Below are 49070 nucleotides of genomic sequence, written 5' to 3'. Positions count from 1 at the left end.
CTGTTTAGCTAATTTGTGAGCTTGGCTAATGGAGGTAAGCCTACGGCTTAAACTAGAAATTTTGAGAGGTTTTTGTAATTTCCCTTTTTGATTGATCCATGCGTTATTTGCTCGACTAATCAAATAGACGACAATCGTTTGAGGTAAAGCTGGTAATGGCCTTAATTTTTTTTCCTGACACCAAAAAACAAAATCATTCCAATCAGATCGATACGATTTGTTGGTATTAAACGACCTTGCAAAAGCCGCATATTCTTTTGCTGTTTTGACCAAATCAAGATATTCGCCAACTTCGAAATTTTCAATTTTTTGTATTGCTAACTGATTTTCCATATTGACCATATCTACCGACCTAAATTTTGCTAACACTTTGTTTTTTTCATTGTCTATTTTTCTATTTTTTCTAACTACCGATATAATAATGCGTTATCGGAACTTAGGACTATTTTTTAGAGATTGCTAAATGTGTACACTACTCTGATTAATTAAATCGTTATCCTATCACCAAATGTAATTTATATCATTTGGAATATGATGACCTATTTATCAATGCAATTATTTACTATATTTTATAGTCATAAACGTGTTATCTAATAAATAGTTAAAATTATTTAAAAAATATATAGGTTAATGATATGGAAAAAGCAAAAGTAATGAGCTTCGTGAAATTCCGCCAAAACTTGTCAGAATGTGTTAATTTAGCAAAATATAAAGGCGAGAGATTTTTGATTACTCGTAATGGAAAACCGTAGGTGCTTTTGTCCCTGTAGAAGATTTAGAAAAAATTAATGCATTTAATGATGTAACTACTGATACAGCCACTGATGAGATAAGTTCAGAATTTGAATCCTAAATCAACAAAAGGATTTAAGTTATCTCTTAAAAAAACAAATTTATCCGTGAGAGGGTTTAAGGATGCTAGCTAACTTATCTGGTTTGCTGGATAAACATTTAGTTGGAGATCCAAATAACCAACCGCCTTATTATTAAAAACTTAAATCTTATATCTTTTGTGTATTTGAAATTTTAAATTCGTAATTGGCTTAAAGACGCATATTGGTAGAATTGGCGAGCAGGTAATCGAATTTAGTTTCGTATTCTTTTGGGATTGAAATAACATAGAATTCTGGCAAAATTTCTATAAACTTAGGGATTAGCTCCACTTTTATCTATTTTTTTTGATATTTTTTACTTTTATGGAGCTCTCTTCTTTTGTCCTCCTCCTTATTCTTGATAAAATAGCGCCTTATTTAAGAGTATTTTTGGCGTTTACAAGTATAAAATTGTTTGTATAGTGCCTACAAAAACAGCGAGTATCTCTCTTAGAGAAGCGCCTCGATAAAAATTGATCTCATTTATAACCAAATAAGAGATAAGGGAGCAGAAGCAATTGCTTATTATCTTGTTTCCAATACGACTATTAAGTCACTCTACCTTAACAGAACCCACATCAGCGATAAGGGAATGGAAGCTTTTGCTCAGGCTCTTGCTTCCAATACTACTCTTAAAATAATTGATCTCAGTAATAACCAAATAAGCGATGAGGGAGCGAAAAGCAATTGCTCAGGCTCTGGCTTCCAATACTGTTCTTGAAACACTCTATCTCATCAATAACCAAATAGGCGAGAGGGGAAAGAAAGCTCTTTATGGTTTAGGTCTTAGGTATGGTTGTAAAATAAGGCGCTAAAGCATGCAGAAGAAGATACTCATCAAATTGATCCATCAGCAGAACATAGTGCTTATTAGGTTTAATACATCTTGGAAGGCATGATTCAAAAATGCATTATCTGCATTACACTACTCTTTCGAAACATTGAGGGTATATTTCAGTAAAACTGACTAATACTTTAATGCAAAAGGGAATTCAACTTTTCACAAAAGTAAAGAAGAAGATGAAAAATAAATTGATCACGTTAGTGGATAAACTCATGCTAAAAAAGAGGGCTATGATTGAAAGTGTGAACAATCTGTTAAAAAGTAGCTGTCAGATAGAACATCATCGGCTCCGAAATCGATGGAACTTTCTTAGCAATCTGATGGCAGGTCTTGCTAATTATTGCTTGAATCCATTCCAACCTCGACGTTCTTTTCAAATACAGAAATCGAAGCTGCTAAGCTCCTAGAATATTTTTGAGGATTTCTTACGTTAAACTGGCATTATATTAGATTATTTATAAAGAGAATAGCTCTGTATCCATTCCCAAAGCCTTTAGTAGCTTCTTCTATATTTTTAAAATTCATTGCATTTTGCCTATTAAAAATCCTTTTTTCTAAAAAATACAAACTTTATATAAAAAAATTTTAAGCTTTTTAAGGGGATTTTATTGCCTCAATCCCCTCATTCAATTAGTATAGAAATAATAAACATATAAATTATTTAAATAGTTGATTTAATCATTTAAATATTAGGATGATAAACTCCAATGTTGATAAGGAGATAATCATGAGAAATTCTTTATTTGAAGTCTTTACGACTGTATTAAGAGACCTCTTTGATGTTGAAAATCAACTTATCGCCTTATTACCTAAAATGATCAAAGAGTCTCTACATCCTGAATTAAAATCAGCCTTAACAACACATCTTAATGAAACTCAAAATCAAAAGAAAAGGCTTCAGTTTATTTTAGAATCTTTGAATGCAAATACCTCAGAAAGCATTTGTAAATCTATGCGGGAGCTAATAAATGAGGTCGAAGAAATTATCACTCGTTTTCCTACTCCCTCTTCATTAAAAGATGTTTATTTAATTATTCTTTGCCAAAAAATAAAGCACTATGAAATCGCAAGTTATGGCTCCGCACGAGCCCTTGCTAGACATCTAAGTAACTTTTCTACCGAGCAAATCTACTTTGAAGAAATTGCGGATACTTTACAATACTCTTTAGATGAAGAAACTCGCTTTGATGAAACGTTGATTGATCTCGCTGAAGGCGGTTTTTTCAGCCGCGGAATTAATGATGAAGCAGAATTAGAATCTACTCAATAATTGTATTTTTTAAACATGTCCATCTATTTTTAATCAGAGGTATAAAATGACTCGAATCAGCCCTATTACAAAAGAAGAAGCTAATCAAAACATTACCCAAATTTACATTGGTTTAGAAAAAAAAATGGGTCGCGTTCTGAATATTTTCCAAAATATGGGAAATTCTGAAGCAGCCTTAAAAGGGTATTTAGGATTAAGTGAAGCAGCATCGCAGACAAGCTTAAGTCCTAAACTACGAGAACAACTTGCTCTAGTGGTAGGTCAAACAAATGATTGTCAATATTGCTTATCAGCACATACTGTGAGTGCTAAATTAGCCGGTCTACAAGAGAAAGATATTTTAGAATCACGACTAGGGCATTCTCAAGATAAAAAAACAGAAGCCATTTTAACTTTTGCCAAAACTATTGTGGAAAGACGAGCTCAAGTTTCAGATCAAGATATAGAGAAACTAAAATCCGCTGGCATTTCAGATCAAGAAATTGTGGAAATTATTCTAGTTGTTGTTTTGAATATTTTTACTAATTATTTTAATCATATTACAGATCCTCAAATTGATTTTCCTTCTGCTCCAAAAATTAATTAAACAAATAAGGAGTATTTATGACTATTAATCTCAATTTAGATCAAAGTGTCAGACAGCAAATTGCTCAGTTTTTAAGTTTGATATTGTCTGATACCTATGTGTTATATGTAAAAACTCAAAATTTTCATTGGAACCTTATCGATTCTCGTTTTTATGCTTTGCATAATTTTTTAGAAAAGCAATATAAAGAACTTGCTGAAGCGATAGATGAGCTTGCCGAACGCATTCGTATGCTAGGTGAACAGGCACCTGGGAGTTTGAAACAATTTTTAGAAATGACCTCATTAAAAGAATCTGATGGAGATTTGGGTGGAGATGATATGCTCCAAAAGCTTTTAAAAGACCACGAGTCTATTTGCGGTCACTTAAGAGAAAGAATTGATCAATCTTCTGAACTTGGCGATGAAGGAACAGCTGATTTATTAATTCAACGCTTAAGGGCTCATGAAAAAGCTGCTTGGATGCTGCGTAGTCATTTTTAAATTTTATGCGTAATGCCAAATAGCTGAAATGTTAAAAGTGATGGCTGTAGAAAAGTTTAGAGAATCAAACGAATTAGCAATTAAGGGATTTTCCCAACCAATGCTAGATGCTCTAAAGAAGTATAAATTTAAATTGTTTACACAGCAGTCAATCCCTTTAATTGGAAGATTTGTGAGGGGGTTATTAACAGATCAACTTCCTCATGAATTTTCTTTTATAATGGGCAATTTACGTTGAATATATTTGCTGTAAGGCCAATCATATTGTTTTTAAAACCCTAAAAATTCTCTTTTAGCCTATTTGCAGCTACTCTTTTAGTTAGTCTAACAGCTTATAGCCAAGCCTTAGCAGAGTTAAAATCAAAGTAAGCTATCTCCTTGTTAATCCAAATGGAAAAAAGTTATACTTATTTCGAGTTTGATTTGCATAAGTAAAAATTCCCATTAATTAACTTGAAGAAATGAATTTAAAACAAGCAGCAGCCGTTCAAAGAAAAAATTAAGAAATGCATGTTCAACAAAAATTGCTTTGAAAGTAAGGAGATTAATTCGATTTTATTGCTTTGCTTTAAAGGCTATTTGGGTCGAAACTTAGGCTGCATGGTCCAGTAAGCGGGACCAATAATTTCTTTTAGCTGAGCTTCTAAAAAAGAAGCAAGTTCAGGATAATTTTCGCTTAACCAAATTTTAAATTTGTAAGTTTTCGTAAATAATTCCTGATGATAAACAGCAGGATCTTTAATGACTTCATTTTTTACAAACTGTCCAACATCAATATGTATGGGCATTTCATTGACAACACCAGTATTTTGCATGAGAGCATGATCATTATCTGCAAGCCCTCGATGATATTCTGATAAAATCAATTTTAAAAGGTTGACAATTAAAAATTTTGCTTGTTGATCTTGTTTTTGTGATTTAAATTCTAATAATTTATCACAAAGCATAGTAGCTCGACACTGTACGCAAAATTCCATTTGATCAAGCTCTATTTGATGCCTTCTACCAATTTTATCGTAAATAACAAGTTGCTTTTGCAGATTTTCAGTTTTATTGAGATGGACAAAGATAAGTCCAGTTTCTTTTTTTAAATTTTCAAAAGCAACTTTCCAACTTTTGACAAATCCATCCAATTTGTCCCACTTCTTCTTTTCTTTTTCCTTTCGATATTGAATGATTGCAGGAAGCGGAGGTGCATAAAGAAGCCAAGGCTGTAAGCGAAATCTTTGATATTTAAAAAATTTAATGACATATCGTCCATCTTCGCTTAAAAAAACATACGACTGGCATCCTTTACCCAGATAATGATAGGGTTGATCAAAGATCGGTAAAAATTGGATTTGTTCTTCTGCAGGAAAGGATTTTACTTCCCATTGAGGATTAAAAGGAAAATTTGAGGTGATATTTGCTAGAGTGAATCCTCCTGTTAAATAAAAATAACCTCTCCCTAAACCGTAAACAGCCATTACCATTAAAAAAATTAAACTCAAACGAATAAAAAAAACTCTCAAACGCATTTCTCTATCTCTCATGCTTGTGTTGAATAAGTAAAGTAACTATTGTGCCTACCATTTTGAAAATAGCTATTGGCCATTTTTTAAGTTGTTTTTTTCAATAAGCAATAAAATCTTTGATTTTTAAGGGGATAAAACAAAATTTAGCATGTATAATAAGGTTTTATGCTGAAATATGCAAGCAATGAGAAAAATCATTATTTGCTTAAGAAAAAAAATTAATTTTGAATCCTTCAGGCCAGTAACTTCCTCACAGAGACTTCATCAGCATTAATTTTAAGAGATAACCTGCTTTTCTTCATGACATCTAAAAATGATTTCAACAATATTTAAACGATAGCGAATCAACTCGGGTACCCTACCAAATTAAATGCTTAATGCTAGTTTATCTTTAAAAGAAATTTTATAAAAAAAATTTATTTTTTCTCTGAACAATATGTCCAAATTGATGGAATTGACTAGCAATCATATTTAACCAATTTGCCCATATACAAGCATCAGGATAACAAATTTCATTCGTATTTACATAAACTCCAATAAAAATTTTAGGCGACTTATAATTAGTCACTAAATAGCAATAAATTTTTAAACTTTATATTTTTGATATTGAATCAAAGGAAAATCGATTAATGAAAAAATCGAGGTAATTTATCAAGCTGACTTTATCTTTAATAAATATCAAATTACAAAATTTTTATTAAAAATTTAATAGAATCCGAAATTTAAAATTAATTATTAGAAGAGTTTTTTTTATTCGAAACATTAAACAATAAATAATTCGATAAACACCTTTGTAGCTCTAAAAAAAACTTCGACAAACTTATAAGTAAAATCTTACAATGGAGCCCACTTAAAATTTTCTATAATAAGGAGTTTGTCAAATGCAAATCAATTTAAAGGGAAAAAAAGCTTTTATTGCTGGAGTAGGAGATGATCAAGGCTTTGGATGGGCCATTGCTAAAGCCCTTGCCGAAGCAGGAGCAGAAATCATTATCGGAACTTGGACTCCTATTTTGAAGATTTTTACTTCTAGCTTGCAGGCGGGAAAATTTGATGCTTCACGCCGTTTACCTAATGGATCCTTACTTACTTTTGCTAAAATTTATCCCCTAGATGCTTCTTTTGATAAACCCGAAGATGTTCCAGAAGAAATTAGAGAAAACAAAAGATATAAAGGTGTTGGAGGCTATACCATTTCTGAGGTCTGCGAAGCAATTGGAAAGGATTTTGGAAAGATAGATATTTTCGTCCATTCCCTTGCCAACGCACCCGAAGTACAAAAACCTTTATTAGAAACAAGTCGAAAAGGTTATCTAGCAGCTCTCAGCTCTTCCTCTTATTCATTTGTGAGTTTATTGTCTCATCTTGGACCTTATCTCAATTCTCAAGGGTCAGCCTTAACTCTGACTTACCTCGCCTCAGAAAAAATTATTCCAGGCTATGGAGGCGGTATGAGCTCTGCGAAAGCAGCTTTAGAGAGTGATACCAGGACTTTAGCCTGGGAAGCCGGCAGAAAATGGAATATTCGCGTAAATACCATTTCGGCTGGCCCCCTACGAAGTCGTGCAGCTAGAGCAATTGGTTTTATTGATCGTATGATTAATTATTCTCAAGTGAATGCCCCCCTTCAAGAAGAGCTTAAAGCTTGTGAAGTGGCAAATGTTGCGGCTTTTTTAGGATCAGATTTAGCCTGTGCAATTACTGGATCTACAATTTATGTAGATTACGGCCTTCATGCGATGGGAGTAGGAATGGATAGCCCAACTTTAAAAGAAGCAGAACAAGAAGTTTAATTTTTTTAATGAAAAATATGCTTTCAACGAATGAAATTTTTCGAAAGAAAAATTTCATTCGGACTATATGTAATAGAAAGAAATTTAAATAAAATATTTTTAAATCAAAGCATTATTGAAACTAAAAATATTCAAAAATTAAAGGTGAATAATTAATCCGATTAATTGCTATTTTTTGATGATTAAAGTTTTAGTTACGTGATTTATTGTTTAAGTACCAATCTAAAGCATATTCTGCATCACCTTTTTGTACAGCCTTCATTAGTGATTTTTCAAGGATATCAGGTGTTGCAAGTTTGATGACTGAATATTGAGGATCTTCCCAAAGCCGGACCATTTGCCCTCTATACCATACAGAAGGATAAATAGGCATAGCAATTTCTGATTCTAATTTTAAACCGGCTAGTTCACTTATTTTCGAAACAAAATTTGAACATTGCTGTTGCGTCAATGAATAATGGTGATAAGGATAAGCATCGATTTTGATGGCTTGAATAATTGCATTGAATTGTTGTTTAGTTAATGAAATTTTTGCAGCGTAGGTAGGTTTATGCCCTCCTGTTCCTTGTTGAAAATAACCATCGTTTAAAGTTGCCCATAAATATTTAGCAGGATTGGGTTCATAACAAGGATGTTTCCTTTGTTCTAAAGTAGGATTTACATATCCCCAATCATTATAATTCATGATGCCATCAAAATAACGAACATCTGTCATTCCTCTTTCTCCAGAATGTCCTCCTTCAATAACGACTATTCTTCCATTGATATTTCCTTGTAAATAGATCCAAGCATGTCCCAAATCTCCATTTTTAGTGGCATCACGAGGATGCTTGGCCACTGTATGAAAAAATGAACGGGTATCCGTATAATCTAAATGACGTGCATTGACTAAAATAATCAAAAAATAATTCTCTTCCTTCATTGGCACGCGCGTTTTTTTATATTGACGTAAATGGGAGTACAACTCTCTGTAAGCACTAGAAGAGGGGCAACAGCTTGTTAGAGTTAAAAAAATACAGATGATTATCAAAAATAAAAAATAACTTCGAACTTTAAAATCCATAGCTTAACTTTGAGAAAAATGCAAAACTGCCCTCAATGTGGAAGGGCCTGTCCGTCTAATTGTTCGAATAAATAAGATACGGTCGTAAGCTTGGCAATGCTTTTCTTCACTAATTAATTTAAATTGTGAAGGTCGATTTCCTTTTGCTAAATGTCCTAAAAATTGCCCTTTCCCCTCCAAAAGCTCAAATACCATCGTAAAAGCTGGGCGAGATTGACAACTCCATTGGATAGTTTGGCCAAGCTCAAAAGTATTAGATTGCTGATTATTAACTCGAACTTGCCACTCGGCATGATCATTCCAATAAAAACAAATATCCCTAGTTTTGTCCCGATCTTCTTTATCCCCCCCTGCATCATTAAAATGAAATAAAAACTCCAAAGAATGAGAAGATAACATTTTAAATTCTAACTGAGAAAATCTTCCTCCTTGACAAACAAAAGTATGGAGGAAGTTTTGGCCAGTAAAAAAGCAAAATGGAGTAAATGTTTTTTCTCCCATCAAACCAGCAGATACTTTCTTTTCGAGAGCTACCCAAGTGTGTTCATAAGATTTATTTAATAACCATTTTTGACCTTTATAAACTCCATCTAGTTGATAAAAAGAGTCATTTTGGATTAATTTTAAATCTTCTGAAAACGGACTGTGAATTAAAACGGCCTCTAGATGAATTATTTCATGCGATTTAAAGCGAGGCAATGCAAGAGAAAACCAGCATTTCATGATAAGATCATAAAAATAATTTAAAGGTTCATCTTTGTTTTGCCATTCTCTCACATGAGGACCTGTATAACAACACAACTGCGAATTCCATGTTTGTTTGAGATAAGCCCAAAATAATTCCCAGTCTTTAATTTCTTGACCTACCACCATCTGATGAGAAATCAACAGATCAGATAAATAAGCTGTTGCATACCAACTGATAGATGGGCGAGCAAGTTGTTTCCATAAATCAATTCCCTCTTCTTGCCAATCTTGCCGATTCAATAATTTTCCAACAGCCATTAATCCTGCAGCTAATCTTACGGCAATCGAATAAGGGAAAGGATTTTTTTGATGTGCAGTTCTACCATAGTCAATTAAACGAGATAAGGAGTTTTCTAAATCAAATTTCAATTCTTGTCCTAAAACATGTCCGAAATTTTTTAAGATCCAATAAAAGGGAGCTATTAACGAAATTCCAGTTTCACCCTGATGGCAAAGAGGATACTGATGTAAATAAACAGGAAAATTACCTTGAGTTTCCTCCGACACCTGTGATTGAAATGCTAAAATATTTTGTAATAGCTGTTTCGCTTCATGAATATTTTCAATCAATCGCGATCTCAATAAAGCTAAAACAAATAAAACATTTTCATAAATTGGAATTGTTTGATGTGTAGCCGGAATGGGCATCCCATGATAATAATGAAGATAGCCCGTTTGCGAACTTTGATAGAAACGGCCTACCATAATAGCATTTTCAATGAAAAGCTTCATTCGATTAGAAAAATCGTTGTCTTGGTCATACATGTATTTAACTTCCTCCGGCTATTTCAATATTTTGACCTGTGATATAAACGCTATCGGGATGAAGAAGGAAAGTGATGACTCGACTAATTTCTCTACACTCACAAGGCCTATTCATTGGTAATTTATGCTTTTGATGTTGCAAGTCTACGGAAAGATCCGTTTGACCCGGGGAAACCATATTAACTCTCACTCCTTTAGAAGCCAATTCAGCCGACAAAGATTTTGTTAACATCCACAAACATGATTTAGTCATACGATAGGCTGTTGAATAAATTCCAGCAGGGTTTTCGTACAAACCGCTTACCCCTAAATTAATAATTTGACCTTTAGATTCTATCAAAGATGGGATCAATTTTTGGATAAGGATAAATGGAGCGTGTAAATTTATTTGAAAAAGGGCCATCCAATCTGATAAAGGTGTTTGCAATCCAGATCGAACAAAATAATTTCCTACATTATTAATTAAATTTGTTGTTTCTTTAAACTCGAGTAAGTATCGTTTAGTAAAGTCAAGGATAGCTTCGTTACTCGAAAAATCCCCTTGAATTGCAGCAGCTTCCACCCCTATTTCTTGACATTTCTTAACAACATCTTTAGCTTCTTGTTCACTTTTATTATAATGAACAACGACAGAATATCCTTGTTCAGCAAGCGCATAACACAGGTGAGCCCCAAGCCTTTTCGCCCCTCCAGTCACTAATGTCCAAGCCATCAACAACTCCTCTCTTGCTCAATTTCAACTAAAGCGAAATTTGCACTAGAAATTGCGCCGGGTTTTTTAATACGCAAGTGGACCCATTGAACATCAAACTGACTAAACAAGTAATCTAAAATAGCGCAAGAAAGAGTTTCTAATAATTGATAAGAGTCTCTTTTTGCTATCATAGTACAAACATGTGCAAGTTTCGTATAATCTAAAGTATCTTTTATACAATCACTTGTGGAACATTTATTAAAATCTATTTTTGCTTTTACATCGAAATAAAGGGTTTGTTCTTGTGCTTTCTCCTGAGGATAAATCCCGATTTTACAAAAAACTTTATGATTTTTAAATCCAATGAATCCCCAGCGATTGAAGGGCTTTTGTTGTGTCAAATATCTTTCAATGAGAAGTCGACATGCTTTGTGAAGGGGCAATTTAAGTGCTTGTTCAGGTTTTATCCATAAATATTCATAAGCCTCATCATTTAAAAGAACTTTATCTTTAGAAGAGCTAGGATCAAGTTCTGCCACAAAATCATTCATGACAAAATGTCCTTTATCCCAAAATTCTTCTGAAAAAATGCTCTCTTGCACCATTTCGAATTTAATTTTACAGATTTTTAAACCTGTTTCTTCAAATACTTCCCTTTTGAAAGCCTCAAGACGAGTTTCTCCCCACTCTACTTTCCCCCCCGGTAATGAATACAGGTCTTTCCATTTTTTGGACCGCACTAAAAAAATATCTCCATCTGGAGCAAAAATCAATCCTCCAACAGTAACAAAAGGCCTATTAACCATTATTCGTTTTACCTATTTTTGCGAGATAATCGATCGCTTTCGTTAATCCTTCAATAATTCCTTGTTGATGCGCCGGAGGTGCGATTACATGCGCGATTGCTAGCAACGCGTCAGGGGCATCTGACATAGCAACTTTAACCGTTGCTTCTTGAAGTAATGATAAATCATTGAAGTCATTTCCCGCTGCAATTGAGGAATAAAGCGAATGGGATAATTGAGAATAAGTTTTCAGTGCGCTCCCTTTATTTGCTTCAGGATGGGTGACTTGTACAACAAAATATTCTTTGTTAAAAGGATCGCGAATAGTAGGGGCATGTAAACCTAATTTTTTTTCTATATCTTGACTGATTAAAACGGCCTCTTTTTCTTTTGCGAAAAATTTGAGCGAAGCAAATTCTTTAACAGGTAAGTCATTAAAATTTTTGATGATAGACCAATTTTCTTTTAAATGTTCTTTCCGTTCCCAGAGATAATTCAAAACTGATGGAGCAAATTTGTCTGATCGATAGTAGCATAAATCTTTATTTTCTAGTCCCGTGTAAATAATGAAATCTGTGTGATGTTTTGTACAAACAACTTCCATTTCATGAAGCAAATTTTGTGACAAGTATTTGCGTGCAAGAATTTTTTTTGAAGGCATATCCACAATAAGGGCCCCATTTTGTACCGCCAAAGCATAAGGAAAGGATAGCACGTTTAATGATCGTGCTCCCCACTGAAAAGGTCTACCCGTAATAAAGACGAATTGCCAGCCAGTTTGATAAAGATCTTCAAAAAATTGAACAACTTCTGAAGGAATGCTTTCGGTTTCTGCCGTGACAGTTCCATCTATATCTAATGCAAATATTCCTTTTATTTTGCGAAAAAACATAGGAAAAAAACTGTTGAGAATGTAGTGTTATTTTTTAACATGATACCCATTATAGCTATGAAATATTATCTTCTCATCCCTTTCTTTTATTTGCTTATTTTTTCACCTCTTTATCCTGTCCAGGGGCAAGAAACAGCATACGGGGAACAACTCGGTGAAATAGATTCTTCCCCAGAGTCACAAAACCATTTACCACAAAAAAGTATTTCTCTTGAAGAAAACTTGCACGATCCTTTAATAGATCCAGAGTTGACGGAAACAGATCATTTTCAAGCAAAATTTATGAATATGTTATTCATCCTAGGACTATTAATTAGCTTTATGCTCTTGGCTTCTTGGATGCTCAAACGCATGACTAAATCAAAAGTCACTCAAATGAACCAAGCCAGCTCCATTAAGATCCTAGAAACTAGGCACTTAACACCACGATCTACTATTTATTTGATTGAAGTGAAAGGACAGCATCTTTTAATTGGCGAATCTGTAGCCGGGGTTTCCCATCTCGCAACCATCGGATTTTTGGAAGAAGGGGACGACACTAATTACAAGCGCCCTGCGATTCCCCCTTATTTTTCCAATCCGACTAAGCTATCCTGAGATGAAATTTCAGATTTAGAAATTGAAAATTTTTTGAATCTAGCCTATTTTTTATACGCCAACTTAAGTGGCTATTGCGAGAATTTAATGAAACAGTTAAATTACAATCCAATTTTATGTTTAATTGGATGTAAAGATGAAAAAAATTGCGACCGTTTTGAGTTTATGCTCTCTTTTGTTAATTCTTTCTAGCTGCTATCGCATGCCAGGAGAAAATGAATTTTCTGTTGTTCCGACGACCAACAATCCTTCTGTGACCTGCGAAAAACCCAATAGTTTTTTACCTGGGCTAGGAAATTAATATGACAACTCCCATTGAAATGAGCCTCAAGGCTTTATTAACTGCGATGCAGAGAAATCATTACGAAGCTGATATTCAACTCGAAACCGACCAGGTTTATACAATCCTTAAGATTGCAAATAAAGAGTATCCTTTATTTTTGAGAATTTTTGATGAGGGAAACCTACTTCAATTACTTTTGTTTATTCCCTGCCAAATAGCAAAACCAGTTATTTCTGATATGGCTAGACTTCTGCATCTTCTCAATAAAGAGCTTGACGTTCCAGGTTTTGGAATGGACGAAATTGCAGGTGTTATATTTTATAGACTCATGCTCCCAACACCAAACAAAAACATCGACGAGGAACTCTTATTGGCTTTTCTTAAAACAATTGAGCAAGTTTGTAAAATGTTTGCGACACCCATCGAAGCTGTCGGTTTTGGCCAAACAACACTTGATGAAATATTGGAAAAAACACGTGAAATGGAGAATGAAAGCTAATCCATGTCTTTAAGAGCGATTTACTATGATACAGAGACGACAGGCATAAAACCTGAAAAAGATCGGGTAATTGAAATTGCTGCCTATGACCCTGTTCAAAATCGACGGTTTGAGAAATTCGTTCATCCTGGTTTTCCGATTCCTCCAGAATCCACCGCTATTCATCATATTACTGATGAAATGGTTGCAAACGCAGGTTCTTTTGCAGATGTCGGGGCAGAATTTGTCGAATTTTGTGCCGGTGAAGTTGTTTTAATCGCGCATAATAATGACAATTTTGACCTTCATTTTCTACGGCACGAATTTGAGAGGAATCAACTTATTCTTCCAACTCATTGGAAGTTTCTTGATTCTTTAAAATGGGCACGACGGTACCGATCAGATCTCCCTCGGCATACATTACAGTTTTTAAGAGAAATTTATGGAATAACTGCTAACAATGCGCACAGAGCATTAGATGACGTGATTGTTTTAGAAAGAGTTTTTCGCTCAATGGTTGATGATTTAGAAATTCAAGATGTATTTGATTTATTAAATCGCCCAAGAGCTATCCAACATATGCCTTTTGGCAAACACCAAGGGCAGCCCTTAAATAAAATTCCAAAAAATTATATCTCATGGCTAGCAACGACAGGGGCTTTTGATAAACCTGAAAATCAAGAACTGAAAGCAAGTTTTGTAAAGCTTGGTTTACTAGAAATGGCAGAGTCCATGTGAGAATCGGGATTTTAGGATGTGGATATGTTGGTCAAGCTGCCGCAGTTTTCTGGAAAAATCAATCTCATTTTTTAACTGTTACCACACGGCAGATAGAAAAAATCAACTTTCTTCAAACGTTTGCTCATCAAGTCCACCAATTAACAGATGATAACATTCTTCCTTTTCTAGCTAATCAAGACATTTTATTAGTTTCTGTTGCCGCTGCCTCTTCAAGAGATTATCAGAATACTTACTTAGAAACAGCACGGCGCATTATTGAGTTATTACCCCAAACTCCTTCTTTAAAGCAAATAATTTATACTGGAAGTACTTCTGTTTATGGAGATTTTCAAGGAAACTGGGTTGATGAAAACACGTTACTTAACCCTCTTAATGAACAAAGTTATTGCTTGAGCCAAACAGAACAATTTTTTTTGAAGGCTCCTAGCTCTGTTAATGTCACAATATTTAGACTTGGCGAAATCTACGGACCTGGTCGGTGGATTACTGATCGCGTGATTAGAATGCACCAACATTCATTTCCAGGGACGGGAAATCAATTGACTAATGTAATTCATCTCACAGATATTGTCCGAGCATTAGATTTTGCTTTGCAAAATAAATTGCACGGAATTTTTAATCTCTGTAACGATTTTCATATTCCCCGAAAGCTTTTTTATGAGCAATTGCTACAATCAGCCCATCTTCCTTCCATTCAATGGGATGCTAATAAACCAAGTTTACATGGAGGAAACAAAAAAGTTTCTTCCTTAAAATTAAAGAAACTTGGCTTTTCTTTTCTCGAGAATGGCCCAGCTAGATAGCTTACACGGATAATTCAACGAATTCTTTAATGTGTCTGTACTGGCTTTTCACTCCTTTGTGTATACATCACGTCCCACATTTTTCTGAAAGAGGGGCAACAATGCAGCAATTCATCTTTTGTTCCCTCTGCAATCTTTTCTCCATTTTCTAAATAGATGATCTTATCTGCGTCTTCAATTGTCGATAATCGATGCGCAATAATAATTTGTGTTATTTTGCCACGTTGTTGGTTTAAAGCAGATTTGATATGTGCTTCACTTAATGCATCTAAAGCAGAAGTTGCTTCGTCCATAATCAAAATAGGGGCTTTTTTGACAAGAGCTCTGGCAATAGCTAATCGTTGCTGTTGCCCTCCCGATAAATTCTTTCCCGCCTCCGAAAGTTCTGTTTGATAGCCTTCTGACAATTGTTGAATAAATTCATCGGCATGTGCAAGCTTCGCAGCTTCTTGAATATCTAGTGGACTAAAAGGTCTACCAAAAGAAATATTTTCAGCAACAGTATCTAAAAATAAAAAAGGTTTTTGAGGGACAAAGGCCATTTGTTCTCGAAGTGACTTCTGCGTATAGGCAGTTAAGGAGTGACCATCAATTCGTATTTCTCCTTTCTCAATATCATATAGACGAGGTAAAAGCTGCGCAATAGTCGATTTTCCAGAACCTGTCGGGCCTACTAATGCAACAGTCTGCCCTTTTTGAATAGTAAAGCTTACTCCTCTTAGAACCCATTTTGAATCATACCGAAACCAAACTTGGTCAAACTCTATGGTTTCTTCCACATGATTAAGCTCTAACGCTCCATCCTGATTCTTAATCTGCGGTTGTACATGTAAAACCTCTTGCATTCTTTCTGCGGCAGCAATTCCTTTTTGAATGTGAGTATTTTCTTCTGCAAATTTTTTGATAGGTTCATAAAAAACGTAAAGTAAACCACAATAAACAAGAACGTCGGAAACATTTAATTGTAAAATATACAATCCATAAAGAAGCGCCGTCGCTAAAAAAAACATTCCAATTGTGTGAACAATAGGTCTAGAAGAAAGGTCATAACGAGCACTTTTCTGCTCGAGAGCGGCCATTTTTCCATTTTGTTCACGGTATTTTTTCAATGAGAATTCTTCCATAGCAAAGACTTTGACAGTTTGGATTCCTGCTAAAAAATCAATCAAAACAGAACTGAATATTTCTTGATTCTTTTGAATTTGTTTAGAAATTTTCTTTACTTTTTTAGCTAAAAAAATAATCGGAAATACAATGAGAGGAAAACCAAAAAAAATAATGAGCGATAATTGCCAAGAAGTGTAAAAACACAAAGTCAGTGTTGTAAATACTGTAAAAGGAGTTTGTAAATAATTCACTAAACATGCATTCAAAGCTTCGGCAACTAAAGAGGCATCGCCTACGACGCGAGAAGATAAACTTCCAATATGATGTTTTTGATAAAATGTCATGGGAAGAGATTGAATATGTTCAAAATAAGCTTGACGTAAATCTCGGCTGACTCGAATTGCAACAAGTCTTGCGGTAAAGCGTTGACTAAAAAGCGAGAGGGCTTTAAACAAGGCAACTATAACGATAAAAAAAGCTAAGGCTTTCAAACTAGAAGACACAGGAATAAAATAATCTAAACTTTTTATGACTTTTTCAACGAGATTTTGATTCGTTCCTGTATGTTGATTAAGAAAATGGATTGTATCTTGCAGAGTTATAGTATCTCGTTCAGGTCCTTCGATTTCTACCCATCTATCTTGCATTTGATTCCAGCTTACCTCTGTCTGACGTTGTAATTTTCCATCTTTCATAGGGGCAAATAGTTCAAAAAAATCTGGTCCTTTTCTTGTAATGACCCCAAGCGCGATAACTTCTAACTGAGAGGCAATCGTTAAAAAGATCATCGATAAAATTGTTAGGATAATCAGAAAACGGTGTTGCTTTCCCATTAATGCTGTTTTCATTAACAAACGCATAAAACTTTTAACCCTCTAAAAATTCTCCCATTTGACGAAATTTCAAATAACGTTGTTCAAGTAAAATTTGAGAAGGAATTCGTCTAAGGATATGTAACTGTTCAACTAAAAATTGTTTGACATTTTGGTAAGTTATGTGAGGATCATGATGAGCTCCACCAAGGGGTTCTTTAATAATACTATCAATGATTTTAAGATTCAAAAGATCTTCAGCATTCAATTTGAGGGCAGAGGCGGCTTCGACGTTTTTAGAGGCATCCTTCCAAAGAATTGACGCACATCCTTCTGGAGAAATAACGGAATAATAGGCATGTTCTAACATTCCAATGACGTCTCCTATTCCCATTCCAAGGGCCCCTCCCGAACATCCTTCCCCGATGATTGTTATAATGATTGGAGTATTAATACGCATCATTTCACGAAGATTTCGAGCAATCGCCCATCCTTGGCCACGTTCTTCTGCTTCAAGGCCTGGATATGCCCCTGGTGTATCTAAAAGGGAAATAATAGGTAATTGAAATTTCTCAGCCATTTGCATTAAACGTAAAGCTTTACGAAAACCCTCAGGATTTAACATTCCAAAGTTTCGATAAACTCGACTCTCTGTATCAAAACCTTTTTCTTGTCCAATAACAACGCATTTGATCCCTCCAATTTTGGCCAAACCTCCGACAATCGCATGATCTTCTCTGTAACTGCGATCACCAGCCAGTTCTACAAAACTTTCTGAAAGATGGCGAATAAAATCGACAGCATGCGGTCGAGAGGGATGGCGACAAATCATAATTCTTTGCCAAGGGGTCAATTCGGAATAGACATGTTGCTTGAGACTATCTAATTTCTGCTCTAATTTTTGAATTTCAACATCAAAAATTGGATTGTCTTGACTCTGTTTTTTGAGGTGCTCAATCGTTTTGATATACTCATGAATTTGCTTTTCATGGGGTAAAATATCCAACGGAGTACTCCTTCCTTTAAAGGTTCTATCTATTTAATTTTTAATAAATTAGGATTTAATCCAGTATTCCTGGTAAGGTCGCCTCAGAAAAATCTCTAACAATTTCAATTGTTGTTGGCTTAGTCACAATAATTGAAAATAACTCTTCCATATCAGGAGTCGTTAAACGGATGCATCCGTCACTCTGATATTTCCCTACACTATCAATTTGATCCACTGCTAATCCAGATTGATATTCCCAGGGTGTACCATGAATACCGAATCCTTTAGCAGGAGCAGTTGTATGACCAATTTCTTGCTCGAAAGGAATCCACCTAGTGCCAAAAACAGTAATCATTTCCGTTTTCTTTCCTTGATAAATGCCCATGGATTTCGGTTTATAGGTCACAATGCGATCTCCTAAAGAATATTTTCCTAGAGGTGTTAATAAGCCCGAACTACTAGAAGAATCCAATCTTCCTAATCCCACCGGATACGTTTTGATTAAAACAGGTTTTTTTTCATCATCAGCTAAATAATAAAACCACATTTTACAACGAGAGGTATCAACGATGAGGTAAAATTGAATATTTTTATCTTTGCGAAGAACGTTAAAACGCTCTCCTTCTGCCAAATCTTGTTTTAAATAATCAGGTTTACCATTAAGACTTCGAGCAATAAAATGTCTTGAGGTTTCAAAATGAGCAGCATAATCAGATAACCAAGCAGGGCGACCTTTTTGCCAATTGACGCGACTTTTATACGTAATTGTTTCTACAATGGGTAACTTTGAATCTTTAACGAACAATTCTTCAATTCGATTAGCTTCAGGAAGCTCGAACGTTGATAATGAAAAATCGGGAGAACGTGATTGCTGAGCAACTGCCAAAGCAGGGGTAATTACTTGTATATTTTGGTCTAAATCAATTTCAAGAGGAATTTGATTTAACGGTCTTGTAGATACCGGAGTAGAGGAACTCTTAAAAATTGCAGCTATTCCAATCGCTCCAAAAAGAATAATACAGAGAAAGGCAAGCAATTTGGGTAATGTCATGTATTTAACCTTTTTTCGTCAAATGTAGGCTTAAGAACCTATATTTCTCATTCATGTTATGAAGTTAAAATCTTTTTGCCAAAAAAGATAAAACCTCTAAGCAAATAAAAAACTTGAGTATTTATTATCTCTATTATTATTCTTTAACACAATAATAAAACAAAGTGGGTAAATTTAGATTGTACTGCTGGCACTGTGGAACAAAATTACCTGAGTTTTTCCGAGGTAAACTATCTTTTAGAGAAACATGCGATAAGTGTGGTTCTGCTTTACATTGTTGCCAAAATTGTAAGTATTATCAACCAGGTCGCTCTAACAATTGTGCCATACCTAGAACAGAATTCGTTTCAGATCGACAACTCAATAATTTTTGTGATGAATTTGCTATTCAAAATCTCCTACCTACTTCATCGCCTAATCAGCAATCTAAAAACAAGTTTGAGGATCTCTTTAATCCATGAGATTTTCTTTTGAAAATTCAATTTGCCAATGATAGTTTTTTTGATCTGAGTGAAGAATGTAAGCAATCAAAAAATTAGCTCCCCAAAAATCATGTTTCCCCGCTAAAGGAATGACTTGTACCGTTCCTCCAAAAGAAGGAATATTCAGATTCAAAGAGGCTGCTTTACTTTCTAAAGAAATCTGTTGTGCATTTCCCTCATAACGATCAAGTGTCCCTGGTAAAAGTGTTTTTACTCCTTTGATTCGACATTTTTCAGCTTTTGCAAAAAAGCTAAATGCTGTTCCTTCCCAACCATCTAAACCTAAAAAAGTGGTTTTTAAATTTAATCGATCTTGCACCAATTCTTGTGTAACCTCAAGCCAGATTCCTCTAAATAATCCGATTTGAAAGGGAGAAGAAGAAGGTTGATCGACAAGTCTGGTACAACCTTTTAAACTGAATCCTTGTTTTTTTAATTCAATAATAGATTTACGAAGACCATGATCAGACAAATGATTTCCTTCGATTCCAAAACCTAAACACTCGCTTAAGGGTAAATATTGAGGGCCAAAATTAACGATTTCTACATCTTTTAATTTGATGCAGCCGAGACCAGTACGCCCTCCATGCAAAGTACAAACTGTGCATCCATTTGAGGAACGATACCCAACAAGAGATGTCGAAGGATCATAAATATGTTCTGGAAGGGTAAAAAAAGTAGTTTTCTCCGGCAATCTTTTGAAAAAACTTTCGATCAAAATCCATAATGGATGAATTTTTTTCGAGTAATTTCTGTTTTTTAATTGCTTAGATAAAGCTTCTAGAGCACTTATAAATTCATTTTCTTCCGTAATAGCAGCTAGGCAATGAAAAAAAAGGTAATAAAGCAATAAATTTTCTTCCGGATCCCCATTCTGCTCTCTAACAAAAAGTGCTGTAAGAGGTTTATAATTTGCATCTAAAGTATTTAGTTGCCATTTGCCTAAACGAATAAGAGACTTTTTAAGATCATCTCTTTTTGTCAGATAAACTAAGATACTAAGATAAATACCAAATTCTAGATGATGAGGAATATAAGGAAATGCTTGCCAAGAAGAATACTCTTGCAAGTCAATCAAAGCTGCCCCACTTTCAAGCAGACTAATACCGACCTCAGGCACAGACATTTTGGTTAGGGCATGATTGAGAGCAACCAAAATTCTAAAATACTGGGAATCTTGATTCCATGGTTTCTGCTCAAATAAACGGACTTTTGCCGCCAATTCTTTCCCTGAATTGGAAATACAATAGTTAAGAAGAGTGAGTGTGAGTAAATATTTCCAATTTTCTACTGTTTTTTCTGCCGACATTAAGGTCTCATGCCAAGCGCATGTATCAATAAGGTTTTTCAAACAAATAGATTGGTTACTCAGGTATTTATGAATAGCTAATTCCAATTCAGAAGGATTTTCTAAATCTTCAACCCTTGCTTCATAATGAGATTGAAGAGGAAGCTTGTCAATCATGAGTGCCGTACCCCTTAAATCCTGTGAACAAGTCGGGAATGATTCAAATTTCATGTGATCTGGTTAATTAAGCGGATCATGATTCATGTAAACCATGATACATTAGCTATGCATAATTTTAACTTGTTTAAATAAAATTGTGTTATTGAAACTCAAAGTTTCAATTACTCAATTTTTAAACAAATCCTGTTAATGGAGTTTAATCAAGAATATCTACTAGGAACTAATTTCTGCCAGATAACTTTCTTCCATTTCAACTACCTGTCGCATTTTTTTCCCAGGAGTAAACTTAACAGCTTGGCGAGCAGGAATGACAATAGGCACTGCAGCGTTTTTTGGATTACGGCCGATTTTTTGCTTTCTTTCAACAACTTCAAATACCCCAAATTCTCGAAACTCTAGTCGCTCTCCTTGTGATAAGCAATCTGTGATTTTATCGAGAAAAGCTTGAATCACATGACGAACATCATTAGGATGAATCCCTTTGTCCTGGGATATTGAATTAATCAATTTCTTTTTTGTCATTGTGCTCTTCTTTGTACTGGTTGCCATAAGGCCACACTCCTTCATTTTTTTTCACTGTTTGCTTAATTTAAGTTTCTTGATATTTTCTTATCCTTTTGATTTTCAATCAAGTTCTTTTTGCCGTTATTCTCAGCAAAGTATAGGAAAATATCTATATTAGAAACTCATTGAAATATAAAATTTACACTTAATACTTTATCATCATTATTGAACGAGTTATTTTTTTTTATCATTCAATATTGACGACTTCTTTAAATTATTCTTAAACAAAAAACTCGCTTTTTTATTCTTCCATCAGCCGAATGATCATTTTATTTTTTTTACCCGCAGCTAATAATATTAATCGACTAGAGATCAAACATTCAACGCTAATAATATGATTCTCATCTTCAATTTTTTTATTATTGATGTATACACCACCATTTCGCAATAAACGTCTTGCTTCACTTTTGCTCGTTTGTAACTTTGTTTCTGCAAGTAAATCAATTAGTTTTTTATTTAAAACATTTTCTAATTTCATCTCACAACTCGGCATATCAGCTGCAAGTTTTTCCAATATATCAGCATTTAAGCTAGTTTGAGAACCTGGTGCAACACCTTCTGTGACTTTAATTGCTATTTTAAGTCCTTCTTCTCCATGCACTAAACGTGTAATTTCCTCGGCCAATCTTTTTTGAGCTGTTCGCGGAACATAATCTGCTTCTTTCATCATTTGCTCATAATGGCGAATTTCTCCCATATCTAAGAAAGTCAACATACGCATTAAATTAATGACGTCGGCATCCTCTACTCGAATCAAATGTTGATAAAATTCATAAGAAGATAATTTATCTGGAGATAACCAAACAGCTCCTTTTTCCGATTTACCAAATTTCTGTCCATCACTTTTAGTCAGAAGAGGAAATGTAATTCCATAAGCTGGTTTGGCATGCACTTTACGAATTAAATCTGTTCCTGCAGTAATATTTCCCCATTGATCGCTTCCTCCTAACTCGACAGTCACGCCATAATTTTCGAATAAATGTAAAAAGTCATAACCTTGCAAAATCTGGTAGCAAAATTCTGTAAAACTCATTCCTTCTTCAGAATTTAATCGTGTCTTTACACTGTCTTTAGCAAGCATAGGACTCAATCGAAATAATTTACCTACATCACGCAAAAAAGAAATAAAAGTAAAATTTTTAAACCAATCAAGATTATTCAAAATGATTGCCGGGACAGTTGGATGATTAAAATCTAAGATAGCTTCTAGATTTTTACTTATACTTTTTAGATTGTGTTGAATCTTTTTTTCATCTAATAGTTGTCTCTCAGCGTTTTTTCCTGATGGATCGCCAATCATTCCAGTTGCTCCTCCCACAATAGCTACTGGTGTATGACCAAACCTTTGAAACCAAGCAAGACCCATAATAGCAACCAAATTTCCTAAATGTAAGCTATCGGCAGTCGGATCAAATCCACAGTAAACTTTAATAGGTTGATTTGTCAGCTGACGAATTTCTTCGCTTGTCACAGCATCTATAAATCCGCGCTCTCGTAAAACATCAATTACATTTGTCATATTTAAATCCTTGCCTAAGTGTCGAAAGTGCCATATCTAAAGTTCAATAATTAAGGGTTAACGCTTATTTTTCCATGTCTATGACTAAGTTTTGTATCCCTCAGTTTATTATCTCAATGCGCTTTAGTCAAATTGGTTTCGACATTTTTCTAGATATGTCCTTTTCTGTCAATGCTTTGATATCGAAATTCTCACTCCTTTTTTTCATCAAAGTTATTTTCCATTAAAAATATCGCTTTGAAAAACTCTCCTGATGATTATAAAAAATGCCATATGGTAGACTTGATAAATGAATAGAGATTTTTGACTTTTAATTTGAATTAAAAACTTTATTTATTTGATTTTTTTTTTAAATCCTCTATTCTCCGAACTAAGTCCTATTTTGAGCATTTTAATCAAATCTACAATGAAAACTTAAATACTTGGACTAATAGGAGTTTAAATATCTTTAAAAAAATAAAACGTTTCAACTGACGTTAAAGACTTACATTTGTTATTAAATTTGTATATAAACACCGTAAGGAGGATTTTAAAATGAAAAAACATTTATTTGCTTTGACCGCTCTTTCTTTAGCTTTAACAGCCTGTGAAAATACACATCAAACTAATGCTGACAATACTGCTCGTAATGCTCGTGATCGTAATGGTCATACTTTAACACCTATAGACCAATCTGAAACCGAAGCAGATCGCGCTATCACTCAAAAAATCCGCCAAGCTTTAGTTGAAGAAGAAGCCTTATCTACAAACGGGAAAAATGTTAAAATTATCACAATTAATGGCGTTGTTACTTTACGTGGGCCCGTTAATAGTGAAGATGAAAAAAATCAAATTAGTAAAAAAGCTAAGTCTATTAATGGCGTAAAGAATGTTGATAATCAACTTGAAGTTATACGCGAAATACCTGTTAAAGCTGAAAATCGCTAATAAATTTTTATCCAAAGATTGATTTTTTAAGTTAAATCTTTGTATAAAGAATTTGTGTTTTAATGATTTTCAACATCTAGCCTGGTTATCAAACAAGCTAGATGTTGAATAGTTTTGTTAAAGGGTTCTATTTTAATTCATCTTTCCTATTAGTGTGATGAGAGAAAAATTTTAAATTATTTGAATACTTTTCAAGTCATTAATCTCTTCCTCTTCTCATAGGTTATAAGATGAGAATTCCAACAAAAGGAGAATTTATGACTAATCAAGCAGTTTACGGAATTTTGTCTACACGTGCTCAGGCAGAGAAAGCGATTAAAGAAATTGTCGATGCCGGAGTTAGTAAAGCAGACATTTCATTTCTTTCTCCTCAAAATGAAAATTTCCATGAATTCGATAATCTTTCTGGCGTCCGTAATTGGAGAACAGAAGAACGTCTACCAAATTCTTTAGAACAAACAGCTTCTGAGAAAACAAAAGAGTCGACACCAGGCAGCCTAGGTCACGAAAAAAATACTAAAGCACCAGAAGGAGCAACAACTGGAGCTACTGCGGGTGGTATTGCGGGTGGTATCCTTGGACTTTTAGCTGGAATTGGAGCCTTAGCAATTCCGGGAGCTGGGCCATTCATCGCAGCAGGACCTATCATGGCCGCTTTAAGTGGGCTTGGTGCTGGAGGAACAATTGGTGGAATTATTGGCGCTTTAGTTGGTGGTGGTATTCCTGAATATGAAGCTAAACGTTATGAAAACCGTTTAAAATCCGGTGGAATTTTGCTAGCGGTTCGTGCAAATTCAGATGATTTAGTTAAACGCGTTAAAGAAATCATGAAGCAAAACAGTGCTGAAGATATCACCGCTTCTTCAGAAGCTTCTTCTCCATAACAGTAGATAGAACAGTTGTTGCTGAATGTTTTCAGCAACAACTGGAAATCAGAAAACTCATATTTAAAAGGGGTTAAACGCGTCTAAAAATAGACAAGGCGTTTTTAATTGTTCTTCTAAATATTTGGCTAATGTCTGCGGACCTACACGTTCGGTCGCAGAATGCCCTAATGCATAAAAATTAATTTTTTCTTCAAATGCCTGATGCCAAGTAGGCTCATCAAAGCTTCCCGTGATGAAAGCATCTACCTGATCTCGACTTGCGTCCAAAATAGATTTATGAGCTCCCCCCGACACTAAAGCTAAAGTTTGAATAAGCTCTGGCCCTCCCAAAGCACAATTAGCAGAATGTTGATAATACCTTTCCAGGTTTGTTTTAACAATCTCTCGTTTTGTTGGTTTAATTTTTCCTTTGACGCCAATTGGAACTCCATTCATAAAGGCGAAGGGTTCTAATTTTTCCCATCCCAAGTCACGAGCTGCCTTCCAATTATTGCCTAATGTGAGATGCTTATCCAAGGGCAAATGGTATGCGAAAAGAGAAACCCCTGATCTCAGTAAAGTAAAAAGCTTTTCCCTTTTAGTTCCTTCAATCACATAACTATCTCTTTGCCAAAAAATTCCATGGTGAACAATAAGTGCGTCCACATTTCTTTCTATGGCCATTTGAATCGTATTTAAACTTGCTGAGACAGCTGTTGCTAAAATTTTTATTTCGCTTTTTCCCTCCACTTGTAAACCATTCGAACAATAATCTATCAAACCTTCTTCCGGAAAAATTTGAGTCAATAACTCTTTCAAATTTCTTAATTTTATCATCACAAGTTTTCCTGTTGTGGAGATGCGGCGCTACTATAAGTTTTGAGTCTGCTTCTGCGCGATTAGTCCCCATTTAGCTTAGACAAAAAGATTAAAAACTGCATTAAAGTTAATATAATAACCACTAAATTTTTATACATCCAAATCAAAAAAAATGCTGACCCTAAAACCTTTTCCTAATATAAAGCTTTAACATATGATGAATCGCATAGACCATCATTCCAAATTTACTTTTACACAACTTTTTCGCCAATTTTATAAATTTCTCAAATTAGACGATGGATAGACCACGTAAAAAAAGATTTTTGAATGAATAGTAAGAAAATAAAAAAGCTCATTTATTTTTCTCTAGGCTGGTTAAGCTTAATAAACAGCGATATTATTTCTTTAGAACAAAAAAAATCTTTTTATCGCTTTCCTAAAAAAAATCCAAAGCCTCCCGAAGATACTCCTTTATCACATGACGACTTCGTTAGATTATTTTTATCTCCATTTTTTATATCTCCTCATCATCCTACAGCAGTTTTGTTGAAATCATTTGAAAAACAATTGATGGAGGGAATATGTCAACCTGATTTATTGACTACTTACGGATTTGAAATCTTAAAAGATCATTATTTACGTACTGTTGTTAAACATCCAGCAATCCCTGGTTACATCTTTAAAATTGCTTGCCAAGGACATATTCCTCATGAAACGCATTACAATGAATGGACAATGCGTTTCACTGGATCACAAACGATTGAGGCTAGTATCAAAGCATTTAGTTTTGAGGATATATTTAACGTACCAAAAAAATGGCTTTATCCTTTACCAAAGTCAAACTCTTTGAATGAAACCTGGTACATTTTAATTGCTGAAGATATGTATCCACTATCTGACAAAGAAAATGTTAAACAATGGAAACAAATGGATGCTCCTACACTCGATAAAATTTTTAAAATGGTTTGTCTTTTAAAATTATGGGATACCCATTTTCAAAATTTAGTATTTACTGAAACAGGAAAATTAGCTTTTGTAGATACCAAACATTGGGGAACATACAAACCTTTGTTTGCAAGTAATGAGTGGTTATGGAATAGAATTTATCCTGCTTTAAATACAGAGATGCAAGCCTATTGGTTGTCCCTTTGGGGCATAAATTTCTCTGATTAATAAGCTTATTTTTTGACAAGGGATTTTATATGACACAAACAAACGATTCGCCATCCATTAAAGCAAAAAAGGCAGCTGCCCTTAAAGCTGTAGAATTTGTTCAAGATCAAATGATTATTGGTTTAGGAACAGGTTCCACAATAGCCTACTTCATTGAAGCTTTGGGTAAGCGCTGTCAAGCAGGCCTAAAAATAACTGCAATTGCCTCTTCAGAACGATCCATGCGGCAAGCTCGGTTGGTTGGCATTCCTATTGTCGATTCAGACACTATTTTAGAATTAGATTTAACAATCGATGGAGCGGACGAAATAGATCCTTTCAAACAGATGATTAAAGGAGGAGGAGGTGCTCTTTTACGAGAAAAACTCATTGCCTCAGCAAGTAAAGAAATGATCGTTGTGATCGATGAGACTAAACTTGTGAATAAGTTAGGAAAATTTCCCGTAGCTACCGAGATTTCAACATTTACATTTCATCATATAGTAAAAAAACTTAAGGATCACGGTTATTGCGGATCATTACGAGTTAATCAAGATCAGAGCTTGTATCGTACAGATAATGGAAATTATATTTTTGACATTTGTTTTCCTGAACCCATTGACAATCCTATTCTTGAACATAATCGGCTTAAAAGTTTTGCCGGGGTTTTAGAAACTGGGCTTTTTTTTAATTTAGCAGGGCGTGTTATCATTGGATACCAAAATGGAATGACTAAAATTGTTGCATGACTTATAAAAAAAATGCTTATTTATTAAAATAATAGATTTTTTCTTCAAAAAAATTAGGATAGTATAAAGAAATCTCATTAAATATGATTAATTAGACTAATCAGACAAAAAGGCTTATATGCAATCTGAACTCATTCAACTTAACTTTGATAAAATCATGCAAACGCGATCTTATACAGTTGTTATTTTAGGAACCGCCGAAAAACGATTTGCCGTTTATACGGACCCTCAAATTGGTAAAACTCTACAGATGTTTTTGACTGAAGCAGAAAGACCAAGGCCTCTAACACATGATTTAATAGATAAAATTTTTAACGGTTTAGATATTTCAGTTAAACAAGTAGTTATCAATGACGTTCAAGATACAATTTACTTCGCAAGACTTTTTTTAGAACAAAATATTGGAGAAATGAAACATATTCTAGAAATCGATGCTCGTCCTAGTGATTGCTTAACTTTAGCTTTGATGAATAATGCACCCGTCTATTGTACAAAAGAAGTGTTAGAAAAAACAATTGCAGTTGAAGAATAACTTTAACAAAGATTTTTGCAAAGCTAAGCAAAAACCTTTGTTTTTAAAAACGATTAATATTTAATATAAAAATTATTGTTAGCAAGTTCAATAATAGATTCTACAGCTTCTTGAGCATCCACTCCTTCTGCTTCAATCCCAATTTTAGCCCCTTTTGAAGCAGCTAACATTAAAACGCCAAGTAATGATTTTGCATTAACAGCAAGCTTTTGATATTTCAAGAAAACTTGAGATCTAAAACTATTTGCGCACTTTACAAGTTCTGTTGAAGGTCTTGTATGAAGTCCTCGATCGTTACTAACAATAAATTTTCCCTTAACAACAGACTTTTCAGTTGTTTTCAGCATATTTACCTCCTCAACACTTTACTTTTTTGCTTTTTCTTAATCAGTTAATGGGAAAAATTAAAATTTATATTTTTTAATTCGCTGAATTAAAGAAGAAACAGACCAGTAAAGCTTATTATTATTCAACTTAAGAAACTAATTATCAAAAATTTGAATTTTTTAAAAACAGATTCTCAAACCATTTAATTATGTATAATCCAAATTATCTAATGAAATTCACTTGAAAACTAACGAATTTCTTAAAAAAAACCAAGTTTTTATTAATGATCTTTAAAACTTATTCATCAATCATCTTTTTTTTGAAATTTTAGCTTTTATTTTCATCAAAATATTCCCTTTAAACTAAAAAACTAATACTATCACCAGTTTTAAAAAACTTTATCGAAAATAAAGCATTATTGATATTTCTTGAAACAAAGGAAGCTAAATATGACTAAATCTCGCGAAGAAGTTTCATTAAGTGATCGTTGGAATGTAGAAGAACTTTATCTTTCTCATGAAGCTTGGGAACAAGCTTTTCAAACATTTTCTAATGCTGGAAGCCAGCAAACATCACTTTGCCCTGCTATCCAAGCTTTACAAGGTTCACTTCACCGAGGCCCTGAATATGTTAAAAATACTCTAGATTTAATGATGAGCATAGATCGAGAGCTTTCTAAGCTTTATACATATGCTCATTTACGCCATGACGAGGATATTGCGAATCCAATATTTAAAAAATCTTATGAGCAAATTCTGACTATTGCTCACAAGTTTTCTCAAGAAATTTCTTGGTTTCAACCTGAATTGCTTGCTCTATCTAATGAACAATTAGAAGAATATTTAAACTCTCCTGCTTTAGTTGCTTATAAATTTCATTTAGAAAAAATTATCCGCACCAAAAAGCATACCTTATCGTTCGAAAATGAAAAATTACTAGCTTTTGCCGGTCAGGCTTTGCAAACATCTTATAAAGCGTTTAATGCAATTAGTGATGCGGATTTTAAATTTGCTCCTATCAAAGATGATAAAGGAAGCGAACATGCCCTGTCTCATGCTACTTATAGTCTATATATTCGAGACCAAGATCGTTTTTTGAGAGAAAAAGCCTTTAACCAGTATCATCATCAGTATTTAGCTTATGAAAATACTCTTTGTGAACTCCTTTCGGGTCAAGTGCAAAACCATCTTTTTCAAGCACGTTCTAGACATTATACTTCCTGCTTAGAATCAGCCTTATTCCCTAAAAATATACCCACATCTGTTTACCATGCTTTAATTGAGGCTGTAACAGAAAAAATCTCGGTTTTACATCGGTATATGGGCTTGCGCAAAAGAATCTTGAAATTAGACCAACTCCATCTTTACGATATTTACGTCCCTCTAACTAGTGCCGTGGATATTCGTTTATCTTATAAAGAGGCAGAAGATATTGTCATTGAATCTGTCGCTCCTCTCGGTTCCGAATATCAATCTTTATTGGCGAAAGGATTAAAAGAAGAGCGTTGGGTAGATCGCTACGAAAACCGAAATAAGCGTTCGGGTGCTTATTCTAGTGGATGTTTTGACAGTATGCCTTATATTCTTATGAATTATAAGAATCTTTTAAGAGATGTATTTACATTAGCTCATGAAGCTGGCCATAGCATGCACAGCCTTTATAGTCGCCGCACACAACCCTATCAATATAGCGACTATCCTATTTTCTTAGCAGAAGTGGCTTCAACTTTTAATGAAGATCTTTTGAGTCGTTTACTTATTAATCGCTGTCAAGATCCTATTGAGAAAATTTTCTTAGTCAATCAGAAAATTGAGGATATTCGAGCCACTTTATTTAGACAAACAATGTTTGCTGAATTTGAACTTTTAATCCATGAACAAGTAGAACAAGATATTCCTCTCACACCTCAGCTTCTTAAACAAGAATATCGTAAACTCAATCATAAATATTTTGGCCCCGACGTTGTAATTGATGAAGCAATCGATATTGAATGGGCTCGTATTCCTCATTTTTATTATAATTTTTATGTATTTCAGTATGCAACTGGGATTAGTGCAGCTCTTGCCATAGCAGACAAAGTTGTTAATGGTCAACAACAAGATCGTGAAAACTATCTGAACTTTCTAAAAGGAGGCTGCAGCCAATACCCTATCGAAATGTTAAAGATGGCAGGTATTGACATGGAATCTCCCCTTCCTGTCAAATCTACTATTCAAAAATTTGATCAACTTCTGAATGAACTTGAATCTTTATTGGCGGACGTCAAAGTCTAACCTACCTAATTGCCGACAGAAAAATAGGTTTCTTGTCGGCATGTAACTTTAGTTAGAAACTAAAAAAATTAGCAATTAAGTTGATTCACTGCTAATTCACTTGCTAAAAAAAACTTAGCCGGCTATATTGACTACCTCAATCACCATTAGATAGTTAGTGCGGAATCTAACATTAACTTTTAACTTAATAAATATAGGAGATCCCTATGACACAAACTCAAACAGTCTCTCAAATCACGAAACTAAAACCTTTAGGAAATCGCGTTCTTGTTCGCCGCTTAGCCGCCGAAGAGAAGTTAAAAGGAGGAATCATTCTCCCCGATACTGCAAAAAAGAAACAAGAACAGGCAGAAGTCATAGCAATTGGAACAGGTAAAAAAGATAAAAACGGTACCTTAGTTCCCATGCCTGTCAAAATCGGTGATGTGATCCTTATGGAAAAATATTCGGGTCAAGAAATAACTCTAAATGATGAAGAGTTAGTGATTCTTCGTGCCGATGATATCATTGCCATTGTAGAAAAATAATTAATTATTCACATTCACAGGAGATTTCAAATGGCCGCTAAAATTATTAAATTTAAAGAAGATGCCAGACAAAAAATTTTAAAAGGTGTCCGTACTTTAGCTGACGCTGTTAAAGTTACCCTCGGTCCTAAAGGACGTAATGTCGTTATTGACAAATCTTATGGAACTCCCCATATCACAAAAGACGGAGTCACTGTTGCTAAAGAAATCGAACTGGAAGATAAGTTCGAAAATATGGGCGCACAAATGGTTAAAGAAGTTGCTAGTAAAACAGCTGATAAAGCTGGCGATGGAACTACGACTGCAACAGTGTTAGCCGAAGCAATCTACTCTGAAGGACTTAGAAATGTAGCAGCAGGTGCTAACCCCCTTGATCTAAAACGTGGAATGGAAAAAGCTGTTAAAGTTATTGTTCAAGAGCTCAAAAAAAGAAGCAAAACAGTTGATGATCGCAATGAAATCGCACAAGTAGCCACTATTTCTGCTAATAACGATGCTGAAATCGGAGAAATGATTGCTCAAGCGATTGAAAAAGTTGGCCGTGATGGAACAATCACTGTTGAAGAAGGCAAAGGATTTGAAACTGAACTTGATGTCGTCAAAGGAATGAAATTTGATCGAGGTTATTTATCCGCTTATTTCATGACAAATTCGGAATCTCAAGAATGTATCTTAGAAGATGCCTATGTCTTAATTTATGAGAAAAAAATCAGTGCGATTAAAGAAATTATTCCGCTTCTACAAGCCGTTGTGGAAACAGGCCGCCCTCTTCTTATTATCGCTGAAGATATTGAAGGTGAAGCTCTTGCAACGCTTGTTGTCAACCGCCTACGTGCAGGTTTAAAAGTTTGTGCTGTTAAAGCACCCGGCTTTGGTGATCGTCGTAAAGCCATGTTACAAGATATTGCCATTCTTACTGGTGGAGAACTCATCAGTGAAGAAATCGGTTTAAAATTGGAAACAACAACAATCGAACAGTTAGGTCGTGTTAAAAAAGCTGTTTTAACAAAAGATGAAACAACCCTTGTTGAAGGGGCTGGAACAAAAGCGGCTATTCTTGATCGCGCTTCACAAATCAAACGTCAAATTGAAGAAAGCACTTCAGACTATGATAAAGAGAAACTTCAAGAACGACTTGCTAAGCTCGTCGGTGGAGTTGCTGTGATTCATGTCGGAGCTGCTACAGAAATCGAAATGAAAGAAAAGAAAGACCGTGTAGATGATGCACAAAGAGCTACCGCTGCAGCCGTAGAAGAAGGGATTCTTCCTGGCGGTGGAACAGCCTTTATTCGTTGCATTCCAGCTGTTAATAGTTTAGCTGACAGTTTAGAAGGCGATGAAAAAACAGGTGCTAAAATCATGGCGCGCTCGTTAAGTGCTCCCCTTCGTCAAATTGCTGAAAATGCAGGACAAGAAGGTGCCATCATTTTGCAAGCTGTAGAAAAAATGAAAGAAAAAGAAGGATATAACGCATTAACAGGCGAATATGTAGACATGATCACAGCCGGTATCTTAGATCCTACTAAAGTTGTTCGCTGCGCGTTAGAGAACGCCGTTTCTGTTGCTGCTATGTTACTAACAACAGAGGCTATTGTTGCAGACATCCCAGAAGAGAAACCTGCTCCTGCGGCACCTGTCGGCATGGATTATTAATCCATTCTTGCTTTTCTTAAGAGTAAAGGGAAGAACATGTTGTTCTTCCCTTTTTTATTTTGATCGGATTTTAAAATCTCTCAAAATATCCTTAAATTTATTTTAAGAATAAAATTAAAAAGATGTTGTCTTTAAATGACGATTTTTCTAAGATAAGCACTTCTTAAATATTCCGGATTAGCTCAGCGGTAGAGCAGTGGACTGTTAATCCATTGGTCGCTAGTTCGAATCTAGCATCCGGAGTTTCATCAAATGTTGTGATGCTTGCATGAGTATCAAAAAAAACTCACGCAGCATCAATAACAGTTTTTCTTCCATTCAGTCCTCTAAAAAATATTCTTCTAAACCTCCTTATTCTATCCCTACATCCAGTTGAACAGAAAAACATTTGAACCCTTAGGCTATTAATCACAAAAGCTTTCCTTGTCAACGCGGTCGTTTCTAGAAGCTAGTTCGTAATATTTTTGTCGTATTTTTACCAGGAAGAATTCGCATGTTTTTGCAAAAAAGTTTTCAGATTCTTAAGAAATGGATAGCGAGGATTGAAAACTAAAATGAGATTTTTTTGCTTAATGACTCATATTAGTTATCACGCTGATCAAATAGTTCAAAAAGGAACTAAAAAGGAACTTTTCCTAAATTTATCTCATTTAAGAGAAAGAAGGCAGCAAACTAAGTATCTCCAAATCGATGAAAAATTCGAAAAACAACAATTGCTTCAACGATTAAAAATAGAATAGATTAGGATGATTGGGAATTAGCAAAATTTGATATTTAAATCTTTATTTCCGGGCAAAAGCAAACTAGATCTCTAGTCTAGCCAATTTTTTTATGATAGTATTGTACATGTATAAACGATAGATGATCACGACAAGGGAATATCCAATGCATAAAATTAGATGGGGACTGTGTTGTATTTTTAAAGAAGCTCCAATTAAGTTTCGCACGACAACTGTGGCGTATATTGCAAGATTAAATAATCGAGGCGAACCTTATTTAAATTTTTTAAGTACATTAATCTTAAGTAATTTAAATACGTTGATAGCTGCTATTGAATATTGTAAACAATTTAATATTGGGAGTTTTCGAATTCACAGTGAATTTCTTCCTTTATTTAAACATTTTCAATATGGTTATCACCTTGAGCAATTACCAGAAGCTGCGCTTATTTTCCAAAAATTTGAATACTGCAAAAAATTAGCTCAAACAAATGCTGTTCGGCTAACCTTTCATCCTGATCAATTTGTCGTTCTTAACTCCCCTCACGAGCATGTCGTCAAAAATTCTATTCAAGAACTAGAATACCATGGAGAAATAGCAGAATTATTAGGAGCAGATGTAATCAACATTCATGCAGGAGGAACATACGGAAATAAAGCAAAGGCTCTAACTAATTTTGCAGAGCGATTTGAACGTTTATCAAAACGCGTTCGCACACGTTTAACAATAGAAAATGATGATCGGTGTTTTACTCCCCAAGATCTGCTTTCCCTTTGTCAACAACTCAAAATCCCCCTAGTTTATGATGTTCATCACCATCGTTGTTTACCCGATGAATTGTCCATAGAACAAGCAAGCATTCAGGCTTATAAAACATGGGATCGAGAACCCCTTTTCCATATATCTTCTCCTTTAGAGGGCTGGAATGGACCAAAACGAGAAAGGCATCATGACTATATTGATATTCAAGATTTCCCTACCTGTTGGTTCGATTTTCCGGCAATGACAATTGAAATTGAGGCTAAAGCGAAGGAGCTAGCCATTTTCAAACTACAAACTGAGCTTGATCTTATATTTAAAAAAAATTAAACAGGGGTTCGATTGACTTATAATTTTTTTAGTTTATTTCTTAAAAAAATTATATAGCCATACATTAAAAATACTAGCTTTAAAAAATAAACTAGCCTTGCTTAAAATTAGACTCTTCTAAAAAAATTAAAAGTTTGAGCAACTATGTCAAAAACATGTTATGTTTGCTTCTATCTAAAAAGTTAAAATCCAAGCCAAATCAATATTTTTTTACTAAATCTGATGAAGATTTTAATTTCTAAATCGATTTCTCTTAATTTGGTAAAGTGATTACAAATTAATTTGCTTAACTTCTAGGCAAAAGATATCTTATCATTTTTATCTCCCTATTAAAGCAACTCAAATCCAAATTTTTTATAGGGCAGGATAAGCGATGGTTTAGCAACTAAAATTAGATTTACGATGAAGAAAATTAAAATAAAGCCCGAAGCTTGCACAGAAATTGATCCGAAAAAATTAGCTGAAGTCGCTAATTTAACTTACGTGAACAATTTCAAACATGGAATTACGCGAGAGCGTAAAGGCAAACAGTTTATATATAAAGATAGCAATGGCAAAATTATTATCGATTCTAATGAAATTAAACGTATTCAAGCTTTAGCTATTCCTCCTGCCTATACAGATGTTTGGATCTGTCCGAGTCTTAATGGTCATATCCAAGCTACCGGACGGGATGCGAAGGGTCGTAAACAATACCGTTACCATGCACTTTGGAAAGAAGTTAGCGATGAAACCAAATATGGCAAGATGATCGCTTTTGCTCAAGCACTCCCTACAATCAGAAAACGAATCAAACGAGATTTATCTTTAACTGAGATGTCAAAAGAAAAAATTTTGGCTGTAGTCGTTTATTTATTAGAAATGACGCTCATCCGTGTAGGAAATGAAGCATATGCAAAAGAAAATAATTCTTTTGGATTAACAACCCTACAAAATCGTCATGTTTCGATTGAAGGAACAAAAATGACTTTTAAATTTTTTGGTAAAAGTGGAAAGCAGCATACCATCACTCTATACGATAAACGTCTAGCAAAAATTGTCAAGCGTTGTAAAGATTTGCCGGGACAAGAGCTTTTTGAATACATGGATGAAAATGCCATGCCTGTATCCATCAGTTCTACAGATGTTAATGAATATTTACGTATGATCACAAACGATCATTTTACAGCTAAAGATTTCCGTACATGGGCAGGAACAGTGTTGACTGTCTTTGCTTTGCAAGAATTCGAACACTTTGACTCACATGCGCAAGCAAAGCGCAACATTGTCCAAGCCATAGAAAAAGTGGCTAAAAAGTTAGGCAATACCCCAGCCATTTGCCGCAAAAGTTATGTCCATCCAGAAGTCTTTAATGCTTACTTAGATCAAACTTTATTTAAGAGGACAAAGCGCCCAAGCAAAAAATCTGTAGATTTAGTCATGGAACTTAGTTTTGAAGAAACGTATGTTCTCAATTTTTTAAAAAAGCGAATGAAATGAGAAATTTCAAAGGAAATTCTAAATTATCGAGATTACATAACAAAATTTTTTGCTTGAAATTTACCTATGAGGAAAAAATTTTGTAAGCGCAAGAATTTGCCAAATATTGAACTCTAAGTTTCAAAAAATCCACACATCGTAAGATCATATCAATAATAGTGCTAGCTAAGTTGACGGCAAAGAAAAATTTGAACTTATAGGAGCATCTAAGAGATCTTCATCTCCATCCAAACTAGCGCCATGTCAAGGAGAATCCCAAATTTTTCCCCTTTATTCCGGCGAACACTTCCTTCCAAATGAGAGCACATGGCATTGAGACTAGTGGATAAAGTCAGTTCAATCTTTTTTTTAAAGCTTAAATACAGTTGCTAATTAGCGATTAATTTTAAACGATTTAAAGCTTGTTCAGCCGCTTTTTTCCAAGTCCAATGCTCTTTAACATACTGACTCGCAGCCGCACCTTTAGATTTTGCAATAGAGGGATGATTAGCAATCCAACGCATTTGCATTGACAAAGCCTCTATGTCTGGTTCCATTAACCAACCTTCCCCTGCAAGCGTGTAACCACTAAAATGTAAGCCTATCGATTTTTTAAAAGAAGGAATTAGCCACCCATAGGCATTTGTCACAAAATCATCTGTTGCTCCCCCTTTAGTCACAAGAACTGGCAAACCACAAGCCATCGCTTCTAAAACTGGGAGACCAAATCCCTCTCCTCTATAGGGGTGTACTAAACAATCACAGGCTTTATAAATACTTGCAATTTGATTCGCGGTTAAATTTTCATCAAGATAAATAATTTCGGGCGCATTAGGATTGTTTTGAAACTCTTTAAACATTTTTTCATATGTTTGTCCTGCATACGCCTCTTTAACTCCCACATCTTTGACAACCAAACAGACATCATCGAAGTTAGTAAAAGTTTTTAAATAACTTTTCAGAAGTAAATCAGGACCTTTTCGATAAATTGTGCCTCCTAAAAAAAGGAATTTAAATTTTTTATTTGTTTTGAGAGGAAAAGGTTCAATTTGAGGATTAAATGTCAGACAGTCAACCCCATTGGGTATCACAACAACTTTACTTTCTGGAACACCAGACTCTACAAATTCACGCTTAACAAAATGCGTGGGAACCCAAACTTCATCAACTTTTTTAATATTTTCAACCCATTCTAAAGGGATATACCCATACTCCCAAGGCTGCATTAAAACCCATTTTCCTTTTTTAGGTACTTGCCAATTAGGAGGCCAACTATGTCGCACTGTAATTTGAGCTTCTTGGGTAGATTCTATTTTTACAATGTGAGCCCAATTTTTCAATTCATCAATTACTCTGGGATCTGCTAAAGTTTGCAAGGAACTTAAATTTTTATTTGATACGCAAGTTAATTTAACTTCCGGTACCTGCATTAATTGTTTTGAAAAACTTTGATTGACAAGAGACAAACTTCCCAAGTCTAAAAAAGACCCTTCCCAAACAATAGATAACGGAGCTGGCTCCTGGTTAATAGCAGGTGTTGGATTTTGTGCTGATAAAATAGAAGTAAAGAAGAATAAACAATAATGGAAATATTTGAATGTTATTTTCATGAGTAATTAGATATCATTTTAATTTGGTTCTTCTAGCAATCCTAACTGTTCTAACGGGATAAATAAATAATCATTACCGGATAAATTTGAACTGGCATATCCAAAACTTTCAATGGTTTGAATTTTATTTTGTTTTTGCTCATTGTTAGAGATTTTGACGATCATGACAGGTTTATTTCTTTGGATTGTTTCCCATCCTCCGGCTAAAATTTCCATCACAAATCCTTCTACATTGATTTTAATCAATGAAATATTGTGTAAATGAAAATTATCTAGCTCGACAATTTGGACTTTATTTTTATTGTCTAAATAAAAAGGAGAAGAAACCATTTCATATCCTTCTTTAAGAATATGCATTGCTTTCCACTCCTTTTTTACCCCTAAAGCTTTGTGAAAAAGCTCTACTTGATGACAATTATTTAAATACATATTGATGGCGAGTTCACAAAATATTTTGGCTTGTGGTTCGAATGAATAAACCTTTCCTTTTTCTCCCACTAATTTTGAGAGAGCTAAGGTGTGTGTACCTATATGTGCACCCACATCGATCGCAATTGTGTCCGGTTTTACATATTTTTGAAACTGAGAATAAAAATGTTCTTCCCAATTAGCACCTTGCTTAATGGTATGACTTTTAATGCGATCATTGTTTTCGTCTAGTAAAAAAAGGTCTCGATTGTAAACACGATAAATTTGGTATTGATCCAGATTAAAATCTTTTGCAATTTCACTCAAATAAAAGTCATTTGCAAAATAAGGAGAAAGAATGGAATGAAAAATTGCAGGTGTAATTTCTTTTTCTGCATTCACTAATTTAAAGTTTTTCTGTTGATCTAATGTTGCATCATCGCTTAAATGCATGAGAAAGCCAAATTCCCTTTCATTGCAAATGAATTGACCCATATTTTTTTTTCGAGCATATGTAGAAAATGCTAAAAATTCATAATTTTTAAATCCTTCGGTAAAGCTCAGCTGACTTAAGAATGAAGCTTGAATCAAATAAACACCATGCACACAAGGGACTCGAAAAGTTCCAAGTTTTTGTCGATTTGCAATTGCTAGATAGTCTTCATGGTGTTTGTAATATCCCTCTTCCGTTACATCGCAAAAAAAATTACGGTAAGGATCATGAGGTTGTGGAAAAGGCCTTAAAAGCGGACTAATAATGGGCTTATCTTTTTCTATTAGATATTTTAACGTATGAGGAGCAATAAGCATATCGGAAGATAAAATCAAACAATAATTGCAGCTTTGCTGTTGACAATTAGCCAAATACCCATTTTTAATATTTGCAAGCACTTTATTTTTTTCAATAAAATGTTTTTTTTCATCTATGCTTGAAGTATGATCCACAAAAACAAGACTCTGATAAAATTTCCTATTTTTTTCCACCCACTGCATCACATTTTTTCTTACATGCTTATTTTGGTTACAACTATCTATTTGCAAATGCATTTTTGCTTTATCATAATACAATTTTTCGATCGTTTGTAGAAAAGAAGGAATCAATTGATCATGATTGTCGATAATAGCCCCTACCCAAACAAGGTTTTGATCTTCTTCAAAAATATCTTTTTGCATCCAAGCTCTAACAAGAAAAAATAAAAGTAAGATACTGAGACTTATAAAAAGTAAGCTAAAAAAGAGAGATCGAAGTTTCATAAAGCCTTATTTTTGGATGCTAAATTAATTGAGAAATTTGTGATGGCCGAAAAATTTTATGCAAAAAGAAAAAAATTTAGAGTTCACCTAAAATTCGATATGTTTTCTCATAATAAAATAATCTGTTAAGAAACATAAAATTTTATTGAAGATTTATTATCAATAAATTTTTAATAACCAAAAGATTTTATAATAAATATTATTAATCCAATTTATCATTCTATGACAAACACAGCCACTAATTAGATTAATCCAATACAAAAAAACACTCTCGTAAATCGAGTCCTATAAAAAAACTCAAAGCTTTAACAGACTTTGGGGTTATTTTTGGCAAAATACTTCATTTAAACATAATTTGTTGAAGTTATTATTATATACTTATACATAGGCGAATTCACCAATCCATTATTTTGAAACCTTGCAAGTAATGAGGATTGTTTAAAGTGGGCAGATGAACAGCAAAAAAATAACATGCCAATATTTATTAATAATTTGTTAGTAAGTTATTTAGGTAAAAAACCTATCTAAATAGTCACATCTTTGAATTAACCTTGATGAATGCAAAAATTCTCTTAAATCTCATCAAATTGATCAAAAATCACGCAGGATGTTTTAATATTTTGAAAAACACAATCTCCTCTTAACTCACCTTTTTTATAGTGCGCGTTTTACCATTAAATAGGAGCCGCACAATTTCACCCATCCTGTAAAATCCACAGATATGGATGCTAGGTTAATCACTGCTTCCCTGACACAAGAAGCAATAATCTCTTGTTTCAAAAATTTCGATATGATTTCTATTAGTTAATTTTTGGAAAGAAGGCTTTGCATTCACAGCTTCTTTAGGCTACCACTTCCCTCAAAAAGCCTATCTATAGTGGTTGCTACTAATTTCTTACTAAATTTATTTAGTCTAGCTAAAGTTAATCAAACAATTATCGTACTCCCCCCCTAACACCATACTTTAAAACGAAGGAGTTACTGTGCTTCCTTTTTCAACCTAACTTTTATTTGTTATATTCATTCTAATCTCTTGATTGCCAATAAATCTTAATTTATAGTACTTATTGACTACAAAAATCAAATTGTTAACATTAAATTTATAATTTATTAACATAGGTTTTTTATTATAAAAGGGTTCAACAAAAAAAAAGGAAAATTTTCATGAGTATTCAATCTATCTATCATTCAACATCAAACGCTATTTCTAATTATGCTAGCAACATACCAAAAAATACTGTTAAAGCGGCTGCTATTTCGGGAGCTTTCAGTTATGCTGTTAGTTTCTTAATCCTCAATAATGCAAAAGCATCCTCTGTATATGGTGTTATTGCAATCACTGCTACCTTGATTCATGGAGCGGTTAGTCCTCTATTTCAAAAACTTGAAAAAGATGGGCAGGAGCTAAGTTTTGTAGGAGAAGCTTTGAGAACTAGTATTTCCTATGCAGGAAGTTTTGCCCTCGCAGCTTCATTAGGTTACCGCTTCCCTCTAAAAAGTATATCTATAGTCGTTGCTGCTAATCTCTTCCCATATCTTCTTGGCACACCTTGCACAAGTAAATTGACACATCGTATGATCGCTTAAATTTTAAAATGAGGGGGATAATTACCCCCTCATTTTTCAAATTATCTTTCTTTTTTACCTTCTATTTACTTAAATTTTGTGACAAACTTCTTTGAATATTTGCTGATAATAAAAAATAAGTATTTAAGTTTAAATTTATCATCTATTAATGCAGTTCTCCTACCATAAGAGAGTTTAACACACAAAAAAGGAAAATTTTTATGAGTATGCAATCTATCTATCATTCAACGGCAAACACTATTTCTAATTATGCTAGCCACATACCAGAAAATACTGCTAAAGCGGCTTGTATTTCGGGAGCTTTCAATTTTGCAGTTGGTTTCTTAATCCTCAACAATGAAAAAGCATCCTCTTTACGTGGTGCTATGGCAATCACTGCTACCTTGATTCATGGAGCGATTAGTCCTCTATTTCAAAAATTTGGAAATAATCGGCAGGAGCTAAGTTTTGTAGGAGAAGCTTTGAGAACTAGCATTTCCTATGCAGGAAGTTTTGCCCTCGCAGCTTCTTTAGGTTACCGCTTCCCTCTAACAAGTATATCTCTAGTCATTGCTGCTAATCTCTTCCCAAAACTTTTTGCATCTAGCAGAACTGATTATGCACATTCCCTGTTTGTTTAATTTTTAAAATAAGAGGAGGAATAATTATCCCTTCTCTTTTTCGATTGATCTTTCCTTTATTTGTCCTATTCATCCTGCTTAATCGCCTTATTTCCCTGGAAGCTTCTTCTTTAACGCATATTAATTATAAAAAACAATAAATGCATTTAAGTACCAAGCGAAACTTATCCAAATCCAATAAGGCCATAAAAGTTGGCTAGCCAGCTTAGAGTGTTGATAAAACACGTTTATTGTGTTTAAAACCAATCCCCATAAAATCATCAAATTCAATAAAGCTATAAAAGGGAGTTGTAAATAGAAAAAAATCCACGACCAAAGAAAATTACAAATAAGTTGCACACCAAAAATAAAAAAAGCAGGCTTTTTATTTTTTGTAGGACTGATCCAAATCAAATATAATGCAATAGCCATAAATACATAAAGGAAGGTCCAAACAATAGGAAAGACAATATTAGGAGGAGTAAGAGATGATTTTATAAGCGTTGGATACCACTGATGAACACTAGAGGAAGTGATCCAGCCACATGCCCAACCTCCTCCGACGCAAATCAACAAACAAATCACTAATTTTAAAATATGACTCATCCTTCCATCCTCTTATTACTTCACGCATAAAACCCCTTTAAATAGTCTGTATACGTATTTTTCCATCAATTCATCTTCTTTTTGTAAGTTTTAATAGCCATAAAACCGCAGATATGATTATTTTGAAAATTTATACCATTCAAAAATAAATGTATAATAGTTAGAGATAAATCGATGCGTGATAGCAAATCTTAAACGCGTCGATTAAACCAGATAATTAATTCTTATTGGCAAATCATTTAGTTATTGAGTGGAAATTCTCCATAAATCTCGCTCTAATTAAAGGAATAAACTTAAAGATGAAAGCAGCTAGAAAATCTGTCTTCTACATGCTATTTTTTACCGGCTTAATCTTGTTTTTGATTTTGATTATGCAGGTTCTAGAGATTTTACATTTCAAAGAATTTATCGCCATTTTATTTCCAGAAGGGTGGATTGCTGTCAAAGAACGAAATCTTCTTCTGATAATTCAAGCCTTAATGCTTTTGGTGGTTGTTCCTGTCTACATTTTAACATTTGTTTTTTCATGGAAATATAGTGCAGATAACCCCAAGGGGAAATATGATCCAGATTTAGTTGATAACAAATTTGCAGAATTTATTTGGTGGGGCATTCCCTTAGTCTTAATAATATTTCTGAGCGTTTTAACATGGGTAAAAACAGCTGAACTCGATCCTTATAAGCCCATTATCTCAGATAAAAAAGAAATCACTATTCAAGTCATCGCTTTGCAATGGAAATGGCTTTTTATCTATCCTGAAGAAAAAATTGCTACTATCAATTTTCTACAAATCCCCCAAAACACCCCGATTCATTTTGAAATTACTGCCGATGCCCCCATGAACTCATTTTGGATCCCTGAACTTGGAGGACAAATTTACGCAATGCCGAGTATGCAGACCGAACTTTACTTAATTGCTAATCACACAGGAGATTATCGAGGATCTTCTGCAAATTTAAGTGGAGAAGGATTTTCAGGGATGAATTTCATTACAAGATCTTCAACAGAAGAAGAGTACCAACAATGGTTAACTTCTGCGAAACAATCGAACAATATTCTAAATCAAAACGAATATAATCTAATCGCAAAACCCAGTAAAAACAATCCAGTAGAAATTTATCGATTAGAAGAAAATTCTCTTTTTGAACTAACAATTGATAAATACATGTACCCTCAAAAGAAATAATTAAAATATGTTTGGTAAACTTACTTTAGAATCTTTTAAACATGAATCTAGTCAAAATTTTGCCGTGGTGATGATGCTTATCAGCGGTATCGCTTTGATTGGCCTGATTTTTTATCTTAAAAGATGGAAATGGCTTTGGAATGAATGGATCACGACAGTTGACCACAAACGCATCGGAATTATGTATATTATTGTTGTATTGATCATGTTTTTTAAAGGATTTACAGATGCTTTAATGATTAGATTGCAACAAGCCTTATCTGTCGGAGATTCTCAAGGGTTTATTTCTTCTACACATTTTCAAGAAGTTTTTTCTGCCCATGGAACAACAATGATCTTTTTTGTAGCCATGGGAGCAGTCTTCGGACTTTTAAATTTAATTATTCCTTTGCAAATCGGCGCTAGAGACGTTGCTTTCCCCTTCTTAAATGCGGTTAGCTTCTGGCTTTTTACAGCCGGGGCAATGCTAACACTCATTTCACTTGCCATTGGTCAATTTTCAATAGCCGGATGGTTAGCCTATCCTCCTCTTTCGGCTCTAGAATACAGTCCCGGCGAAGGAGTTGATTACTGGATTTGGATGTTACAAATTTCAGGAATCGGAAGCACACTTTCCGGGATTAATTTTCTCGTAACCATCCTAAAAATGCGCTGTCCTGGAATGACTTTAATGAAGATGCCTATCTTTGTTTGGAGTAGTTTGTGCTCGATGGTTTTAATTATCTTTGCCTTCCCAATTTTAACTGCAACTTTATTTATGTTTTCGCTAGATCGTTACCTAGACATGCACTTTTTTACGACTGGTGGTGGGGGAAACCCGATGATGTATGTGAACTTGATTTGGGCATGGGGGCATCCGGAGGTCTATATTCTGATTTTACCCATTTTTGGAGTTTTCTCTGAAATTGTTCCCACTTTTTCAGAAAAAAGGTTATTTGGGTATGTCTCCATGGTTTGGGCTCTCGTTTTAATTGCTTTTTTCTCTTTTGTCGTTTGGGTCCACCATTTCTTTACAATGGGAGCTAGCCCACATGTCAATGCCCTTTTCGGGATTTTGACGATGATTATCGCTATTCCAACAGGTGTTAAAATCTTTAATTGGCTCTTCACAAAATTTCGAGGGCGGGTTCATTTTACCTCTCCCATGCTTTGGTTCTTCGCTTTCTTGTTAAATTTTACAATTGCTGGAATGACAGGTATTTTACTAGCTTCCCCTCCCGTTGATTACCAAGTTCATAATAGTTTATTTTTAATTGCCCATTTTCATGGAATGGTAATTGGCGGTGTTCTATTTGGATTTTTTGCAGGATTTACTTATTGGTTTCCCAAGTTTACGGGTTTTATGTTGGATGAAAAACTAAATAGATATGCTTTTTGGTGTTGGCTAAGTGGATTTTTGCTAGCCTTTATGCCTCTTTATATGCTTGGTTTCATGGGAGCGACAAGACGATTAGATCACTATGATGTTTCGACAGGATGGCACCCTCTCTTCTTGATTGTTGCTTTTGGAGCTTTTATCATAGCATGTGGAGCATTTATTCAATTTTTTGGATTATTTTGGAGTATTAAAAATCGCAAAAAGAATTGGGATAGTACAGGTGGCGATCCATGGAATGGAAGAACTCTAGAATGGTCTATTCCTTCTCCTGTTCCCATTTATAATTTTGCCATTATCCCCACAGTCGATCAAATCGATCCTCTTTGGGCAATTAAAAGAGGTGTCGCACCCGAACAGAAAAAAAATTATGAAGATATCTATTTACCTAAAAACACCCCTATGGCTTTTTATATAGGAACTTTAAGTTTGATTTTCGGATTTGCAATGACATGGCATATTTGGTGGCTTGCTTTAGGAAGTTTTGTCGGAATTCTAGCTTGTCTGATTGTTCGATTATCTCACGATGATCCTCATGAAGTCATTACTGCTGCTGAAATCAAAAAAATAGAAGCTTCCTATTCAAAGAGGTAATAAAACCAATGAGTTCATCTTTAATAGTTCATCATCAAGATACCCTTGATCGGCAACCCGATATTCGTGCTCCAGATCCACATCAAGATACGTTTTCTAAAACGTATTTCGGATTTTGGATGTATTTAATGACAGATTGTTTACTTTTTGCCACTCTTTTTTGTACCTATGCAGTTTTACATAAAAGTACGTTTGGAGGCCCTTCTTCACACGAACTATTCCAACTGCCAACAGCATTTATAGAAACATTGATCTTACTATTGAGTAGTATGACATGTGGATTAAGCATGCTCGCTGCCGTTAAAGATCAAAAAAAATATGTGATCGGATGGTTGATTATTACATTCTGTTTAGGAAGTAGCTTTCTTTTCTTAGAAATTCAAGAGCTCTCTCTTCTGATTCGAGAAGGGAATGGCTTTGATAGAAGCGCCTTTTTGTCCTCTTTTTTTACTCTCGTAGGAACGCATGGGTTGCACATTACATTTGGATTATTATGGATGATCGTGATGATTGCTCAAGTCATTTATCAAGGTATTACGCTTTCCACCTTTCGCCGTCTAGCCCTGTTTAGCTTATTTTGGCATTTTCTTGATTTAATTTGGATTTCGATATTTACATTTGTTTATTTACTGGGAGTAGCTTAAATGTGTCATGAACTAAATTTAGATGATGTAAAGAAAGAATGGCATGGAACAATTAAATCTTATGTCATAGGCTTTACAGCCTCGTTAATCTTAACACTCCTTTCCTTTTCTTTTGTTTTTTTTAAAATTTTAAACGGACAAGATTTAGTTTATACCTTGATAGGTTTCGCCCTAACACAAACATTTGTTCAGCTAGTCTTCTTTTTGCATATTGGGCAAGAACCTAAACCCCGGTGGGAAAGCATTGCTTTAGGCTTTACAATATTAATTTTACTCATCGTCGTTATCGGATCACTTTGGATTATGCATGATTTGAATGAACGCATGATGGGGTATATGACACAAGAAATGACACATGATTAACTACTATTTATTATTGACTAAGCCAGGAATTATTTTTGGCAACCTCGTCACAGTGATGGCTGGTTTTTTATTAGCTTCAAAAGGGCAATTTCAATTCGGACTTTTTCTTTCAACAATCCTGGGTTTAGCTTTCATCATGGCTTCTGGATGTGTATTTAATAACTACATTGATCTTGAAAAAGATCGACTCATGAAGCGAACTCAGAACAGACCCCTTGTGATAGGAGTAATTTTTGAAAAGCAAGCTATTATATTTGGATTAGCCTTAGCAATCGTTGGAGCTATTATTTTATATTTCTATACCAATCTTTTAACGCTAGTTATCGCTGAATTGGGATTTATTATTTATGTTTTCTTTTATAGTATTTGGAAAAGTCGGACAGTTTACGGAACGGCGATAGGAAGCCTAGCAGGAGCTGTTCCACCTCTTGTTGGTTATTGTGCAGTCAGCAATCAATTAGATTTAGGGGCTTTTATTTTATTTGCCATGATGGTGTTTTGGCAAATGCCCCATTTTTTTTCTATTGCTATCTATCGTCTGCAAGACTATTCGGCAGCTAATATTCCTGTTTTACCCCTGAAAAAAGGAATTCAAATAACAAAAATTCGCATCCTTTTGTATATTATTATCTTCACATTGACATCCAGCTTATTAACATTTTTCCATTTTACCGGATCTCTTTATTTGATTCTGACAATCGGATTAGGTCTGACATGGCTACTCATGGGATTGAGGGGTTTAAAAACTTCTAATGATCAACAATGGGCACAACAGATGTTTCGTTTTTCTCTTGTTATCATCAGTGTTCTTTCTCTAACCATCCCATTCGATTTGGTAAACTAAAAGATGCAATTCACTTTAACTGGCTTTAAAGGGCTTTTCTTGCCACTCTATTTTAGAAAGCTGGCGAAGAGGAATAGACGAGAGATAATGTTCTGCCGAATGAAGAAATCCAGGCAAATACGTCCTTAAAATTTTTAGAGGGTCTATTTAAAAGACAGGAAGGACGCATCAAGCATCATCTTTAATAAGAATTACGGAATGACTCAAATGACATTTGTCATTTTTGAATTAAATCTTTAAAAATTACGCTTAACTTCAAACGGTATCAATTTCCCCGTAATTTGATTTTTCATCTGTAAAAAGTTGCCTTTATCACTTTATCTTGTAGGAAATTTTCTAAAACTGGACGCTTAACTTTTGCCCATTTTTATTAAGGCTATCTGTTCCTTATAAATTGACATTTTAAAAGCGAAAATTTGTATTAAATAAACATTTAAAATGATTCAGCTTCAGGGAATAGAATAACAAGCCCAATAGCAGAAAAATCTATGGCTAAATCGACCTTTTTTAAAGTTTAGATCCAATACATTTAAAGCTTCTGCCATTCACAAACAAAAAATACCCATTAAACAGTTTATAGTAGGATATAATTTTAATTTGCAGTAAAAAAGAATTATTTATTTCGATGGAAAACTTTATTCAAATAATCAAACTTTTTCGGAAATAGTTTTATAAGATAAACGACTATTATTTTTAATAGAAGGCCAACATCTATGTTAAGAATCATAAATGATGCTATGATTGAGTACAACACCGATTTATTCGATAGGATTCTTAAACATCTGGATTTAAAAAACATAATAGCTTTTTCGAGCATGCGTAAAAGCTCCATGAGTGCGATTGAGCAGGTATTCTCAGAAAAATGCAGCGCTACTCCAAAGCTTTATCCTACTTACAGAAAATTACTGCTAAGAAATAGGAGTGATGTAGACTCATCGCATGCACAAATACAAGTAACAAAGCTTAATAGTTTTCATATCCCCAAAAAATGGAAGCTCGCAGAGATCGCGCAAGAGCTATGGCTTGATTCTGAAGCCCCACTGTCAGAAGATATGATTGATAAAGTAAATGAAGTCGATACGCATTTACAATCTGAGGTGACAAAAAATGTTCGAGAATTAGCCTTCAAAGGCCTTGCAGATCTTTTCGTTCTCAGAGATCGCGATAGAGTTTCAAGACTTACAGAATTAGCTCTAAAAAAATATCCAAATTCCAAATTTCTCCAAAAAATTGTAAAAAAAGCAGATCGTTATTGGGAAACCCACTCTTTAATTATGCAAAGTCTAGAAGAGTTAGCTAAAAATTCAGATTATAAAGAGTACATTAATGAAATTGTTGATAGCTTAGTTAAAATTCAAAATGAAACTATCCATATAGAAGAACAAAACACAATTCAGGAAAGTCTTAAAGTCTTAGAAGAAGAAAATAAAAGGCTTCAGGAAGCCATTGAAGAAGAGGAATTAATATTAGCAACTAAAAAAAGAGACAAGCAGCGAAAAAGAAGCAATATTCAAACACCTTTTATTGCACACGACATGGCAAATTTACAGTTAGAAGAGTTTGAGGCTTCACCTATAAATTTATCTGATTTTATGATAGGAAAAACACCAATAATGATGAAGGAAATCGAAAACATGAGACAACACCCAGCAAATGAAGAAATTCAGATATTAAACCTACAAATTCACGAATTAGAAACACAGCTTC

General features: G+C 34.3%; 47 protein-coding genes, 1 tRNA gene and 2 pseudogenes. 32 read left to right on the top strand and 18 right to left on the bottom strand.

Annotated features, from left to right (window positions below; genetic code table 11):
- Nucleotides 1-342, bottom strand: a pseudogene (locus tag TY19_RS08255) (hypothetical protein); the annotation flags it as partial.
- 996 nt (nucleotides 343-1338) lie between these two features.
- Here TY19_RS08255 and TY19_RS19600 point away from each other — a divergent pair.
- The 5 genes from TY19_RS19600 (at nucleotide 1339) to TY19_RS08235 (ending at nucleotide 4054) form a co-directional block, all read left to right on the top strand.
- Nucleotides 1339-1593, top strand: coding sequence for a hypothetical protein (locus tag TY19_RS19600; RefSeq protein WP_079979186.1), 255 nt, complete (start codon nucleotides 1339-1341; stop codon nucleotides 1591-1593).
- 230 nt (nucleotides 1594-1823) lie between these two features.
- Nucleotides 1824-2123: a transposase gene (locus TY19_RS26875; RefSeq protein ID WP_042279335.1), complete on the top strand. Its 300-nt coding sequence runs from the start codon at nucleotides 1824-1826 to the stop codon at nucleotides 2121-2123.
- Between the two features lie 320 nt (nucleotides 2124-2443).
- Entirely contained in the window at nucleotides 2444-2986 is a 543-nt protein-coding gene (locus TY19_RS08245) for a ferritin-like domain-containing protein (protein ID WP_042279333.1), read from the top strand.
- A 46-nt stretch (nucleotides 2987-3032) separates the two neighbouring features.
- Complete coding sequence (locus TY19_RS08240; RefSeq protein WP_042279331.1) at nucleotides 3033-3572, top strand: carboxymuconolactone decarboxylase family protein; 540 nt, start codon at nucleotides 3033-3035, stop codon at nucleotides 3570-3572.
- 17 nt (nucleotides 3573-3589) lie between these two features.
- The gene (locus tag TY19_RS08235) at nucleotides 3590-4054 is read left to right on the top strand and encodes a Dps family protein (RefSeq protein WP_042279328.1); all 465 of its coding nucleotides are present in this window, start codon (nucleotides 3590-3592) and stop codon (nucleotides 4052-4054) included.
- Between the two features lie 575 nt (nucleotides 4055-4629).
- On the opposite strand, the gene TY19_RS08225 is transcribed toward TY19_RS08235, so the two are convergent.
- Entirely contained in the window at nucleotides 4630-5571 is a 942-nt protein-coding gene (locus TY19_RS08225; protein WP_042279510.1) for a hypothetical protein, read from the bottom strand.
- 878 nt (nucleotides 5572-6449) lie between these two features.
- Here TY19_RS08225 and TY19_RS08220 point away from each other — a divergent pair.
- Nucleotides 6450-7361, top strand: coding sequence for an enoyl-[acyl-carrier-protein] reductase (locus TY19_RS08220; protein ID WP_011175702.1), 912 nt, complete (start codon nucleotides 6450-6452; stop codon nucleotides 7359-7361).
- A 190-nt stretch (nucleotides 7362-7551) separates the two neighbouring features.
- On the opposite strand, the gene TY19_RS08215 is transcribed toward TY19_RS08220, so the two are convergent.
- The 5 genes from TY19_RS08215 to TY19_RS08195 are packed head-to-tail and all read right to left on the bottom strand — an operon-like array spanning nucleotide 7552 to nucleotide 12307.
- Entirely contained in the window at nucleotides 7552-8424 is an 873-nt protein-coding gene (locus tag TY19_RS08215; protein ID WP_052354713.1) for a hypothetical protein, read from the bottom strand.
- A 3-nt stretch (nucleotides 8425-8427) separates the two neighbouring features.
- Nucleotides 8428-9936: a hypothetical protein gene (locus tag TY19_RS08210; RefSeq protein ID WP_042279322.1), complete on the bottom strand. Its 1509-nt coding sequence runs from the start codon at nucleotides 9934-9936 to the stop codon at nucleotides 8428-8430.
- A gap of 4 nt (nucleotides 9937-9940) precedes the next feature.
- On the bottom strand, nucleotides 9941-10648 hold the full coding sequence (locus tag TY19_RS08205) for an SDR family NAD(P)-dependent oxidoreductase (RefSeq protein WP_042279320.1): 708 nt from the start codon (nucleotides 10646-10648) through the stop codon (nucleotides 9941-9943).
- Entirely contained in the window at nucleotides 10648-11436 is a 789-nt protein-coding gene (gene folB / locus TY19_RS08200; RefSeq protein ID WP_042279318.1) for a dihydroneopterin aldolase, read from the bottom strand. The genes TY19_RS08205 and folB overlap by 1 nt, the downstream gene beginning before the upstream one ends.
- Entirely contained in the window at nucleotides 11429-12307 is an 879-nt protein-coding gene (locus tag TY19_RS08195; protein ID WP_052354712.1) for an HAD-IIB family hydrolase, read from the bottom strand. The genes folB and TY19_RS08195 overlap by 8 nt, the downstream gene beginning before the upstream one ends.
- 39 nt (nucleotides 12308-12346) lie before the next feature.
- On the opposite strand from TY19_RS08195, the gene TY19_RS08190 reads away from it, so the two are divergent.
- The 5 genes from TY19_RS08190 to TY19_RS08175 all read left to right on the top strand — a co-directional run bounded on the left by TY19_RS08190 (nucleotide 12347) and on the right by TY19_RS08175 (nucleotide 15209).
- On the top strand, nucleotides 12347-12904 hold the full coding sequence (locus TY19_RS08190; RefSeq protein WP_042279315.1) for a FliO/MopB family protein: 558 nt from the start codon (nucleotides 12347-12349) through the stop codon (nucleotides 12902-12904).
- A 136-nt stretch (nucleotides 12905-13040) separates the two neighbouring features.
- Nucleotides 13041-13205: a hypothetical protein gene (locus TY19_RS16250; RefSeq protein WP_155117172.1), complete on the top strand. Its 165-nt coding sequence runs from the start codon at nucleotides 13041-13043 to the stop codon at nucleotides 13203-13205.
- A gap of 1 nt (nucleotide 13206) precedes the next feature.
- The gene (locus tag TY19_RS08185; protein ID WP_042279313.1) at nucleotides 13207-13686 is read left to right on the top strand and encodes a YbjN domain-containing protein; all 480 of its coding nucleotides are present in this window, start codon (nucleotides 13207-13209) and stop codon (nucleotides 13684-13686) included.
- Nucleotides 13687-13689: 3 nt separating this feature from the next.
- Nucleotides 13690-14403: a putative quorum-sensing-regulated virulence factor gene (locus TY19_RS08180; protein ID WP_042279310.1), complete on the top strand. Its 714-nt coding sequence runs from the start codon at nucleotides 13690-13692 to the stop codon at nucleotides 14401-14403.
- A complete protein-coding gene (locus TY19_RS08175; protein ID WP_042279308.1) occupies nucleotides 14400-15209 on the top strand; it encodes an SDR family oxidoreductase in 810 nt (269 codons plus the stop codon). Before TY19_RS08180 ends, TY19_RS08175 begins: the two co-directional genes overlap by 4 nt.
- Nucleotides 15210-15235: 26 nt before the next feature.
- Here TY19_RS08175 and TY19_RS08170 read toward each other — a convergent pair whose 3' ends face one another.
- The 3 genes from TY19_RS08170 to TY19_RS08160 are packed head-to-tail and all read right to left on the bottom strand — an operon-like array spanning nucleotide 15236 to nucleotide 19167.
- A complete protein-coding gene (locus tag TY19_RS08170; protein ID WP_042279304.1) occupies nucleotides 15236-17176 on the bottom strand; it encodes an ABC transporter ATP-binding protein in 1941 nt (646 codons plus the stop codon).
- 7 nt (nucleotides 17177-17183) lie between these two features.
- Nucleotides 17184-18134, bottom strand: coding sequence for an acetyl-CoA carboxylase carboxyltransferase subunit alpha (locus TY19_RS08165; RefSeq protein WP_011175714.1), 951 nt, complete (start codon nucleotides 18132-18134; stop codon nucleotides 17184-17186).
- Nucleotides 18135-18189: 55 nt separating this feature from the next.
- On the bottom strand, nucleotides 18190-19167 hold the full coding sequence (locus tag TY19_RS08160; RefSeq protein ID WP_042279302.1) for a L,D-transpeptidase: 978 nt from the start codon (nucleotides 19165-19167) through the stop codon (nucleotides 18190-18192).
- A gap of 164 nt (nucleotides 19168-19331) precedes the next feature.
- Here TY19_RS08160 and TY19_RS16245 point away from each other — a divergent pair, with 164 nt between their 5' ends.
- A complete protein-coding gene (locus tag TY19_RS16245; RefSeq protein WP_158383093.1) occupies nucleotides 19332-19628 on the top strand; it encodes a hypothetical protein in 297 nt (98 codons plus the stop codon).
- Here the strand turns inward: TY19_RS16245 and TY19_RS08155 are convergent.
- The 3 genes from TY19_RS08155 to tyrS all read right to left on the bottom strand — a co-directional run bounded on the left by TY19_RS08155 (nucleotide 19618) and on the right by tyrS (nucleotide 23200).
- Nucleotides 19618-21114, bottom strand: a complete 1497-nt coding sequence (locus TY19_RS08155; RefSeq protein WP_042279299.1) for a hypothetical protein — start codon at nucleotides 21112-21114, stop codon at nucleotides 19618-19620. The genes TY19_RS16245 and TY19_RS08155 overlap by 11 nt on opposite strands.
- Before the next feature lie 216 nt (nucleotides 21115-21330).
- Nucleotides 21331-21666, bottom strand: coding sequence for an HU family DNA-binding protein (locus tag TY19_RS08150; protein WP_039359278.1), 336 nt, complete (start codon nucleotides 21664-21666; stop codon nucleotides 21331-21333).
- Between the two features lie 256 nt (nucleotides 21667-21922).
- Entirely contained in the window at nucleotides 21923-23200 is a 1278-nt protein-coding gene (gene tyrS / locus TY19_RS08145; protein ID WP_042279297.1) for a tyrosine--tRNA ligase, read from the bottom strand.
- Nucleotides 23201-23734: 534 nt separating this feature from the next.
- Here tyrS and TY19_RS08140 point away from each other — a divergent pair.
- Both TY19_RS08140 and TY19_RS08135 read left to right on the top strand, forming a co-directional pair.
- Nucleotides 23735-24127 (top strand): BON domain-containing protein, encoded by a 393-nt coding sequence (locus tag TY19_RS08140; RefSeq protein ID WP_039359284.1) that lies wholly within the window; start codon nucleotides 23735-23737, stop codon nucleotides 24125-24127.
- 230 nt (nucleotides 24128-24357) lie between these two features.
- On the top strand, nucleotides 24358-25011 hold the full coding sequence (locus TY19_RS08135) for a DUF3341 domain-containing protein (protein ID WP_226988453.1): 654 nt from the start codon (nucleotides 24358-24360) through the stop codon (nucleotides 25009-25011).
- Between the two features lie 63 nt (nucleotides 25012-25074).
- On the opposite strand, the gene TY19_RS08130 is transcribed toward TY19_RS08135, so the two are convergent.
- Nucleotides 25075-25830 (bottom strand): Nif3-like dinuclear metal center hexameric protein, encoded by a 756-nt coding sequence (locus tag TY19_RS08130; protein WP_052354711.1) that lies wholly within the window; start codon nucleotides 25828-25830, stop codon nucleotides 25075-25077.
- Nucleotides 25831-26139: 309 nt separating this feature from the next.
- Here TY19_RS08130 and TY19_RS08125 point away from each other — a divergent pair, with 309 nt between their 5' ends.
- The 3 genes from TY19_RS08125 (at nucleotide 26140) to TY19_RS08115 (ending at nucleotide 28245) form a co-directional block, all read left to right on the top strand.
- Entirely contained in the window at nucleotides 26140-26985 is an 846-nt protein-coding gene (locus TY19_RS08125) for a hypothetical protein (RefSeq protein ID WP_042279291.1), read from the top strand.
- A 29-nt stretch (nucleotides 26986-27014) separates the two neighbouring features.
- Nucleotides 27015-27713, top strand: coding sequence for a ribose 5-phosphate isomerase A (gene rpiA, locus TY19_RS08120; RefSeq protein WP_042279290.1), 699 nt, complete (start codon nucleotides 27015-27017; stop codon nucleotides 27711-27713).
- 118 nt (nucleotides 27714-27831) lie between these two features.
- Complete coding sequence (locus TY19_RS08115) at nucleotides 27832-28245, top strand: bifunctional nuclease family protein (protein WP_042279288.1); 414 nt, start codon at nucleotides 27832-27834, stop codon at nucleotides 28243-28245.
- 53 nt (nucleotides 28246-28298) lie between these two features.
- Here the strand turns inward: TY19_RS08115 and TY19_RS08110 are convergent, their stop codons facing one another.
- On the bottom strand, nucleotides 28299-28592 hold the full coding sequence (locus tag TY19_RS08110) for an HPr family phosphocarrier protein (protein ID WP_011175727.1): 294 nt from the start codon (nucleotides 28590-28592) through the stop codon (nucleotides 28299-28301).
- 429 nt (nucleotides 28593-29021) lie between these two features.
- On the opposite strand from TY19_RS08110, the gene pepF reads away from it, so the two are divergent.
- The 7 genes from pepF (at nucleotide 29022) to TY19_RS08075 (ending at nucleotide 36313) form a co-directional block, all read left to right on the top strand.
- Entirely contained in the window at nucleotides 29022-30845 is a 1824-nt protein-coding gene (pepF, locus tag TY19_RS08105; protein WP_042279285.1) for an oligoendopeptidase F, read from the top strand.
- A 206-nt stretch (nucleotides 30846-31051) separates the two neighbouring features.
- Nucleotides 31052-31372 carry a co-chaperone GroES gene (locus TY19_RS08100; protein ID WP_011175729.1) on the top strand — a complete coding sequence of 107 codons (321 nt, stop codon included), beginning with the start codon at nucleotides 31052-31054 and terminating at the stop codon, nucleotides 31370-31372.
- Between the two features lie 30 nt (nucleotides 31373-31402).
- The gene (groL, locus tag TY19_RS08095; RefSeq protein ID WP_039359294.1) at nucleotides 31403-33025 is read left to right on the top strand and encodes a chaperonin GroEL; all 1623 of its coding nucleotides are present in this window, start codon (nucleotides 31403-31405) and stop codon (nucleotides 33023-33025) included.
- A gap of 171 nt (nucleotides 33026-33196) precedes the next feature.
- Nucleotides 33197-33268: transfer RNA gene (locus TY19_RS08090), tRNA-Asn, on the top strand.
- A 311-nt stretch (nucleotides 33269-33579) separates the two neighbouring features.
- Nucleotides 33580-33765, top strand: coding sequence for a hypothetical protein (locus TY19_RS08085; RefSeq protein WP_042279282.1), 186 nt, complete (start codon nucleotides 33580-33582; stop codon nucleotides 33763-33765).
- A 145-nt stretch (nucleotides 33766-33910) separates the two neighbouring features.
- Nucleotides 33911-34834: a UV DNA damage repair endonuclease UvsE gene (uvsE, locus tag TY19_RS08080; protein ID WP_226988452.1), complete on the top strand. Its 924-nt coding sequence runs from the start codon at nucleotides 33911-33913 to the stop codon at nucleotides 34832-34834.
- 402 nt (nucleotides 34835-35236) lie between these two features.
- On the top strand, nucleotides 35237-36313 hold the full coding sequence (locus tag TY19_RS08075) for a DNA topoisomerase IB (RefSeq protein WP_042279278.1): 1077 nt from the start codon (nucleotides 35237-35239) through the stop codon (nucleotides 36311-36313).
- A 368-nt stretch (nucleotides 36314-36681) separates the two neighbouring features.
- Here TY19_RS08075 and TY19_RS08070 read toward each other — a convergent pair whose 3' ends face one another.
- The gene (locus tag TY19_RS08070; protein WP_042279276.1) at nucleotides 36682-37902 is read right to left on the bottom strand and encodes a glycosyltransferase family 4 protein; all 1221 of its coding nucleotides are present in this window, start codon (nucleotides 37900-37902) and stop codon (nucleotides 36682-36684) included.
- An 18-nt stretch (nucleotides 37903-37920) separates the two neighbouring features.
- The gene (locus TY19_RS08065) at nucleotides 37921-39483 is read right to left on the bottom strand and encodes an FkbM family methyltransferase (RefSeq protein ID WP_158383091.1); all 1563 of its coding nucleotides are present in this window, start codon (nucleotides 39481-39483) and stop codon (nucleotides 37921-37923) included.
- 1245 nt (nucleotides 39484-40728) lie between these two features.
- Between TY19_RS08065 and TY19_RS08060 the strand changes: the two genes are divergently transcribed.
- Nucleotides 40729-41151, top strand: a complete 423-nt coding sequence (locus TY19_RS08060) for a hypothetical protein (protein WP_042279273.1) — start codon at nucleotides 40729-40731, stop codon at nucleotides 41149-41151.
- A gap of 200 nt (nucleotides 41152-41351) precedes the next feature.
- A complete protein-coding gene (locus TY19_RS08055; protein ID WP_042279271.1) occupies nucleotides 41352-41771 on the top strand; it encodes a hypothetical protein in 420 nt (139 codons plus the stop codon).
- A gap of 120 nt (nucleotides 41772-41891) precedes the next feature.
- Here TY19_RS08055 and TY19_RS08050 read toward each other — a convergent pair whose 3' ends face one another.
- Nucleotides 41892-42356 (bottom strand): TspO/MBR family protein, encoded by a 465-nt coding sequence (locus tag TY19_RS08050; protein ID WP_011175738.1) that lies wholly within the window; start codon nucleotides 42354-42356, stop codon nucleotides 41892-41894.
- Between the two features lie 371 nt (nucleotides 42357-42727).
- Between TY19_RS08050 and cyoA the strand changes: the two genes are divergently transcribed.
- The 6 genes and pseudogenes from cyoA to TY19_RS08020 form a co-directional block, all read left to right on the top strand.
- A complete protein-coding gene (cyoA, locus tag TY19_RS08045) occupies nucleotides 42728-43543 on the top strand; it encodes a ubiquinol oxidase subunit II (protein WP_042279503.1) in 816 nt (271 codons plus the stop codon).
- A 7-nt stretch (nucleotides 43544-43550) separates the two neighbouring features.
- Nucleotides 43551-45512 carry a cytochrome o ubiquinol oxidase subunit I gene (gene cyoB / locus TY19_RS08040; protein ID WP_042279267.1) on the top strand — a complete coding sequence of 654 codons (1962 nt, stop codon included), beginning with the start codon at nucleotides 43551-43553 and terminating at the stop codon, nucleotides 45510-45512.
- 8 nt (nucleotides 45513-45520) lie between these two features.
- The gene (gene cyoC / locus TY19_RS08035; protein WP_193354004.1) at nucleotides 45521-46156 is read left to right on the top strand and encodes a cytochrome o ubiquinol oxidase subunit III; all 636 of its coding nucleotides are present in this window, start codon (nucleotides 45521-45523) and stop codon (nucleotides 46154-46156) included.
- A complete protein-coding gene (gene cyoD / locus TY19_RS08030; RefSeq protein ID WP_042279265.1) occupies nucleotides 46157-46519 on the top strand; it encodes a cytochrome o ubiquinol oxidase subunit IV in 363 nt (120 codons plus the stop codon).
- The gene (gene cyoE / locus TY19_RS08025; protein WP_042279263.1) at nucleotides 46512-47363 is read left to right on the top strand and encodes a heme o synthase; all 852 of its coding nucleotides are present in this window, start codon (nucleotides 46512-46514) and stop codon (nucleotides 47361-47363) included. Before cyoD ends, cyoE begins: the two co-directional genes overlap by 8 nt.
- Nucleotides 47364-48076: 713 nt before the next feature.
- A pseudogene (locus TY19_RS08020) lies at nucleotides 48077-49070 on the top strand (hypothetical protein); the annotation flags it as partial.

Origin of the sequence: Candidatus Protochlamydia sp. R18, assembly GCF_000648255.1 — a bacterium.
GTDB classification, from domain to species: domain Bacteria; phylum Chlamydiota; class Chlamydiia; order Chlamydiales; family Parachlamydiaceae; genus Protochlamydia; species Protochlamydia amoebophila.
This window is presented reverse-complemented; position numbering and strand designations above follow the sequence as displayed.

Excerpts from the sequence above, each read along its gene's own strand:
- TY19_RS08115 (WP_042279288.1), top strand. The coding sequence starts at position 27,832 with ATGCAATCTGAACTCATTCAACTTAACTTTGATAAAATCATGCAAACG.
- TY19_RS08190 (WP_042279315.1), top strand. The coding sequence starts at position 12,347 with ATGATACCCATTATAGCTATGAAATATTATCTTCTCATCCCTTTCTTT.
- TY19_RS08155 (WP_042279299.1), bottom strand. The coding sequence starts at position 21,114 with ATGATTGACAAGCTTCCTCTTCAATCTCATTATGAAGCAAGGGTTGAA.
- TY19_RS08160 (WP_042279302.1), bottom strand. The coding sequence starts at position 19,167 with ATGACATTACCCAAATTGCTTGCCTTTCTCTGTATTATTCTTTTTGGA.
- uvsE (WP_226988452.1), top strand. The coding sequence starts at position 33,911 with ATGCATAAAATTAGATGGGGACTGTGTTGTATTTTTAAAGAAGCTCCA.
- TY19_RS08125 (WP_042279291.1), top strand. The coding sequence starts at position 26,140 with ATGAATAGTAAGAAAATAAAAAAGCTCATTTATTTTTCTCTAGGCTGG.
- TY19_RS08210 (WP_042279322.1), bottom strand. The coding sequence starts at position 9,936 with ATGTATGACCAAGACAACGATTTTTCTAATCGAATGAAGCTTTTCATT.
- TY19_RS08170 (WP_042279304.1), bottom strand. The coding sequence starts at position 17,176 with ATGCGTTTGTTAATGAAAACAGCATTAATGGGAAAGCAACACCGTTTT.
- TY19_RS08065 (WP_158383091.1), bottom strand. The coding sequence starts at position 39,483 with ATGCAAAAAGATATTTTTGAAGAAGATCAAAACCTTGTTTGGGTAGGG.
- rpiA (WP_042279290.1), top strand. The coding sequence starts at position 27,015 with ATGACACAAACAAACGATTCGCCATCCATTAAAGCAAAAAAGGCAGCT.
- TY19_RS08140 (WP_039359284.1), top strand. The coding sequence starts at position 23,735 with ATGAAAAAACATTTATTTGCTTTGACCGCTCTTTCTTTAGCTTTAACA.
- TY19_RS08100 (WP_011175729.1), top strand. The coding sequence starts at position 31,052 with ATGACACAAACTCAAACAGTCTCTCAAATCACGAAACTAAAACCTTTA.
- TY19_RS08055 (WP_042279271.1), top strand. The coding sequence starts at position 41,352 with ATGAGTATGCAATCTATCTATCATTCAACGGCAAACACTATTTCTAAT.
- TY19_RS08215 (WP_052354713.1), bottom strand. The coding sequence starts at position 8,424 with ATGGATTTTAAAGTTCGAAGTTATTTTTTATTTTTGATAATCATCTGT.
- TY19_RS08195 (WP_052354712.1), bottom strand. The coding sequence starts at position 12,307 with ATGTTTTTTCGCAAAATAAAAGGAATATTTGCATTAGATATAGATGGA.
- TY19_RS08240 (WP_042279331.1), top strand. The coding sequence starts at position 3,033 with ATGACTCGAATCAGCCCTATTACAAAAGAAGAAGCTAATCAAAACATT.
- TY19_RS08135 (WP_226988453.1), top strand. The coding sequence starts at position 24,358 with ATGAGAATTCCAACAAAAGGAGAATTTATGACTAATCAAGCAGTTTAC.
- TY19_RS08060 (WP_042279273.1), top strand. The coding sequence starts at position 40,729 with ATGAGTATTCAATCTATCTATCATTCAACATCAAACGCTATTTCTAAT.
- TY19_RS08130 (WP_052354711.1), bottom strand. The coding sequence starts at position 25,830 with ATGATAAAATTAAGAAATTTGAAAGAGTTATTGACTCAAATTTTTCCG.
- cyoB (WP_042279267.1), top strand. The coding sequence starts at position 43,551 with ATGTTTGGTAAACTTACTTTAGAATCTTTTAAACATGAATCTAGTCAA.
- TY19_RS08070 (WP_042279276.1), bottom strand. The coding sequence starts at position 37,902 with ATGAAAATAACATTCAAATATTTCCATTATTGTTTATTCTTCTTTACT.
- cyoD (WP_042279265.1), top strand. The coding sequence starts at position 46,157 with ATGTGTCATGAACTAAATTTAGATGATGTAAAGAAAGAATGGCATGGA.
- TY19_RS08185 (WP_042279313.1), top strand. The coding sequence starts at position 13,207 with ATGACAACTCCCATTGAAATGAGCCTCAAGGCTTTATTAACTGCGATG.
- TY19_RS08220 (WP_011175702.1), top strand. The coding sequence starts at position 6,450 with ATGCAAATCAATTTAAAGGGAAAAAAAGCTTTTATTGCTGGAGTAGGA.
- folB (WP_042279318.1), bottom strand. The coding sequence starts at position 11,436 with ATGGTTAATAGGCCTTTTGTTACTGTTGGAGGATTGATTTTTGCTCCA.
- TY19_RS08235 (WP_042279328.1), top strand. The coding sequence starts at position 3,590 with ATGACTATTAATCTCAATTTAGATCAAAGTGTCAGACAGCAAATTGCT.
- TY19_RS08180 (WP_042279310.1), top strand. The coding sequence starts at position 13,690 with ATGTCTTTAAGAGCGATTTACTATGATACAGAGACGACAGGCATAAAA.
- TY19_RS08225 (WP_042279510.1), bottom strand. The coding sequence starts at position 5,571 with ATGCGTTTGAGAGTTTTTTTTATTCGTTTGAGTTTAATTTTTTTAATG.
- cyoA (WP_042279503.1), top strand. The coding sequence starts at position 42,728 with ATGCAGGTTCTAGAGATTTTACATTTCAAAGAATTTATCGCCATTTTA.
- TY19_RS08050 (WP_011175738.1), bottom strand. The coding sequence starts at position 42,356 with ATGAGTCATATTTTAAAATTAGTGATTTGTTTGTTGATTTGCGTCGGA.
- TY19_RS08150 (WP_039359278.1), bottom strand. The coding sequence starts at position 21,666 with ATGGCAACCAGTACAAAGAAGAGCACAATGACAAAAAAGAAATTGATT.
- TY19_RS08205 (WP_042279320.1), bottom strand. The coding sequence starts at position 10,648 with ATGGCTTGGACATTAGTGACTGGAGGGGCGAAAAGGCTTGGGGCTCAC.
- TY19_RS16250 (WP_155117172.1), top strand. The coding sequence starts at position 13,041 with ATGAAAAAAATTGCGACCGTTTTGAGTTTATGCTCTCTTTTGTTAATT.
- cyoC (WP_193354004.1), top strand. The coding sequence starts at position 45,521 with ATGAGTTCATCTTTAATAGTTCATCATCAAGATACCCTTGATCGGCAA.
- TY19_RS08245 (WP_042279333.1), top strand. The coding sequence starts at position 2,444 with ATGAGAAATTCTTTATTTGAAGTCTTTACGACTGTATTAAGAGACCTC.
- TY19_RS08110 (WP_011175727.1), bottom strand. The coding sequence starts at position 28,592 with ATGCTGAAAACAACTGAAAAGTCTGTTGTTAAGGGAAAATTTATTGTT.
- cyoE (WP_042279263.1), top strand. The coding sequence starts at position 46,512 with ATGATTAACTACTATTTATTATTGACTAAGCCAGGAATTATTTTTGGC.
- TY19_RS08075 (WP_042279278.1), top strand. The coding sequence starts at position 35,237 with ATGAAGAAAATTAAAATAAAGCCCGAAGCTTGCACAGAAATTGATCCG.
- pepF (WP_042279285.1), top strand. The coding sequence starts at position 29,022 with ATGACTAAATCTCGCGAAGAAGTTTCATTAAGTGATCGTTGGAATGTA.
- groL (WP_039359294.1), top strand. The coding sequence starts at position 31,403 with ATGGCCGCTAAAATTATTAAATTTAAAGAAGATGCCAGACAAAAAATT.
- tyrS (WP_042279297.1), bottom strand. The coding sequence starts at position 23,200 with ATGACAAATGTAATTGATGTTTTACGAGAGCGCGGATTTATAGATGCT.
- TY19_RS08085 (WP_042279282.1), top strand. The coding sequence starts at position 33,580 with ATGAGATTTTTTTGCTTAATGACTCATATTAGTTATCACGCTGATCAA.